We start from the raw sequence: 57,671 nt of genomic DNA on the forward strand, positions 1-57,671 counted from the left end.
CCCCCAAGGACGTCGAGCTCGCCGCATAACCCCAGCGAGCCCGAACCGCCCCAAACCCGACAGGGGCGCCTTGACGCAGGACATAGAGGCACCCCCCGGCCCCGACCGCCCGGCCCCGACGCCCCGACGCGAGCGCGGCCTGATGCCGCTCGCGTGCCACAACGGACCGGTCTGGCGAGATGAGTTCAGCCATCCCATCCCGCGACAAGCCCGTGATCCGCCGGCTCCGGATGATTGCTGCACGCGCCCGAGCCCACCACGCAAACCATGATCAACGATCGCGGTTTCACCCTGCCGGCGCCAACCGTGCACGAGCTCGTCAGGCGGCCGTACGAAGAGTCCCGCCCGCCCTGCGGCTGTACAGGACCGCCCCTCCCGTCACCCCGGCCGCCAGCAGCACCAGGGCTAGCAGTGCGGGGATCAGGACGACCACCGCGCCCGCGCACAAGCAGCCCAGCCCTCCGACCGCCAGGACCACGGACCCGCGGCCGTCGGTGCGCAGCACGATCGCCGCCGCCGCCAGCAGGAACACGCCCACTCCCCCGGCGAGCGCCCAGGCCACCAGCCCGTGCAGCGGCTCGGACAGGTCGTAGTGCTTGCTGTCGGCGACCTGGTGGAGCGCCTTCTTCATACCCAGCGCAGTGAGTACGACTCCCGCGACGAGCGGCAGGTGCAGGAAGGTGTAGACGTCGCGTGCCAGCCGCGTGCGGGCGTCGCCGTGCAGCGTGGTCAGCCGGTGCTCGGCCCTGTCGCTGATCTGCTGGAAGTACACTCGCCACAGTCCGGCGACGACCATCACCCCGGCGGCAGCCGCAGCCAGCACCGGCACGGAGAGGGGGAGGCCGGACACGCCCACTCCGATCGCGACGATCGACTCCCCCAGGGCGATGATCACGATCAGGCCGTGCCGCTCGGCAAAGTGCGCGGGCGACGCCACCCGCCAACCCGACGCCCCCGTGACATAGATGCCGCAGTAGTCGATCAGGACCGCGCCGAGCCAGACCAGGGTCTGCGCGACGCCGGTCAGGGTGCTGCCGACCAGAAGCAGTACGAAGGGCGGTGCAACGGACAGCAGCGCGGTCCGGCGCAGTGTGGCATGGAGTGCGTCGTCACCGGGGCTGGAGATCCAGTACGAGACCAGGTGCAGGAGCCGGACCGCGCCATAGCAGAGTACGAACACCAGCGGCGCGTACAAGCCGCCGGACAAGTCCGCGTACACCTCCGGCACGGTCAGTGAGACGACCAGCACGACCACCATCACCGCGACCAGCACGCTGAACATCACGCCGGAGTCGGCTCGCACCACATTGCCCAGCCAGGCGAAGCAACACCAGCACCACCACAGCAGGGCAAGCACCACCATCGCGCCGAGCAGCCGCAGCGGCGTCGGGTCGGCCGCCATCAGTGCGGTGACCTGTGTAATGGCGTACACGAACACCAAGTCGAAGAACAGTTCGGCGGGCGTCACCCGGTGACTGTCATCGGTGGCAATCAATCGGGAACGTTCTCTACCTGTCGCCACAGCCTCTCCCCCTCCGCATCCGGCGCCCTGTGCGGCCGAACACGCGCGGAACGATACCCATCCGATCCCCGCGTTCACCGCCGTTCGAGGTCACGCCCCGCACGCGTGCGGCAGCGGGCTCATGCGCCGCACCAGCCATGCCGGTACGCCACCTCTGCGCAGGGCCGCCCCACGCGGTACGCCACCACGCGGTACGCCACCTCTACGCAGGGCCACCACGCGGTACGCCACCACGCGGTACGCCACCTCCAGCGCCGCGTACACCGTCTCGTCAGCTCACTTCTCCCGTCCGGGAGAACGGCAGCAGCCGTACGGCGAGCGGTTCACCGCGCAGCGGGCGGATCGCCATGTCCTCGCGCGGGCCGAGTCCGGCGCGGTGCCAGGCTCCGTGACCTGGGAACAGCCGTACCAACTGCCGCACCAGTCACCCCACTCCGGGGCACAGCGGACACAACAGGACAAGGGGAAGACGCTCGGGCTACCGGCAGCCGGCTGCATCTGCGAGGAGGCGGGCTCCCCGACACTCTGCCGTACCGAGCCTGTTCACCGGCAGTTCGGCAGAACTCAGCGGGCATCGGAGTCGTCCGAGTTCACGCACGAGGAGAAACTCCCCACATGCTGATGTCGAGCGCCGCCCCGGGACCTCCTGCCCGAACGCCTGCCCGGACGCCCGTGACCGCGCCCGGATGGAACCTTGCAGGCCAACGCTCTGCCGGCCGCGATCGCCGCGCCCTCTTGACCCTTCCCGCGCTCCACCGGAGGACAGGGGCGCCCCGCCCGGGGAGACCGGCGCCCTTCCGCCGACAGCGGAAACGCTGGGCCGCCCGCCGTGCCCCGGCAATCCTGGGACGGAGCACCACTGCGCAGCACCCACAGCGCAGCACCACTCCGTACGAAAGAGGTGTCGTCATGAGCAGGCCCGACGAGCGTCCCGAGACGTTGTACGAGGCCGTGGGCGGCACGCACGCGCTGCGCAGGCTGAGCAACACCTTCTACGAGGCGGTCCTCACCGATCCGCTGCTCGCCCCCGTCTTCACCGACTTCACCCCCACCCACATCGAGCATGTCGCCATCTGGCTGGCCGAGGTCTTCGACGGACCTGCCGACTTCACCACCGCGCTGGGCGGCCACCAGAGGCTGCTCCGCGTGCACCTCGGACTCTCGATCACCGAGGAGCAGCGGCTGCGCTGGATGGAGCTGATGACCGAAGCGGTGGCGAAGGAACTACCGGACGACGACGTGCTGCGCCGCCGGGTGGTGGAGTACTTCGACTGGGGCACGAAGATCGCCCGCGAGGTCTCGGCCGACCCGGCCGGCACGGACCTCGGCGACCCGGGTCCGACCCCGCGATGGGGCTGGAACGGCGCGCGCTGAGCCACGGCGCAACGCGCTGGGGCAGGCCGGGGCGGGACCGGCCGGCCGGGCCCGCACAGTGCGGTGGACACGCCGATTGGCCTTCGTGAGCCAGCCGGCCGGACATTGAAAATTGAAATCCGCCGGCGAGGTGAACACCCGCCCGGGCACAAACAACGTCTCAAGACAGCCGCCCGCCCCCTCGACCAGCCCCTTTCGCCTCCCGGTCACGCGGTTGCAGAACACGAACACCCCCAGCAGACCGGCGAAGGCCGCGAACTCGTCCCTCACCCCAGCCCCGCCGGGCCGCCAGGAGTTGAATGGCTCCCTCCTTGCCCAGACAAGTGACCGTGGGACAGCACCGAGGCCGGTCAGCACTCGCCAACGCCCGGCGACCTGCTGGAACAGGCTGAGCACCAGGTCGAAGTGCTCGTCGGCGACCAGCAGCTGGGCGGCGCACTGCCCGAGCGCCTCCTGCACGGTGTAGCCGAAGGCCGGCCACCGAGCGCATCCTCCCAAACACCCCCGGTTCCCTTCAGCGAAATCACCACGGAGCCGCAGGTTCTCACATGGGCCCGCCACACCGGCACAGGCACTCATCAGCACGTGCCGCAACCGCTCGTGGAACTCCCCGGACCGTTCCCCGACCCCCCTCGACGCACACGCCCTTCAAGGATGGATGAGGACCCACCGCCGGCGGCCGTCGCCATCACAGGGTCCTGCCTCGGAAATGTACTGGCCGACCGAGCTGACGGCCGGGAGACCCGATTGCTGTGAACATGGCAATCCCCGGCTTCGAGCCGTCCTTCCTGGTCGGGATCGACGCGATCCGCGACGCCCACGGATCACACCTGGCGGCGCTCGTCGGCCGACGGCTGACAGCGCTTGCCCTCATACGTTTCACCGAGGACGGGCAGTCGTTCGCCGACTGCCCGGTCGTCCTGGACTTCGACGGCATCCAGGCCGAACTCTGCCACAGGAAACTCGACGAACTCTCGATCGGCTGGAACACGATCGACACCACGGCGATGATCACCGGATGGCAGCGGTCGCAGTACACGCCCCAGTGGTCACGCAGCAACAGCCGGCTCGAACCCTTCCCCGACCACGAGCTACGCGAGATCACCCTCGTTGAATGGCGGCCCTTCACACCCTGACCCGGCAACAGGAACGGTAGCCATGGAATTCACCCTCGACACAGAACACCTCCGCCCCGCCAACGCCCTCAACGAGAACAGCATCAACGCAGACACCACCCAACCCAACGACATCCGACACCCCCTCAGCCGTCGAGCGCTACTTCTCCGACGACTTCCGGTTGATCTGCCGGCTGCAGTGTCGCCTGACCCCGGGGCGCCCATCCGCCGGGCACGCACTTCTACCCCCACCCCATGACTCGATCTGCACAACCACATGTGACATCTGAGTGAGAAGCCTCGGCGACACTCAAGTGATAGGTCGCGCCATCGACTGGCAGTACGGCGGCCACCCCTCGTCGTCAGCGTCCACCGTGGCCGCCTGTCCGTACAGCGGGCCGCCCTCGATGCCGGCTCCGCAGGGTCCTCGCGCTTGCTCGACGCCGATTGCGCGGACAGGTCACCAGCAGCTGCGACGCGAGCAGCAGGTCCGTCCCACCCCACCAGGCCGGCCGGGTCGCACGGATTGCCGAGACTCCCATGCCCCTCCGCGTCGCTCAGCGGGCGTGGAGCATGTAGGTGTTCTCCAGCTCGTCCTGCACGACGGTGGCCTTCTTGTCGACCGTCCGCACGTACATGTCCTGATCGAGAGTGTGGGTGCGGAACCGCCAGCCCTTCGGAAGCTGCAGCCGCTCGCCGAGGGAGGCCAGGGAGTTCATGGTCTGACTGTCGTCCACGGTGTGCGAGTACGCCTGCAGGAGGTACGTCCGGCCTTCGGCGTCGGTCAGCGCGTACGCGAGCCTGCCGGCCTTCAGGACGTACTCGGTGTCCCGGTCCACCGTGGTGGCCACGTAGTGCTTCTTGCCCGGCCCCGCGGTGACGTCGACGTCCGGCGGGATGCGGACCTCGGCCGCCCAGCGGGCCTCCAGGCCGTCGAACCTCTCGACGTCACCCCAGGCGTACGTGGTGACCTCGTCGATCGTCCAGAACCGGGGCCCGTTGAGGAACACGGCGGGAACACCGAACTCCTCCGCCAGGGCGTCCGCATCCAGCGCGTTCCACTTGTCGAGGGGGCAGTCGTTGAGGCCGTAGGTGGTGTAGACGGCCGCCTTAAGACCACCGCGCTCATCCGGCGAGATGAGCAGGACCTCGCCGTAGCGCTCGTCGCGCATACCGCTCTGGTGCCGGGACGGCTTCGCCGGGTCGGACATGGCTCCTCCTTGTCACGGCCCGTCGCCCACGGCTGCGGGAGCCGGGGCTGCGGGCCAGGGCCGCCCACAGGCGGGCCCGTGACACGCTTCGTCCACTTCATCCAGGTCAGCACACCCGGGGCGTTGCCGCACGACGTGCATGATCTCGAACCACACCGTCTCGCCATGCTCATCCGCGGCGGCGTACGACACCTGCGCGGGCGGCACATGCTCGCCCGCCGGTCAACGCCCTGCCCGAGAAACCGGCACCGCCTGCGGGAGGTGGCACAGCGGCTGGTTCCCCCGCCCTGTGCATCCCCCGGGAACGCGCCACCCACCTCGATGAACCACATCGTCACCGGCACCGACGGCGAGTACCTGCCCGTGCGCTTGTGTAACCGGCAGGATCGCAGGCGCATTCTCCTGCCTGTGGGCACTGCCCAGCGACGTACGGCGCCGGCACGAAATCAACGGCGAGATGGAGGCCCCGCCCGAATCCGGCCCGGCAGACGATGAGCCGGTCACCTGCACCGAAGGGGAACCCGACAGCTCCTGCCGCTACGGCGAGGAAGGCTCCCCGCACCAGCGGCCCACGACCGCGGCGAGAAGTGAGCTCCGCGACCGGCCTCCATACTTTCGACGACGTCCCCGAGCAGCCCCCGCGGCTGCCCAGCCGCCCCGCCCGACCACGCCTGAGCCCAGGCGAACGCCTCACCATCGCCGCATAGTTGAGGTGCCGGCCCTGGGGCATCGGGCCCTGCATGCTGTGCACCGCCATCCGCCGCTGCGGCCCCCGAAGCCCCATGGCATGCCCCACCTGCCGCACCCATGGACGAACCGCTCCGTACCGGCAATCGCTGAACCCGACTCCTGGACCCGCACACATGACACGACCAGATCACCGAGCCATTACCTGACGAACCCGCAGATCAGCGCCCGCATGACGTCCCGGCCCGCACCCGCTGTCCACCGCTCACCGCACTCACACCCCCTCACCCACGCCGCACACCGAACTGATCACACGAGACCGGCCCGCCAACCGCCGATGAGAAAAACCACCTTTGGACAGGACGCACTGCGGGAGCCGGGCACCGACGGGCAGGAGAACGGGGGCCACCACTGCCCGGATGCCCCTGCCAGGGACCCACGCGAACTGGTCCAGGCCGTCGCCCAGATGATCGAGACACAGCAGGACAACTGGACACTGGCCGTCCTTGTACCGGACCAGATGGGCAAGCGCGAGGCCATGCAGCGCGGTTTCCCCAAGAACAACATCGCCATCTGGGACGCCACGAGCACACAGGGCCTGGAGGAGGCCGGGCAGGTCATCCGGCAGCCCACCGCCACACGGGACATCGAGGTTGGCCCAGCTCGGCCTGCTTCTCCGCCAGGAACGCGATCGCGTCCCCCGCCTCTCGATCACGCCCTTCCCGCCGGAACGACAATCGGAGTTGCCGCCCACCCGTGCTACAGCGGGACGTGGATGTCGAGAATGGGTCCGACGGCGCGAGGCGGTGGTGCATCCAGGCTCTCCAGCACGTGGAGCATCGGCACGTTCTGCGCAGCGACCACCGCGGTCAAGGTGTGGTGGCCCGCCCGGCGGGCCACTTCCACCGCGTGAGCGGCCAGGGCGGTGCCCAGCCCCTTGAACTGCCAGGCGTCCTCGACCAGCACGGCGAGCTCGCTCACCCCTTGCCGGTCGGTGCGCATCACGTTCGTCATCGCGATGATGTGGTCCGTGCGCTGGGCCGGAGTGGTCACCAACGTAGTGCCGCGCCCCGGGTCGCAGAGCACTCGCCATCCGGCGGGAGAGAGCTGATGTTTGCCGGCGTGGTAGCGCAGGGCCCGGCTGCCTGGCGAGCAGCGGCGGTGCAGCGCCTGAATCGGTTCGAGATCAGCGGAGGTCGCCTCCCGGGTCCGGGTGGCGGTGCCGTCGGTCAAGGTGATCGGGTGCGCGGTGTCTCGGTGAACGTCGGGCATGCAATGGTCTCCTGAACAAGGGCATGCGTAACGGGTGGTGCGGGCGGATCCCTCGGAGCGGATGTCCGCTTCGGCACACGAGCAGTCTTTTGCCCCTCCCCACCCGACTCAAGGTGGATTCACGCCAAAGCAATTACGCTTCGCACCCTTTTCGTGACTCAACGCAGTCGACGCAGGCGCCGGGCGATCACAGACGACTCCCACGGCACCACCAAGGCAGCCCCCACACCGACCCCACGCAGCCGACCCGGTCGGCCCACCCGGCGGCGGGAGGCCACGACGGGCACAGTCAGGCAGGCCATCAGACCCGCAGAACAGCATGTCCCGCAAACCCCACAACCGCCCTCAGACCCCTCCACAGCGGCCAGGAACACGCCCTCACCGCCCGGCGACAACTTCCCCTCCACGCCCCCCTTGCGCAGCACACAGCGCATGCCGCCTCGCTCCGCCACGCACCGCGACGAACACGGCCCGAGTAACCGGTACAGAGCCCACCCAAGCCCCGCACCCCCGCGCCAACCCCTCCCACACACCGGCGCAAAGCGCGGCGGCCAGGCGATGGCAGGGCGGTCGCGTCGGCCAGCCGGCGGGCAACTTCCCTGACAGTGTCCGCGCTTTGAGGTACGGGCTGTGAACAGTGCCGCCAGAAGATCGCCGGCCGTGCTGCCGCGGGCGGTCGTAGCTGCGGCAGCAACTGGCACCTGGGTGGCGAGGCCGGAAGGCTTCGTGGATGTCGTCGCGTCGTTCCCAGCGGATAGCGTAGGCGGCGGAGCACTCGGCCTCGGTCAGGATCCCTGCTCCGGCAGGCCCTGCTGCCCCTTGGCGCTGGGTACCGAGCCGTGGATGAAGGAGCCCCAGTACGCGGTCACCTGAGCGACCAGGGCACGTTGCTCGGCGTTGAAGTCTGCGCTGCGACCGTGCGGCTTGAACAGGTATCGCAGGGACGTTTTCCGGGCGGCGCCGGCGAAGTTCTCGGCACGTGCCGGGTCAGCGCCGGGCGGAGGGGGGGTTCTGTGTTTCCCATGCGCGCGCATAGCGGCGGGCGTCCGGGCCCTTCGGGTCTCGGCTGCGGTACACCACGTATGGCCGGACCAGATAGCCCAGCGGCGCGCTGAACACGTGCACCAGGCGCGTGTAGGGCCAGATCGCCAGCAGGGCGAGCACCACGAGGTTGTGAACCTGGAAGCTGATAGGAATGGCCTCCATCAGTTCCGGCTGTGGGTTCAGCGAGAACAGGCCGCGGAACCACGGTGCGACGGTGGCGCGGTAGTCGTAGCCGCCTCCGATGAGGTTGTCACCGACGGTGTTGAGCATTCCGGTCGCGATAGCGGCGGCCAGCAGCGTGTACATGACCACGTCATTGGTCGTGGTGGCCTTGCGCACGGCGAGCACGGTGATTCGGCGGTAGAGCAGAATCGCGAGGCCCGCGACCGTGGCCAGCCCGGACAGCGTGCCTGCCGACACCGAGACGAGGTGATACGTCCCCTCGGAGATGCCGACGTACTCGGTCCAACTCGCCGGTATCAGGATGCCCATCGCGTGCCCGCCGATCACCGCCAACAGCCCGAAGTGGAACAGCGGGCTGCCCAGCCGCAGCAGCCTGCTCTCGTAGAGCTGCGAGGACCGGGTGGTCCAGCCGAACTGGTCGTGCCGGTAGCGCCAGACATGCCCGAGCACGAAGGAGGTGAGTGCCACGTACGGTGCGGCGAGCCACAGCAAGGTGATCACCGGCGTCCTCCCATCTCCCGCTGCGTCGTCGGATCCATCGCGAACGGCTCCAGACCGACCTCCTCCTCGGGCGGCCCCTGTGCGGCGAGTTCGGCGATTCGGCGCCGGTTGGCCGTGTTGAGTTCGGGCAAGGTCGCGCACAGCGCGTCGAGCACATCCGCATACGGCGACTCACTGTCCACCAGGGACAGCCGGAGCAATTCCACGACGGGTCGGTGCTCGAGGAGCAGTCGCCGACCGGACGCGGGGTCGATGGACGCGGCGAACTCCAACACCACGGCGAGATGGTCAGGGAGTTCGTGGTCGCCCAGCGTGGCCCCTGCCCTCTTGTAGGCGTGCTTGAACCGCAACAGCGCCATGCCACGCTTGCGGGTGTCTCCGTAGGCGTAGTACGTCAGGTGCAGGCAGTTGCGACGGCGCAGGTCGAAGGTCTCCACATAGTGCGCGGCCAGTTCCATCGGCGGCATCCCGCGAACCCTGTCCGCAAACGACACCAGAGCGGGGCCCGCCGGCGCGGGTACGGACCCTGCCACCGCCGCCATCTCCTCCAGCAGGTTCGGTGTCTGCCCGGTCGGATAGTCCAGCAGCAGCCCGGCGATCCGCCACACGATCCGCCGCTGCCGTTCGGACAGGTGCTGGTCCGGTGGGTTCCGGGGTCCTCGCTTGCCCAGCCGGAGCGGGCTCATCGGACGCCCTCCGCCGCGGGCTCCTGCTCGGCGTCCTCATCGGAGCGGCCCGGTTCATCCGGTGCCGGGAACAGGCCGTCGGCGGACTTGCCGTCCCAGTCGAGCAGGTTGATGCGCGTCCGCTTGTCCTCGGGCGCTGCGCCATTGGTGTCGGTGAGGTGGAACTTCTCCGCCATTGCATCGAACGCGGTCATGCCCGGCCCGCCGTCGCCGTCCAGGCTGCACCCCGTGGCAACCGCGTCCAGCCGGTGGGCGTCCGCGCCCGCACCGCTGGGAATCACGTAGCGCTCCTCGTACTTGGCGATCGCCAGCAGGCGGTACATCGCTTCGACCTCGTTCGGCGTGAGGCGCACCGCCTCGGCGATCGCCGGCGTGGTCGGTTCGCCGAGGTTGACCCGGCGCATATGCGAGCGCATCGCGGCGAGTCGCTGCAACGCGGCACGGACCGGCCCGACGTCGCCCGCGGTGAACAGCTCCGCCAGGTACTGCACCGGAATGCGCAGCGCGTCGATCGCGCCGAAGAGGTTGCCTGCGTCCTCGCCGTCATGTCCGGTCTCGCCGAGCACGTCCACGACGGGCGAGAGCGGAGGCACGTACCAGACCATCGGCATCGTGCGGTACTCCGGGTGCAGCGGCAGCGCGAGCTGGTAGTCGACGATCAACCGGTAGACGGGCGAGTTCTGCGCCGCCTCGATCCACTCGCTCGCGATGCCCGCCCGCTCGGCCTCGGCGATCACCCGCGGGTCGTGCGGGTTGAGGAAGACACCCAACTGGGCCGGGTAGAGGTCCCGGTCGTCCTCGACCGAGGCCGCTTCCAGCACCGCGTCGGCGTCGTAGAGCAGCACACCGATATAGCGCAGCCGCCCGACACAGGTCTCCGAGCAGACGGTCGGGATGCCGACCTCGACCCGCGGGTAGCAGAACGTGCACTTCTCGGCCTTGCCGGTCTTGTGGTTGAAGTAGATCTTTTTGTACGGGCAGCCGGTGACGCACTGCCGCCAGCCACGGCAGCGGTCCTGATCGACCAGGACGATGCCGTCCTCACTACGCTTGTAGATCGCGCCGGAGGGGCAGGATGCCGCGCAGGACGGGTTGAGACAGTGCTCGCAGATCCGCGGCAGATAGAACATGTACGTCTGCTCGAACTCAAGCTTCACCTGCTCGGACACCTTGGCCAGCACCGGATCCCGGCCGATCTGCTCGGGGCCGCCGCCCAGGTCGTCGTCCCAGTTGGCTCCCCAGGTGACCTTGGTGTCCTCGCCGGTGATCAGCGATTTGGGCCGGGCCACGGGTGTGGTGTCCGACGGCGGAGCGGACAGCAGGTTCTCGTAGTCGTATGTCCACGGCTCGTAGTAGTCCGACACTGTGGGCAGATCCGGGTTGGCGAAGATATTCAGCAGCCGCTTGACGCGGGACCCCGTGCGCAGCCGGAGCTTGCCGCGCTTGGACAGCTCCCAGCCGCCCCGCCACCTGTCCTGGTTCTCGTACTGGCGCGGATATCCCTGCCCCGGCCGGGTTTCCACATTGTTGAACCAGACGTACTCGACACCGCCGCGGTTGGTCCACGCCTGCTTGCAGGTGACGCTGCAGGTGTGGCAGCCGATGCACTTGTCCAGGTTCATCACCATGGCGAGTTGTGCCATGACCCTCATCAGTACCGCACCTCCTGGCCCCTGCGCCGGATCGTCGTGACCTCATCACGCTGGTTGCCGGTGGGGCCGTGGTAGTTCATCGCGAATGACTGCTGGGCATAGCCGCCGATCAGATGCGACGGCTTGATCATCAACCGGGTGAGCGCATTGTGGATGCCGCCGCGTTTGCCGGTCTTCTCGGTGCGCGGAACATCAACCGCCCGGTCCTGGGCGTGATACATGAACACGGTTCCCTCGGGCATCCGGTGGCTCACGATCGCCCGCGCGACCACGACACCGTTGCGGTTGACCGCCTCGATCCAGTCGTTGTCCTTGACGCCGATCTTCGCCGCGTCCACATCGGACATCCAGATCGCCTGCCCGCCCCGGGACAACGTCAGCATGTGCAGGTTGTCCTGGTACGCGGAGTGAATCGACCATTTCGAGTGCGGGGTGAGGTATCGGACGGTGATTCCGGCGTCGCCGTTCGCGCCGACAGCGGGTTCGTCGAACAGCGCCGTCATGTCCAGCGGCGGCCGGAAGACCGGCAGTTGCTCACCGAGTTCGAACATCCAGTCGTGGTCGAGGAAGAAGTGCTGCCTGCCGGTCAGCGTGTGCCACGGCTTGAGCCGCTCGGTGTTGATGGTGAACGGGGCATAGCGCCGGCCACCGGCCTCGCTGCCCGACCATTCCGGTGAGGTGATCACCGGCACCGGCCGTGCCTGAGTGTCCGCGAAGGTGATCCGCTTGGCCTCGTTCTCGGCCGCGAGGTCGGCGAGTTTCGTGCCCGTGCGCCGCTCGAGGGCACGGAACCCTTCGGTGGCGAGCCTGCCGTTGGTGGTGCCCGACAGCGCCAAGATCGCCTCGGCCGCATGGGTGTCCTTGGCCAGCGACGGCCTGCCCGCGGCGACTCCGGACGAGACGATACCGTTGACGCCCCCCAGGTATTCGACCTCCGCCTCCGGGTGCACCGTCACGCCCTTCGTCGTCAGACCGAGGGTGTCCACCAGCGGGCCGAGCGCGGCCATCTTCTCGCCCACAGCCGGGTAGTCACGCTCGACCACGACCAGCCGGGGCATCGTCCTGCCCGGTATCGGCTCACACTCGCCTGCCTTCCAGTCGAGCACTCGGCCACCCGGCTGCGCGGTGGCGTCGGCGGTGTCATGCGTCAGCGGCACCGCGACGATGTCCTTGCGCGTGCCGAGATGCTTCTCGGCGAGCCAGGAGAAGCCGCGTGCGATCCGGTGGAAGGCCTCGAAGTCGGTCTTGGACTCCCACGGTGGCGATATCGCCGGGGAGAAGGCGTGGACATACGGATGCATGTCCGTGCTGGACAGATCGTGCTTCTCGTACCAGGTCGCCGCGGGCAGCACCACGTCGGAGAACAACGTGGTGCTGGTCATCCGGAAATCCAGCGACAGCAACAGATCCAGCTTGCCGACCGGTGCCTCCTCCCGCCAGGTGACCTCCTCGGGCCGGACACCTTGGCGGTCGGTCGCCTGCAGGTTGGAGTCCGTGCCGAGGAGATGGCGCAGGAAGTACTCGTTCCCCTTGGCGGACGAACCGAGCAGATTGGCGCGCCACACCGTCAGTACGCGAGGGAAGTTCTCCGGTGCGTCCGGATCCTCGCAAGCGAAGCGCAGGTGCCCGGACTTCAGACCGTCCACGACGTGCTGCGCGCCGTCCTTGCCCAATCGCTCCGCTTCGTCGGCCAGGTCCAGCGGGTTGCGGTTGAACGTCGGGTAGCTCGGCATCCAGCCCAGCCGTGAAGCAAGCGCGATGTTGTCGGCCGCGGTTCGTCCCGCGAAGCGACCGGTGGCCAGCGGTGATGCCATCGCCTCCGAGGTGAACGGGTCATAGCGCCACTGGTCCGTGGCCAGGTACCAGTACACCGTGCCCTGCATCTGGCGCGGTGGCCGCTGCCAGTCCAGTCCGAACGCGAGCGTCGCCCAGCCCGTGATCGGCCGGCACTTCTCCTGGCCGACATAGTGGGCCCAGCCGCCGCCGTTGACCCCCTGGCAGCCCGTGAGCATCGTGAGCGCCAGAAACGAGCGGTAGATCTGGTCGGAGTGGAACCAGTGGTTGGTGCCCGCGCCCATGAGAATCATCGACCGGCCGCCGGAGCGCTCGGCGTTGTCGGCGAACTCGCGGGCGATCCGCTCGGCGGCCTTCGCGGGCACTGAAGTGATCGGCTCCTGCCAGGCGGGCGTATAGGGCTGTGACGCGTCGTCGTAGTCGGCCGGCCAGTCGCCGGGAAGCCCCGGCCGGTGGACGCCGTACTGAGCCAGCAGCAGGTCGAACACCGTGGTCACCCGATGCCCGCCGACGATCTGTGTGGGCACGCCGCGGTGCAGTACGCCCGCATCTGCGGTGTCGGCACCGTCGAACCGGGGCAGCCCGACGGTCACCGCATCGGCCACGCCGTCGCTGTCGCCGCCGTACAGCGACAGCATCGGGTCGGCCTCGCCGAGATCCAGATTCCAGTTGCCCCGTCCGGAATCCGTGAACCGGTGACCGAGCGACCCACCCGGGACCACGGGGGCGCCGTCGGCGTCCAGCAGCACCGTTTTGAACTCGGCCCCCTCTCCGGTCTCGCCCAGGTCGGCGGCGGTGAGGAACTTGCCGGGAACGAAGCCGTCACCGCGTTCGGTGAGGGTGACCAGGAACGGAAGGTCGGTGTAGCGCTTGACGTAGTCGGTGAACCGCGGGGTCGCCCTGTTGACGAAGAACTCCTTGAGGATCACGTGTCCCATGGACATGGCCAGCGCGGCGTCGGTGCCCGGCCGCGCCGCCAGCCACTCGTCGGCGAACTTGGTGTTGTCCGCGTAATCAGGGGAGACCACCACGACCTTCTGGCCCCGGTAGCGCGCCTCCGTCATGTAGTGCGCGTCAGGTGTCCGGGTCACCGGGACATTGGAACCCCACATGATCAGATAACCCGCGTCGAACCAGTCGGCGGACTCCGGAACGTCGGTCTGGTCACCGAACACCTGAGGCGAGGCCACTGGCAGGTCGGCGTACCAGTCGTAGAACGACAGCATCGAGCCGCCGATCATGGAGATGAACCGGGCCCCCGCCGCGTGGCTCACCATCGACATCGCGGGAATCGGCGAGAACCCCGCGACCCGGTCGGGCCCGTGCCGCTTGATCGTGTGCACATGCGCGGCGGCGACGATCTCGGCGGCCTCCCACCACTCCGCCCGCACGAACCCGCCTTTGCCGCGTGCGGACTTGTATCTGCGAGCCTTCTCCGGGTCGTCGACGATGTCGGCCCAGGCCAGCACCGGATCGTCGAGCCGCTGCTTGGCCTCGCGGTAGAGCTCGAGCAGCGCCGCGCGCACGTACGGGTAACGGACCCGTGCGGGGGAATAGGTGTACCAGGAGAACGACGCGCCCCGCGGACAACCGCGCGGTTCGTACTCGGGCTTGTCCGGGCCGATCGACGGGTAGTCCGTCTGCTGCGCCTCCCAGGTGATGATCCCGTCCTTGACATAGACCTTCCAGGAGCAGGAACCGGTGCAGTTCACCCCGTGGGTGGAACGCACGACCTTGTCGTGGGCCCAGCGGTCACGGTAGAAGACATCGGCTGACCTGCCGCCGATCTTGTGCACCGTCCGCAGGTCAGCCGAGGTCTCGCCTCGCTGAAAATGCCTGCCGATGTCGAGTAGGGAATCTTCGAAATCGGTGTCCGACGTGGTCCCTTGTATGCCGGCTGTGCCATTCGAGGAATCGGCCACGAGCCCCTGCCTCTCCTGATATTCCGTGAACACGCCCTGCGCTTCACGGACTTACCGTAAACGGCATGTTAATGCGCTACAAGACTGCCACCCTACGGCCCAGAAATGCGCACACAATGGGGATGATGTTTGTGCGCTCGCCGTAACACCGTGTTTACACTTCCGACCCCTTGCAAGCTTCGCGCGTAGCCCTCCAAAATGATTCAGCCATCCCTGAGGTGGTTCTTTTGGTAAATGACCGGTTGGCTCTGCGGTATTTGCTGGTGAGGCTGGTGACGGTGCCTTGGGAGTTGACCTGGGCCGGTGGCCCGGCAGGGCGGAGCGCTCCGGGTTCGGTCGCCGCGCTGATCGTGTGCCTCAGGCGACGCAGCTCGCCGTGGACGCGCCGGGATCCCGAGCGGGAGTTCTGGGCCGCGTCGGGTGATGAGGTTGCGGAGGTCTTCCGGTAGGGGCGGGCGTCCGCGCGGCCGCCGCTGCGTCCACTGGGAGAGCCCGGGACCGCGCGCGAAAATCGAGGCGCTGCTGATGGCGTCGTTGCCGACCGACGAGGAGAGCCGCGCCTTCCACCTCGTCTACACCTTGTACGCCATTCTCGCCGTGACCGAGCCGGCACTCGCCGCCCAGCCGTTCATCCAGAACCCCGACGCAGCGGAGCACACCCTGACCGAACTCCTCCGGCAGGCACAGGAGGCGGATCTCATCCAGCCCGGTGTGGACGTCCAATTGGAGGCAGTCGGCCTCCTCGCCATGTCTGCCTGACTCGGCACCAGCATCCTCGTCGGCCAGCGCAGCCCGCAATGCGCCGTCGCTACCGTGACCACCCCTGTTGTCTCGATCGCCTACCCTCACCAGGCACGGAACCACCAGCAGACCAAGCAGAGCCGTTTGGACAGTACGCACACACTGCGGTTACCCACCTTCTTGAGAATCCGCCAGACGCCGGACGAGCTCACCGTGACATCGTGATACCGCTCCGACCCTTGGCCGTGCCGGCGACGAACGCGATCGAGTCCGTCAACACGGGGCTCCGGCGGGCGGTCAAGGCCCGCGGACACGTCCCGAACGAGACCCCAGCCTCGAAGTGCGTCCACATGGCGATCATGTCGCTCGACCACACAGGCAAGGGCCGGGCCCGCTGGACCACGCGCTGGAGGACAGCCCTCAACGCTTCGACATCACCTTCCACGGCCGCCTCTCCGCAGCCCGTCAGTAACCAACCATCCTGGAAACAGCGCTCGTTTGGCAGGCGCTGCCGGACTCACCAGTCCACAGCGAGGCCCAAGGCTGTGACACTGCCCGGGGTCTCGTGCCGCGTTCCGGCTGCGCCGTGGCCGGGCGGGCTGTTCATCCAGCCCGGGAGCCGAGATCGATTGTCAGTGGTGGATGAGACGGTAGGAGCATCGAGTCGGAACGAGGGGGAGCTGTCATGTCCGGAAACCAGAACTACATCAACCACGTTGCTCTTGTGCTGGATGCCAGTTCGTCCATGTCGCACCTGAGCCGCAAGGTCGTCGACGTCGCCGACCAGCAAATCGCCTATCTTGCCCGCCGATCGAGGGAACTGGACCAGGAAACCCGCGTCACGGTGTACGTCTTCGCAGACAAGGTGGAGTGCGTCATCTACGACAAGGACGTGCTGCGGATGCCGTCGCTGAAGCAGCTGTACCGGGTCGGTGGAATGACGGCTCTGCTGGCGGCCGCACTGACGTCACAGCGGGAGCTGGCGCAGACAGCTCAACTGTACGGCGACCACAGCTTCCTGACGTTCATCCTCACCGACGGGCAGGAGAACGCAAGCCACCACTGCCCGGATGCCCCTGCCAGGGACCCGCGCGAACTGGTCCAGGCCGTGGCCCAGATGATCGAGACACAGCAGGACAACTGGACGCTGGCCGTCCTTGTACCGGACCAGATGGGCAAGCGCGAGGCCATGCAGTGCGGTTTCCCCAAGGACAACATCGCCATCTGGGACGCCACGAGCACACAGGGCCTGGAGGAGGCCGGGCAGGTCATCCGGCAGGCCACCGAGAAATTCATGATGGGCCGCACCCAGGGCATCCGGGGATCGCGGGCGGTGTTCTCCACGGGAGCGGAAGCGGTCAACAAGGACACCATCAAGGCGGCCGGCCTCACCCCTGTGAATCCTTCGCAGTACCAGCTGATCCCGGTGGCTCGAGACGCGGGGATCCGGGACTGGGTGATCGAATGCGGGCACACCTATCGAACCGGTGGTGCGTTCTACCAGCTGAGCAAGTCGGAGAAGATCCAGGCGCAGAAGCAGATAGCGGTGCTGGAGAAGAAGACGGACCGCGTGTACACCGGGCCCGAGGCCCGAGCCCTGCTCGGCCTGCCGGACGTGGAAGTCCGCGTCAAGCCGGACCACAACAACGACTTCACCATCTTCGTGCAGAGCACCAGCGTGAACCGGAAACTCGTACCGAACACGCGGCTGCTGCTCATGCTCTGACACCATGGCAACCCCGCCGGGGCCCCTCAGGCTTCACCATCCGGGCACCCCACGAGCAACTGACCGGCAGCCGCGGACGCGGCGCAGGAGTACCTGTCGCTGAGACCGACCGCCTCGACGCCGATCGCCCCAGCCTGGTCCGCAGCGCCTACGGAACCCACACCGCCACCTTCATCGGGCCGCGCCCCGGGTACAGCCGCGACCTGCCGGAACGCCGAGGGGCACCGCCAGCCCATCCGGCGCGCCCCACACAGAGCCCCTCGCACCACCCTGCGGCCTGACCTCCCCCGAGGTCAGGCCGTAGCCGTCACTGACCGAGCAACCGGCCGCGGCGATACGAGCGCGGCCCGCCGGGCGACGGGCCCCCGCCAAGAGAGCTGGGAAGGCATCCGCGGCCTTCGAACGCGGCGTTGCGACCGCCAGGGTACGTCCGGACGGTGAAGCCGGCGGTCCGCAGTCGCGAGAAGTTGGTCAGCGCGAGGGCGTCCATGCTGTGCTCGGCGGCACGCCCGGCCAGCCGCTACGGGTGGGACGCCCCGCATCTCAGGGAGAACCCGGACAACGGTGTGCAGATGCGTGAAGCCTGACACCTGCACCTCTGGATCAGCCGTTTTCACCTCCCACCTCCGCCACGACCAGTTTCAAACATGCGTACGACGCATTGTTCGCTGCCCGTCCGACGGCCTATACCGTGGCCCGCGGCCGCGGCGAGGCGGCACCGGTACGGCCCGGCAGCCCGGCCGTCAGGAACACGCCGAACGCCGCCACGCCCGCGAGGACCATCAGCGTGCGCGCCGTCGCGGAGCCGGGCACTTCGCCAGCGCCGGCGAAGGCCGTCAGCGTGGTCGCCGCGGCCACTCCCAGCGTCGGGCCGATGTTCATGGCGGTCTGCTGGAGTCCGCCCGCCACCCCGGCGTGTTCCGCGGGCGCATGACGCACGACGACCGCCGTCGCGGTGACCATCACGGCACCGAAACCGGCACCCACCAGGAAGAAGCCGGAACCGATCGCCACCGCGCCCGACGCCTGGTCGAGACCGGAGAGCTCGAGGGCACCGAGGGCGAGCAGGCCCATCGCCACCGCGGCCGTCCGGCGCGGAGCGCAACGGCGCAGCAGTACGGCGCAGACCGGCGCGCCCAGGACCATCGCCACGGCCCCGGGCAGCGCCCGCAGCGCGCTGCGGAAGGGGTCGAGGCCGAGGACGTCCTGCAGGAAGTAGGTGCCGGTGAACAGGGCACCGAACAGTACCGCCGACCCGGCCACCAGAATGCCGAGGGCCGAGGCGACGGCCGCCGACCCGAGCACCTCCGGCGGCACCAGCGGACACCGGGTGCGCCGTTCGTGCCGTACGAACGCGACACCGGCGATCACCGTCGCGGCGAATCCCGTCGCGGTCGCCGCCGCCCGGCCGGCCTCCGGCATGCCGACGAGCGTGTGCACCAGGCAGACCAGGGTCACCGCGAGCAGGCAGGCCCCGGCAAGGTCGAGCCGGGTGCCGGATGCCGCGGCGGGCTCGGGGTCGGTGGACACCGGGTCGGCGGACACCGGCTCCCCGGCCTTCGGACCCATGGGCTCCGCGTCCGCAGGCTCCGGATCCCGTACGGCAAGGACGAGCAGTCCGATCGTCAGCGCCGGTACGACGTTGAGGAGGAAGACCGCCCGCCAGCCGAACTGCGCGGCGAGCGCCCCGCCGACCAGCGGCCCGGCGGCGGCCGCCACCCCGATGACGCTGGTGCGCAGCGCGATGGGCATCCCCAGCCGGTCGGGCGGGAAGGCCGCCCGCAGCATCCCGAGAGTGGCAGGCTGCAGCAGCGCTCCGAAGACGCCCTGGGCGACGCGCAGCGCGATCACCCAGCCGATGTCCGACGCCAGGCCGATTGCCGCAGAAGCCGCGCCGTAGCCAAAGATCCCGGCCGCGAACACCTGCCGGTGGCCGTACCGGTCACCGAGGCGGCCGGCGAAGACGAGCAGGCTCGCCACCGCGATCAGATAGCCGGTGCTGGTCCACTGGACATGCTCGAAGGAGGTATGCAGATCCCTTTGCATCGTGGGCTGCACGATGGTCAGCACCGTTCCGTCGAGAGCGACGATCGCGGCCCCCACGACACTGCCGGCCAGCGTGATCCGGCGGTGGGACAGGCTCACCGGGCCACCGGACCGAGGTGGGCGTCCAGCACGGCGCGCAACAGCGGCTCGACGTCCTCGGTGCCCGTCGCGAGCTGGAGGCTGCCCCAGCCCCACAACTGAGCCACGCCGTGCAGATTCGCCCACAACGCGGTCGCGACGACCTGCGGCGAGGCCTCTCCGGTGCGCGGCCGCACCTGGGCCACAGCGTCCACGAATCTGCCGAAGAGCGGCAGGCTGGTCTCCCGCAAACCGAGATGACCGCTTTTCAGCAAGTCGTGGCGGAACATCAGCTCGAACATGCCGCCGTCGGTCCGCGCGAAGTCCAGATACACGCGGCACAGCTCGGCAACCCGGGTGCGCGGATCCTGCTCGTGGGCCTCGCCCACCTCGCCCACCTCGGCGGCCCTGCGCGCCAGGTCGGCGAAGCCCTCCCGGGCAATGGCGGACAGCAGCGACAGATGGGTCGGGAAGTAGCGGCGGGGAGCGCCGTGCGAGACGCCCGCGCTGCGGGCGATCTCCCGGAGGGACAGCGCGTCCACTCCCCTACTGGTCACAAGTTCGACCCCCGCAGCCACCAGCCGGGCCCGCAGGCCCTCGTCGTGTTCAGTCATAGACACTGTCTACCGCAAGGGGGTAGACAGTGTCTACGCCCAAGGTGGGCTATGCCCACTTGACCCATTCGGCCCCGCACCGCCTGCGGCGACACTGGACGTCGAGCGTTGGGCCATTGCCCAGACGGCACAGGCACACTACGGGCCGCACAGGAGCTTCCCCGGCTGGATCAAGGACGCGGTCAGCGTGCGGGCCGTGCTTCCGGTCCTCGGAGTGCTGGCGTTCCAGCTCGGCTTCATCACGTCGTACGTCAGCGCCCTCCGCCGAAGCCGTACAGGATCCCGCTGGCGGTCACCTCACCCGACACCCAGGTCGCCGACGAGGCCCTGTCGCCTCGCCCGGCCGCCCGGCGACCCCCGCCCGGCGACCCCCTTGAACCGCGCACCGTCGGCGACGAGACAACGGCCCGGCGGCAGATCACGGAGCGGGAGGTCGACGGGGCGCTCGTCATGGACCCACGGGGCCACCACCGACCGGCTGCTCGTCGCAGGTGGCGGAGGAGGATTGCGGGGCTTCCCGCCGCGCGAACCGGGTAGCGGGCAGCCGGATCTCGGCCTCGCAGAAACTGCCACTCTGGCCCCGGGAGTTCATCGATCAAGCACATCGTCGAGCCCGGCACCGGCCTTCCAGGACACCAAGCTGCATGCGATGGACCGCCGCTGACGTGGCCGACACCGCTGCGGCTCCTGGCTCGGAACCCAGGAGCAAGTAACCCGGCGGTAACCGCGGGAGGTTCGCCCAGGCCAAGCGAAAGCTGAGCAAAGCTAAGAGATCCATGCGCTGGTCAGGGCCTGCACGGCCGAGCCGTCGCCGTCCGTGAGCTTCACGGCGGTGAACGCGCGAGCGGCGTCCGAGGTCTGTACCCGGAAGGCTGGCTGCTCGGCCTCCAGCAGCTCGACGATCGGTGCCGCCGCGCCCTGCGGCGTCTGCGCGGCAGCGAAGGCGTCGCGGGTGCGGGCCAAATAGGCGGCCAGCGCGGGCGCATACGGGCCCGCCTGCTCCACCACGGTGTCACGGCCGGCCACGTTGCTGACGAACTCGCTGGCCACCGCGCCCGGCTCGACCACGCTGACCGCCACGCCGACCGTCGCCGCGACCGGGGCGAGCGACTCCATGAAGCCTTCGACCGCGAACTTGGCCGCGCAGTACGCCTCGTTGAACGGCTGGCCGACCACGCCACCCACGCTGGTCACGGTCACCACGCGACCCTTGCTCGCACGCAGCATGGGCAGCGCCGCCTTGGTGACGTGCAGGACGCCGAAGAAGTTCACCTCCATGACGGCGCGCACGTCCTCGAGACGCTCCTGCTCGAGCGTGCCAAGGTGGCCGGCGCCGGCGTTGTTGACCAGCGCGTCCAGACGGTCGAGGTCGGCCAGGGAGGCTGTGACAGAGGCCGGGTCGGTCACATCCAGCGCGCGGACCTCGACGCTCACCCCGGCCGCCTCCGCCGCCGCCAGCAGCGGGCCGGACTTGGTGGTGTCGCGCATGGTGGCGACGACGCGCCAGCCGCTCTGTGCGGCGGCGACTGCGGCGGCGAGGCCGATGCCGGAGGAGGTGCCGGTGATCAGGACGGTCTTGATGCTCATCTTCAGCCTTTACTTATGAAGCATAACTACGATGACGCATAACCATGGATCGCCATATTTCAGCTGTCAAGCACGTCGGTAACCTCGTCTCATGCCCACGTCATCGGACGAGCTGACCAGGGACCGGGCCGGCCGCGCCGGCCGATGAGCTGACCGCCGCCGACCTGCAGCAGGTCTTCGACACCGACATCTTCGGGACCGTGCGCCCCACCCGCTGGTACGTCTTCGACAGCCCCGCCGCCGCGCTCGACTACATCGAGTCGGTTGCGGCGAAGTCCGGCCACGTCGCCTTCCTGGACAAGCTCTGGACGGTCAGCGAGGACGCCAACTCGGTCTTCTCACAGGCCAACGGCGACGCCCTGTCCAGCGCGGAGAAGCTCGTCTACAACGACGTCCACACCTTCCGCATCGACGTCGCCGATGGCCAGATCGTGAAGGTCTGGGAATAGGCAAACCCGGTCGCCTACGCCAACCCGGCCTCACCGACTCCGAGGCCGAGGCCGAAGCGGCCGCACGGGCCAGCTGACCTGCCAGTCTGTCGATCAGCGAACTCAGCCGCAGGAGCGCCGCCGGGAACCGCAAAGGTCTCCGGGGGCGCCCTGGGATGCCGTCCCGGCCGGCCACGTCACAGCCGCTGGTCTTCGCCGAGGAGCCGGGCGGTCAGTATTCGAGGGCATCGGTCATGGTGTCGAGGTCGGCCAGAAGGGCCGTCAGCCGCCGCACGGGAATGCTCTTGATCATGCGTTCCTCGATGGCGTAGACGGTGCTGCGGGCCGCGTGCAGGCGCTGCTGTCCAGCCGGGGTGAGGTGGACGGGCAGGGCGCGGCCGTGGTCGGTGGTGGTCGGCCGGGTGATGAGGCCGGCGTCTTTGAGGCCGCGCAGGACGACGTTGGCCGACTGCCGGGTGACGAATGTGCCGCGGGCCAGGTCAGCGTTGGACAGGCCGGGCTGTTCGTCCAGGAGTTCCAGGCAGGAGTACTGCGGGACGGTGAGGTCGTGCTCGCGCAAGGCCTTGTCCATGGCGCTGCGCAGGGCCGCTGAGGCGCGTTTGAGGCGGTATCCCACGTGCTCGGTGACGTCCTTGGCTGGGTGGGGCGAGGGCACGGGCGCACGGTCTTCCATGTCAGCATTTTGACATACGCGAGGGTCGGCGCCTACCGTCAGGCATGTCAAAGTCCTGACATTGAAGTCCTGGCAGATCTCCCCTGGAGCAACTATGTCCGCCACCGTCGAAGGTCCCGATTTCCTCGCTCTGCAGGTCAAGGACGTGCCCGCCGCGGCCGCTTTCTTCGAGGAGCGCCTCGGGCTGCGCCGGGCCCCCGCCACACCGCCCCATGCGGTCGTTTTCGCCACCAGCCCGATCCCGTTCGCCGTCCGCGAGCCGCTGCCGGGCGTCGACCTGGACGGCGCCGCGCGTCCCGGTCTGGGCGTGGCGCTGTGGCTGCGCACCGCGGACGCCAGCGCGCTGCGCGAGCAGCTTGTGGCGGCGGGCACGGAAGACGTCACCCCGTTGCAGGACAGTCCGTTCGGGCCGATGTTCTCCTTCACCGGGCCCGAGGGGTTCCGGCTCACCGTGCACGGAGGCTGACCGTGAGCGCCGTCGTCCTCACCTCCCGCGGCCCGTTCTCCCTCGTGGCGAGCCTGCGCTTCCTGGAAGGGTTCACCCCCGCCCGTTACGAGGGAGGCTACGACCGGGTACTCCGGCTGGCGTTCCCCTCGGACGACGGCCGCTTCACCGTCACCGCCGCCGTGCAACAGGAGCAGCCCCCGGAAGGCACCGGCGCGGTCCACGCCGAGATCACTCTCCACGCGTCCACTGTCCCGGGCGCCACTGTGTCGCCCGCCGACGGCGACTGCTGGAAGACGGCCGCCGCCGGCGTTGCCCGCGTTCTCTCCCTGGACGTGGATGGCACCCGCTTCCCGGCCCTGGCATCCGCCGACCCTGTTGTGGCGGCGCTGATGCAGGAGTTTCCCGGGCTGCGGCCGGTGTGCTTCAACTCCCCCTACGAGGCGGCGGCGTGGGCGGTCATCGGCCACAGGGTCCGCATGAGCCACGCCGCCGCCGTCAAAGCCCTCCTCGCCGAGCGGCACGGGCACCGCGTCGAGGTCGCCGGGCAGGAGCTGTTCGCCTTCCCCGCCCCGCACGTCCTGCGGACGGTCAGGAGCTTTCCCGGCCTGACCGAGGTGAAGCTCCAGCGGCTGCAAGCCGTGGCCGACGCTGCTGCTGCCGGTGAACTCGACGCCGCCCGTCTGCGTGCCCTGCCGGCCCAGGACGCCCTCGCCGCGCTGCAGAAACTGCCAGGCATCGGCCCGTTCTCCGCCGAACTCATCCTCATCCGCGGCACCGGGTACCCCGACCTCTTCCCCAGCCACGAGCCCCGGCTGCACGCGGCCATGACCACCGCTTACGGCCTTGAGGGCCAGGCTGCCGGTGTCCCGGCGCTGGTGCGCGTCGCCGAGCGGTGGAAGCCCTACCGCAGCTGGATCGCCCTCCTGCTACGCGCACACGCCGACGCGAACATCACACCGGCGCGCGGCAGACAGACGGATACGCAGCGCGACCGGGTCCACCTTGCACCGCGGTGAGGCCGGTACGAGGGGGCCGGGCCTCGATCCGAGTGGCCGGCACGGCTCGTAGGAAATTCTCCCTGTCGAGGCAACTCGATGCGGGACCCACCTGTTGACCGGATCTGAAGGACACAAGTACTGCACAGGCACGATGGCGGGGGCATGGCCGGCGCTCGAGGCAACAACGGTGGCGCACCGGACTTCGAGGAGTTCGTGCAAGCGCGCGGGCCGCGTCTGCTGCGCGTGGCGTGGCTGCTGACCGCGGACGCGCACCTGGCCGGGGACCTGCTGCAGACCGCGCTGGCGAAGGTCTGGCCCAAGTGGCGCCAGATCGCCGCGGAACACGCGGAAGCCTGCGTCCGTAAGACGATCGTCAACACGCACGCCTCATGGTGGCACCGCCGCTGGCGCAGCGAAGTTCCGCACGGCGAGCTCCCCGACCGGCCCGCGATCAGCGACCCCTTCACCGGTGTGGATCAGGAACAGGCCCTGGTGACCGCCGTACGGCAGCTGCCCGCGCGGCAGCGCGCGGTGCTGGTGCTGCGCTACTTCGAGGACTTGTCCGTCGAGGAGACCGTCGGCATCCTGTGCTGTCGGCCGATCCGTGCGCGCGAAGCCGGCGCCTGTGCCGATGTCGCCCGCCGCGTGCACCGCTCCGGCACCGCCCGCTCATCAGCAGACAGCAGCAACGGTTCCAGCCTCGGGCCGACGTGGAGCTGACGCACCAGCAGCACAACTCAGGCAACCACTAAGGATCAGCTACTGGCGCAGGACACCAGCGGCTACCGACCCCGTCGATCACCGCATGCGCGGTCGGTGCAGCCGCTTCGGCTCGTCGGGCACGGGCCCCACCTCCGCCGCAGTCCGAGCGGTCGCAGTCCCGGAAGGCTCGCTTCCCCCCGCGTCCGGCTTCGCCGTGGCTCCCCGCTCGATCATGCCCAGCGCCACCCCGACGATGATGATCACGCCGCCCGTCACCTGGGCGAGCCGGACCGACTCCCCGTTGATCACGACGGCGCCGATGACGCCGAAGACCGGGACCAGGTTGAGGATGTTGACCGCGACGCTCGACGCCATCCTGTGCAGGCCGTAGTTGTAGAGCAGGAAGCCGCCGACCGAGCACGCCACGGCCAGGTAGACCAGCAACGATGAGGTGGTCGCGCCCGGCATCCGCCAGTCGTCGGACTCCAGCAGGGACGCGAGCAGGAAGCCGGCCGCGCCCGCCAGGGTCTGGTAGTAGGTGACGCTCACGGCGTCCTGGCCGGCGCTCGCGCGCTTGCCGAGCAGGTTGTAGCCCGCCCAGGCCAGCCCGCCGAGCAGCAGCAGAATGTCCCCCAGCCAGCGCGAACTGCCGCCGACCTCGGCCCCGTTGCGTACGACGAGGGAGGCGCCGACGGTGGCCAGCAGCACGCCCGTCACCCTCACCAGCGGCATCCGGGTGCGGAAGACCACCAGTTCCACCAGCATCGTCATCAGCGGGTACGTGGCCACGATCAGCGACGCGTCGGATGCCGTGGACAGGTCGACGCCGACGTTCTCCAGGATGAAGTACGCGGTGATGCCGAGGAACCCGCTCAGGTAGAGCTGCCACCGCTGCCGCGGGTCCGGCCGGGCCGGGCGGTGCCGGCTCAGCCGTACCATCACGCCCAGTAGCAACGCCGCAAGGGTGAACCTGATGGCGCCGATACTGAGCGGGCCGACATCCTCCAGCACCTGCTTGGTCACCGCGTACGAACTGCTCCAGAACAGCGCGGCCGCCATGACCGCACACACCGCCCACATCGCGGGTCCTCGGTCACGCATATCAAGTCGCCCCTCTCCACTACCCACTGCCGCCGACCACACCGTGACCGAACGAACGTCAGTCAACTAGGCTGGAGGCTAACAAGATCATCGAAGGTGATGCGAATAGTCCGAATTACCTTCGGAATTCGGCGGGGTGAGGCAAGCATGGACGAACTTGATTCGGCGTTGGTGCGGATGCTCCAGGAGGACGGTCGGCGCACCAACCGGGACATGGCCCAGGAACTCGGCATCGCCCCGTCCACGTGCCTGGAGCGAATCCGGTCGCTGCGCAGGAGCGGCATCCTGACGGGATTTCACGCGGAGGCAGACCTCGCGGCGATCGGCCGCGGGCTGCAGGCGGTGATCGCCGTACGGGTCCGCCCGCCGACACGTGCGGTGATCGAGGCCTTCCAGACCTTCCTGGAGAGGATGCCCGAGGTCATCTCGATCTTCGTCCTCACCGGGAACGACGACTTCCTCGTGCACGTCGCCGTCCGTGACACCGACCATCTGCACGCAGTGGTCCTGGACAAGCTGACGAAGCGCCCGGAACTCGCCGACGTACGAACGTCGGTGGTCTACGGGCACATGCGCAAGAAGGTCATCGGTCCGGCGTGACACCGGCGCGGACCCCGCTCGCGGCGGGGTCACCGGGCCGACCGCGATGGTCGCGCCGGATCGCGGCGTACGGCTCGACCTTCGACAGCTGCCGCGCGACCAGCACCTTTCACCAGGAGCGTCCCGATGCTGCGCAGGCAAGAGACCCCGCGCCTCCCAAACTCATCAACACCACGAGTCCGTGGAAGGGGGTCGCAAGCCGCGAAACGTCATCAACGTCCAGCTCCCCGACGTCCCGCACCCCCAAATCGTCTCAGCCCCCGCCCTGCGTCTGCTGACCTGCACCGCAACAACCCTCGGCAGCCTTCGGCCGACTGTTCCCAGGACCCGGGAGCGAGCACCGGGCGGATGAACGGCCACAGCGGCCGGCCTCGGCACCGCGGGCCAGGAAGACGACACGCTGGCATCCTTCCCCAGTCGCGGCGCGAACCGGGTGCGGCCGGCCGGCCGGCCGTGGCCAAGGAATCATGTCAACCTTCCCCGACGAGAACTGCGCGACTCTGAACGGCACGAGCATGGCCGCAGGCGCGAATTGCGGGATCGCCGGTCCGCAGGCCGATGTCCTGCAGACCGGCATCCGCTGACCAGTGGCGGTCAGTAGTTCTTGTGGAGAACCATCGCGGACCCGCCACCGCGGCGTGTGCTTTCCGCTACGGCCTGAATGTTGCCGTCATCGAGGAATTCCAGCGCCGCGACTGCTCCGATCTCCGGCGCCGGGGTGAATGTCTGACCGGCGAGCACGAACTTGTGACCGAGCCTTTCCAGTTCACCCTTCTCCGGGGAGTCGAGGAAGCCTGGCTCGAACTCGGTAGTGGCGCGGTTGCGTTGGGAGAGGCGAGGCGCGGCCACCGCTTCCGGCAGGGTCATGCCCAGGTCCAAGCGGTTGATGAGGGTCTGGAGGACTGTGGTGATGATCGTGGCGCCGCCTGGTGAGCCGACCGCAAGCAGCGGTTCACCATCCCTCAGGACGATGGTAGGCGACATGCTGCTGCGTGGGCGCTTGCCGGGTCCGGGAAGGTTCGGGCCGTCCACTTCGCCGGAGTAGGGGGTGAAGTCGAAGTCCGTCAACTCGTTGTTGAGCAAGAACCCACGGCCGGGCACGGTGATGGCGGAGCCGCCGGTCTGCTCGATGGTAAGGGTGTACGAGACGACGTTGCCCCAGCGGTCGGCGGTCACCAGATGAGTGGTGGAGGGGCCTTCGTAGGGTTCGGCGCTTCCGGTTCCCGCGGTGCAGGCGGATCCGGCGCCGCGCGGGTCGGCCGGGGCCAATGGACTGAACAGCGCCGACTCCTCACTGATGAGGCAAGCCCGGTCCTTGGCGAACTCCTTGGAGAGCAACTCATCTGTGGGAACGTCGGAGAACGCCGGGTCTCCCACCCACCGGTTGCGGTCGGCGAAGGCGATACGACTGGCCTCCAGGTAGTGGTGAAGCGCCTGGGTACGGTCGGTCGTCGTCGCCGCAGAGAGGGCAAAGTTCTCCAGGATGTTCAAAGCCTCGCCGACGGTGGTGCCACCTGAGGAAACGGGCGCCATGGAGTAGACGTCCAGGCCCCGGTAGGTGGTGTGCGTCGGCGCGCGGCGCACGGTCTTGTAGCCCGCGATGTCACGGTCCTCCATGAGCCCGGGGCGCACGCGCGTATCCGAGCCTGGTGCCACGGGTGGGTGTTGGACCGTATCGACTATCTCGCGGGCCATCGCGCCGCCGTAGAAACCGGCGAGACCATCCTTGGCGAGTAGGCGGTAGGTGCTCGCCAGGCCGGGATTACGGAAGCGTGAGCCCACACGGGGCAGCTCGCCGCCCGGCAGGAACAAGTCCGACGTGGAGGAGAAGTCCCGGAAGCGGTCCTCGTTCATGGCTGTCTGCGCCCGGAACTCCGCGTTCACGACGAAACCCTCGTCAGCGAGCCGGGTGCCGGGAGCCAGCGTCCGGCTCAGAGGCATCGTGCCCCAGGCGTCCAGAGCGTCCTCCCAGGTGGCAGGCGTCCCCGGCACGCCCACGGAGAGACCGGAGTTGACGGCTTCCTTGAAGGGGATCGGCCGGCCCGTGGCAGGGTCGATGAACGAGTCCCGCTGCATTCGGCCCGGCGCGGTCTCCCGCCCGTCGATGGTGTGGACCTTGCCGGACCTCGCGTCGTAGTACGTGAGGAACCCACCGCCCCCCACGCCCGCCGAGTAGGGCTCGACCACGCCGAGTGCGGCGGCGGTCGCCACGGCGGCGTCAACGGCGTTACCGCCCTGCCGCAGCATCTCGAGGCCGGCCCGGGAGGCGTACGGGTTCACACTGGCGACCGCTCCGCCGCTGCCAGTTGCGACCGGCGCCTTCGCCGGGGGCTGCTGCGCCGGTGCGGCTTCGACCGGTGACTGTGGGGACAGCAGGAACGGAACGGTCAGGGCCACCAGGAGAGCAGCACAGGCACGGCTACGTATGGGCATGAAGCCTCCGGATCAAGGGGTTTGCCTGCTCGGGGGGTGGCGGAATGGAGCTGACACTGACAGCGAGGCTGTGCCACGACAACGCTTGCCCGGAAGATTTGCGCTAGATCTGAGGTTGTGGGCCAGCCTGGAGAGCGGCGTGGGTGTCGCCGCCTGTTGAATGCGAGACCTTGGAGCAGGAGTTCGTGGATCAGTTCTCGCTGGCCGACGTAAGGCTGTCGTTCCTGAACGAGAATCAGGGGGTCTACTGCCTGGCCGTCCGGCTGGACGGTTCCGACGACCGCCCGTGCTGCTGTCCTGGGACGGTGCGCAGCCGAACACGTGGCTCCCCCATGCCGACACTTCTCCCAGTGGGTCTACACGCGCGTGTGGGACTTCGCGCCGTTGCGCAGCGCCAGGGCGCTGGAGCCGACGCGCAGCAGGTCACGGCAGCCGACCTGGCGGCCCTGGCCCGGCTGCTCGAGGCACGTCCGGTGACGGCGGTGGGCACCGAGGAGTGGCGACGGTTCGCCGGCCCCGGTGACAACCAGCGCCTCCTCCTCATATTCACCGCCGGGTGCGGCTGGAGTGTCCACTTCTGGGCGTCCACCGGTGATCTTCTGGTCGATCTGGTAACCACCGTGCGGTCCGTCCTCTCCATCGGTGACTTGCGTAGCCCGTCCTTTGAGCCCGACGACACGGTCAAGCGCGCCATGGAGCGGCTGAGAGTCTGAGGGGCCTGTCCTCGCGCACGCCCCACCCGGCTTCATCTCCGTGGCACCCGTCCGGCGGCTGAGGAGCCGGACGGTTCATGGGAGGCCGCGGACTTCGGGCGTGCTGGTCTTCCCTCGACACGGAAGAGCGGCAGTGCTGCGAACGTGCCCGTCAGATGTACCCGGGAGGCGTTCTGGGCGCTGTAGGAGGGGTGGAGGCGGGACAGGTCGATGTCTGATTGCCGCCAGCGTGGTCCGCTCGATCACCCACCGCTTCGGCAGCGGCTCGAACCCCGCCGTGAGTCCGGCGGGTCTTGTCGCGTAACAGGTCGTGGACCTGCTGGGACCGCCATGCGCTTGCGCGCCCAGAACTGCTCGGTGGTGCAGTGGAGCCCCGGACGAAGCTGGTCGCTGCCGTGATCGGCAGCCGGGTGAAGCGCTTTCGCGCGCGGACTTCCGCAGAACCACTTACGATGATTCGTGGATCACTCGGGGGCCGAGCGACGGGCCGGTCGAGAGAGCCGGCAGGAAGCAGGCTCACATGGCTGAGCGGCTCAGAAGGCTGGGGTTGATCGGCGAGATGTCGGCCGAGTTCCTCGGCACCATGATTCTCATCCTCTTCGGTTGCGGCGTGGTTGCCCAAGTGGCTGCGGGCGGAGCGCTCACGGACCCCGCGGGCGGCCTCGGAGACCACGACAGCATCGCCTGGGCATGGGGCCTCGGCGTCACCCTGGGCGTCTATGTGGCAGCACGGCTGAGTGGTGCGCACATCAATCCCGCGGTGACACTGGCCCTTGCCGCGTTCAAGGGCTTCCCGTGGAGCAAGGTGGCGCCCTACGCGCTGGCCCAGACGGCGGGTGCCTTCGTGGCGGCGCTGCTGGTGCGGTGGAACTACACGGAGGCGCTGGCGAAGGCGGACCCCGGCCACACCATAAAGACGCAAGGCGTCTTCTCGACGCTGCCGGCCAACGGCAACACGAATCTGCCGGTGTACGAGTGGGGCGCGTTCCGGGACCAGGTCATCGGCACCGCGATCCTGCTGCTGCTGGTCATGGCGGTTACCGACCTGCTGAACACGCCCCCCGGCGCCAATCTGGCACCGTTCATCATCGGCCTGATCGTCGTGGCCATCGGTATGGCCTGGGGCACCAATGCGGGCTACGCGATCAACCCGGCCCGTGACTTCGGTCCGAGGCTGGCGAGCTTCCTCACCGGATACGGCGGAGCGTGGCGAGATCAGTACGGGAACTTCTACTTCTGGGTGCCGATCGTCGGACCGCTGATCGGCGGTCTCCTCGGCGCCTTCATCTACAAGTTCTTCGTCGGCCGGTTCCTGCCGACCGCGGAGCCGGAGCCGCCCGGACGAGTTCCCACCCCCGAGGGTTGACCGGCCTCGCGTGAGGCCGCCAACTCCAGTCCATCCAGGAGAAGAGGCGAAATGCCATGGCGGACTTCGTCGGCGCGGTGGACCAAGGAACCACCAGCACCCGGTTCATGATCTTCGACCACGTCGGCAACGAGGTGGCGAGGCACCAGCTGGAGCACGCCCAGATACTGCCGCGGTCGGGTTGGGTCGAACACGACCCGGTGGAGATCTGGGAACGCACCAACTCGGTAATCCAGAACGCGCTCCGGCACGGGAACCTGTCGCCGGACGACCTGGCGGCGATCGGCATCACCAACCAGCGGGAGACGACCGTCGTCTGGGACCCCCGCAACGGCCGCCCGTACTACAACGCCATCGTCTGGCAGGACACCCGCACCGACTCCATCGCGGCCGCCCTTGAGCGTTCGGGCCAGGGCGAGGTGATCCGCCGCAAGGCGGGACTGCCGCCGGCGACATACTTCTCGGCCGGCAAGATCCAGTGGATCCTGGAGAACGTCGACGGTGTCCGCGAGGCCGCGGACCAGGGCCACGCCCTGTTCGGAAACACCGACGCGTGGGTGCTGTGGAACCTCACGGGCGGGCCCGAGGGCGGCATCCACGCCACCGACGTGACCAACGCCAGCCGCACCATGCTGATGAACCTCGAAACCCTCGACTGGGACGACGAGTTGCTCGGGTTCTTCGACATCCCGCGGTCCATGCTGCCCACCATCAACCCGTCCTCCCACCGGGAGGCGTTCGGCGTGACCCGCACCTCCCGACCGCTGCGAGCCGCCATTCCCATCACGGGGGTCCTCGGCGACCAGCAGGCGGCAACCGTCGGGCAGGTCTGCTACGCACCGGGCGAGGCCAAGAACACCTACGGCACCGGCAACTTCCTGGTGCTGAACACCGGCACCGAACTGGTCCGCTCCGAACACGGCCTTCTGACCACCGTGGCATACCAGTTCGGCGACAGCCCCGCGATCTACGCCCTCGAGGGTTCCATGGCGGTCACCGGGTCCGCGGTGCAATGGCTGCGCGACCAGCTGAAGATCATCACTGACGCCGCCGACAGCGAGCGTCTGGCCGGCACGGTCGAGGACAACGGCGGCATCTATTTCGTCCCCGCCTTCTCGGGCCTGTTCGCTCCGTACTGGCGTTCCGACGCCCGCGGCGCGATCGTCGGTCTCGCCCGGTACAACGATGGCGGCCACTTGGCGCGGGCCACTCTGGAGGCCATCTGCTACCAGAGCCGCGACGTGGTGGAGGCCATGGAGCAGGATTCTGGCGTCCACCTGGACGTACTCAGGGTCGACGGCGGTGTGACGGCCAACGACCTGTGCATGCAGATCCAGGCGGACGTCCTCGGCGTACCGGTCAGCCGGCCCGTCGTCGCCGAGACGACCGCGCTGGGTGCCGCGTACGCGGCCGGTCTTGCCACGGGGTTCTGGCGGGACACGGATGAACTGCGTACCCATTGGCAGGAATCCAAACGCTGGGAGCCCCAATGGTCCGAGGAGCAGCGCGCGGAGGGATACGCGGGCTGGAAGAAGGCGGTGGAGCGAACGCTCGACTGGGCCAAGGTGGAATAGACCCGCCGGCTCATGGCGGGGTCGCACCGCGGGACACCAGGCCGGTGCACGAGGAGGTGAGACCCATGGTGAACCCGGTGCCCCTCTCACCCCAGGCACGGGCGCGAGCCCTTGCCGGGCTGGGTGGAGGAGAACTGGACGTCCTCGTCGTTGGTGGCGGGGTGGTGGGCGCCGGGGCGGCCCTGGACGCAGCTACCCGGGGCCTGCGAGTCGGCCTCGTCGAGGCCCGTGACTGGGCCTCGGGTGCGTCCAGCCGTTCCAGCAAACTGATCCACGGCGGTTTGCGTTACCTCGAGATGCTGGACTTCCGGCTGGTCGCAGAGGCGCTGAAGGAGCGTGGACTGCTGCTGCAGTTCCTGGCCCCCCATCTGGTGCGGCCGGTGCCCTTCCTCTACCCACTGCGGCACCGGGTCCGGGAGCGTCCGTACGTCGGAGCCGGCGTTCTGCTCTACGACACGATGGCCGCGGTCTCCGGTACGGCCCGCGGCCTCCCCCGCCACCGTCACCTGCTCAAACGCCAGGCCCTGCGCGAGGCACCCGCGCTGCGCTCCGATGCCTTGGTCGGCGCGATCCAGTACTGGGACGCCCAGGTCGACGACGCCCGGCACACCATGTTCCTCGTCCGCACCGCAGCCGCGTACGGGGCGCTGGCCGCCAATCGCGCCCGCGTCAGTCGCTTCCTGCGCCAGGGCGAGCGCGTGGTGGGCGCCGTAGTGACGGACCTGGAGACCGGAGAGCAGACCGAGGTACGCGCCAAGCAGGTCATCAACGCGACCGGTGTGTGGACCGACGACACCCAATCCATGGCCGGCACCCGCGGGCAGTTCCACGTCCGGGCTTCCAAAGGCGTGCATCTGCTGGTCCCGCGTGACCGGATCAACTCCCGCACCGGCCTGATCCTCCGGACCGAGAAGAGCGTGCTGTTCGTCATCCCTTGGGGGCGGCACTGGATCATCGGGACGACCGACACCGACTGGAAACTGGACAAGGCCCATCCCGCGCTGAGCGCCAAAGACGTCGACTACCTGCTCGAACACGTCAACCGCGTACTGGCCACACCGCTGGTCGCGGAGGACGTCGAGGGCGTCTACGCCGGGTTGCGTCCACTCCTGTCCGGGGAGGCCGCGGAGACCAGCAAACTGTCCCGGGAGCACCTGGTCGCGCACCCGGTCCCCGGGCTCGTGGTGGTGGCCGGCGGCAAGTACACGACCTATCGGGTGATGGCCAAGGACGCGGTCGACGAGGCGGCCCGCGGTCTGGACGAGAAGGTGGCCGCCTGCATCACGCAGCGCGTGCCGCTACTCGGCGCGGATGGCTACCCGGCCCTCTGGAACTGCCGCCACAGCCTCGCCCAGCGTTCCGGGCTGCATGTCGCCCGCATCGAGCACCTGCTGAACCGCTACGGCTCTTTGGTTCCCGAACTGCTCGACATGGTCGCTGATGATCCTTCACTCGCCGAGCCGCTGCCCAGTTCCGACGATTACCTCCGCGTCGAGGCCGTGTATGCGGTCACTCACGAGGGAGCCCGCCATCTGGAGGATGTGCTCGCCCGGCGTACCCGGATCTCCATCGAGTCGTGGGACCGCGGCGTGGACGCGGCAGCTACCGTGGCCGGGCTGATGGCGTCTCACCTGAGTTGGGACCGAGCGCACCAGGACCGCGAGGTCGACCACTACCTCAAGCGGGTGGCGGCGGAACGCGAGGCCCAGCAGCAGCCGGACGATCAGACCGCCGACGCTGTACGGATGGGTGCCCCCGACATCATCCCGGTGCGTTGAGCTTTTCCGGCCCGCGTCCGAAGAGGAGAAGGACATCCCAATCGTGTTGTCACCCCTACAGCCGTGACGGTAGGTGAAGCGTGATAGCAGGCTCTGTGGCACACAGGACGTCGAGGCGGTGGTGGGCGAGAGCCAGGGGGCTGCTGCTTGTGCCCCTTCCCTTCGCGCCGCACGTCGACCGGGCGGACCGCTCTTCGTCGTCCTCAGAGAGTGCGCAGGACGGCGACCACCTTGCCGAGGATGACCGCGTCGTCGCTCGTGATCGGCTCGTACGGCGCATTGTGGGGCATCAGCCACACCCGGCCGTTCTCGCGGCGCAGGCGCTTGACGGTGGCCTCGCCGGCCAGGAGCGCGGCGACGACGTCCCCGTGGTCGGCGGAGTCCTGGCGTCGGACGGTGACGATGTCGCCGTCGCAGATGGCGGCCTCGATCACGCTGTCGCCGACGACTTGAAACCGACGTGTTCGCCGAATCTCGGAGGACTCTTCCTGGCAACCGGCGGCAATTTGCCCTATCGCGTTGAGTCTGGGGTGGGTTCGCTCTCATGTCGTGGGCGAAGTTCTTCCCGTGGCCGCATCGTCGGTCTGGCGTAGGGCGAAGACATCTACCTGACGTGGTGTGGGCTCTCGATGATCACGTACAGAGGCAGCCTGGTCCGTGGCAGGATGACGGTTGTTGACCCGAAAGGTCAACTCCGCGTAGGCGTCCCCAAGGGGCTGCGCGCGAAGCGATGGTCGGGGAGCTGAAATATGGTCGCTTTCTACGCCTCCGCGCTGGACGGAGTCGCCGCCAACCCGGCCCTTCCCACACCGCTGCTTCTGCGGCTGATCGCCTTCGACGGCGGGGGCCACGGGCCGCCCTTCCAAGCCCTCCACCGGCCCGGGCTGCCCGAGCCAGCCGTGGCGGCTGTCCTCACCCACCCGGTCCTGGACACGCGAGTCCAGTTCGCGACGAGCGGCCAGGCGGAGCCCGAGCAGCGCGCTCGGCTCGCGGACGACCTCTCGCCCAAGGTGCGAGCCGCCGTCGCATACGGACCCGAATGGACCCACGATCCCCGGACGAAGGTCCGTCCGACCCCGAACGGCAGGGGCACCGGATAAGCGGAGGCGGCCGGGCCAGCTGGGGTCCAGGTCCCCCCGTCCGCGGATGGGTCGGCACGAGGAGGATGTCGGCGTCCGCGTCGGGAGCGGGCAGTCCCGGTCCGGCCAGGACGGCGCGCCGCGCTGGCGGTCCCGCAGGCAGCAGGGCGTCGAGGGCGCGTTGGAACACTTCCGCGATCAGGCCGTCCGGGGACCGTCACCGGCTGGCCACCCGAGACCGCCAGGAGGTGCGCGAGCGCCCGGCCGGCCGCAGCCTCCCACTGCGGACTCCAGGACCACACACGAAAAGGAACAAATGTCCTCTGCTTGCGAAACAGTGGCATCGTCGCAGCTCGACGGCGGTGTGCCAACGTGTTCTCGTCGGCTGGGGGCCGGAGCGCCGCCACGGCGTGGAGCATCAGCTCCAACGCGAACGGGTGCCGGCTGTCGCCCGTGTGAACATCTGCCGTCCGTTCTCATGGGCGTGCCCATCTGATCAGAGCAAGAATTCGGGGTCTGGCTTCGAACGTCTCACTTGGCCCCAGTTGAACGAGTTCTCTGGCTCCAGTTGGCGATCTTCAGAGGGCGGCGCGAACGAATGCGTTGGACCCAGCCTGCGCCCTGCCCGTGGCCCGAGGTCTGTTTGGGCAGTTGGCCGTAACGCTGACCGAGGCAGACTGGCGACGCCGAATGTCGGCGTGGCATGTCATTGTGGCGGCCGGACGAAGCCAGGGAAGGAGCCGAGGTGGCCTCGCTGGGGGAACGGTTGCGGCATCGGAAGACCGAGGTCTTCGAGGGCGCGCTCTGCGACGCTGTGATGGACGGCCCTGCGGGCGAGGCCGAACTCGTAGCGGCATTGAACGATCTTCCTGTGAGCCGTCACGTGTCTGTGGTCGCGGTGCTGGGCGATGCCCAGGGCTCTGCAGGTCCACAGGCACTGCGAAACGTTCTGACGGCTGAGGGAATGTCGCGGGATGTGCGGTGTGCGGCGGCACTTGCGCTGGCCAAGCGATGCGGGCCGGGTGCGTCGGCTGACCTTGCGCAGGCTCTGTCAGCCCGTGACGCGGTCCTGAAGAACTACGCCATGTTGGGCCTCGCCGGCGCGGGAGACCACAGCGCCTGGGACCAGGCGTTTGTCCGCTTGAGGCAGATCTTGCGCCGTTCGGGACCGCCCCCGGGCCTCCGCTTGCAGCACCTCTCAGTGCAGTCGCAAGTGGCATCAGCGATCTGCTATCTCGGTCGGCATCTCGATGGTGCTGGTGGCGAGCGCAGTGTTCGGCTCGTGGGTGAGCTGCGCGAACACTGGGATCGATTGGGTGCCGCTGAACAAGTGTGGCTCACGGAGATGTGGCCGGGGTGCGTGCCAGATGGGCCACCAGCAGTTGAGGTTCTGCCACCGGAGGGCAGGCGTCTGGAATCCTGGATTCGTGATCCTCTCTTTGGTCCGGTTCACTGACGTCCAGTCACGATCGGTTTTCCCTTCCCGTCGGCGCCGTGACTGTGGCGGTTCGCCGCAGCGTGTCCAGGCCGTTCGTCTTCGGCTTCGATTGCAGGCGAGACGGGCGCTTTGCCTCGATCCGTTCCTCCGGGCGGCGGGGCGGCGACTGTGGAGGAAGCGGCGGATGTGTTGTTGACGGGCCTTGGTGTGGGCGAGCCGGTAGGAGTCGCTGCCGGTCTCGATGATGTCGCCGCCGAAGGTGAGGCGGTCCACGATTGCCGCGCAGAGCCGGGGGCCGGTGAAGGTCTTGGTCCACGAGGAGAACGACTCTACTCGCAGGAGGCCAGGGTGGTGAATGGCGGCCGGTCGACTGCAGGGTTCGCCTCGAACTCGAAGGTGCGCAGTGCCTTCTCGCAGGGAAAGCCTGCGGCTTTGATCCGGCGCTCGGAACGGCGGCGGTTGCGGTCGTCGCACTCAGCCATCAACAACTCGGCGAGGAACCAGCGATAGGTCATCTGGTCGCGGGCCGCAGCATCGGCGAGCTCGGAGAACTGGCCGCGCATCGTAGGCAGTCGCAGGTTGCGGCAGGCCGCGTCGATGGCGGCATCTGCAGCCGGTTCGGCCAGACCGCGGTGGCGGGTGACGCTCATAGCGGGACTCCCTCAGCTGGTGGGATGCCCGGCTGATGGCCGGGTGTGAGGCAGGAGTTGGTCGTAGGCGGCCACCGACGGCAGCGGGCGCGGGTCGGGCGGCAGCGCGGCCAGGCGGCGTGCGGTCAGCGACGCCACCGGAGAGGTGATCCGGCCGAGTGCCGTGTCCGGGCTTGCCTGGCTCGGGGCCTCGTGTTCGGCGGCCCGGCGTGCTTCCAGGGCGACCGCGTCCGAGGTCAGGGCGCCGGCCCGCAGGGCGGCGGCGATCCCGGCGACGACGTGGTCGCGGCTCATATGCCGGTGCAGCAGCAGGACTTCGATCAGCGCGCGGGTGCCGGCCGCATCACCGTGCGCGCGGCTGGTGGCCTCCCACCAGGCGTCGTGCACCGGGGTGAACTTCCCCGCCGCGCGGGCCTGGTCCAGCGCGGTGGCCCGGGCAGCGCGCCGGGCTTGCGCAGGAGTCCTTCCAGGTAGTGGTCCAGGTCCAAGCGGCTGCCGCCGCGAGCGGCCAGGCGCTCGTGCCGGGCACTTCGGCGCGGCCGTCGTAGACCACCACCTCGGAGGCGTGCAGTAGAACGCGGGCCTGGCGGCCGATCAGCCGCACCGGTACCGAGTAGTGGTTCATCCGCACGGTGATCCGCGCGTAGCGGTCCACTCGTGGGGTCAGCAGCCAGCCGGTCGATCAGGTGTTTGTAGGCGTCCAGGACCGACGCACGCTTCGGCATCGGCTTGCGCGGAGAGGGCCACGATGAGGTCACGGCCTCGCGGACCAGCCGCCGGTGGACCCCTAGCGGCGGGAGGGTTCATGGATCTACAGCTTTCCGTACGCGAGTCCCGGCGGATCGCCACGAAGAGCACGACCTTGGATCTCGGGCTGTCCATCCGGGCCTCCTGTCTCTCGGAAGCACGTCGATGCTCTCACCGCAAGGAAGCCCCTGGGACCACTTCTGACGAACACTCATACCGCGATCGAGCCTCAGGGGCCACAGGACCCGTTCCGATGGGGCCAGAGAAGTCATTCACAGCCAGGGGTCGGCATCCAAGCCCACCTCCCCGAGACAGCTCTACGACTCCTCCTCGGCGCGCTGGCCGCAGTGCGTCGCGCCCCTGATCTGGTGCGGTCCGTCCGCTGATGGTGCCAAACCTGATTCCTATCGCCCTACGCGCCCGCCGAGGTCGATCTGCGCCAAGCCTTCGCCAATGTCGGTACGCCGCCTCCGGCGAGCACGGACTGATCGAAAATGCATGCCTCCTGGCCATGTCCGACCGGGCCCGGTATGGCGGACGGTGCTGCCAGGCAAGGCTTGCAGGTCGCCGCGAGCCGTCACCATGGACCCCCTGTCCGCTGCTGCGGCTCCGGAGTCGGGGTCACTTCCAGTCGCGACCCCGATCGCCCGGGTGTGGGTGGCGCTCGATCGCGATCACGACGGCGTCGTCGCCCAGCTGTCCACCGACGTGGTCGAGGAGATCACGCCGGAGGCGACGCAGGAATGCGTCGGGGTTACTCTCGGTCCAGCCCGTAATGCGCTCGGTGAGTGGATAAAAGGCACCGGTGGAGTCGCGGGCCTCGACAACCCCGTCCGTGTAGAGCAGCAAGAGGTCTCCCGCCTCGAAGTTGAATGCGTCAACCTGATACCGAGGGTGTGCCAGTTCACCGAGGCCCAGCGGAGGCGCGGGCTGGTAGGCATCGATCGTCGTGGCACGGCCGTTTCGCAGCACAACTGGCGGTGGGTGGCCGCAGTCGATCATGTGAACCATGCCGTCCTGGTCGGAGATGTCCAGAATGGCGGCGGTGATGAAGGTCTCTCCGGTCTGGTCCGTCTCGCCGGGCTCGGCCAAGCCCCAGCACACGCTGCCATCGAGATAGGTGACCAGTTCGACCAGAGTCGCCTGGCGGTGGGCTGCGGCCCGGAACGCGCCGAGCAGGAGGGCGGCGTCACCGACGGCGGTCATGCCTTTGCCCCGCACGTCGCCGATGATCAGCCGGGTACCGGAGCCGGTGCGTACGGCCGCATACAGGTCACCGCCGATCTGGGCCTCGGCCTCGGCGGCAAGATAGAGGGAGGCGACTCGCAGCGCTCCGATCTGCTTGGGCAGCGGCCGCAGGACGACGCGCTGGGCGGTCTCGGACACGTACCTCACCTGGGTCAGCTCACGGGCACGGCGCTCCCGCAGTACGCAGAAGATCACGAGGCTCGATCCGACCAGGACCAGGGCGGCGATCTGTGCCTGGTGGTTCGCTGAGAACAATTCGTCCGGATCGCGCAGCACCGCGATGATCGCCTGAGCCACCACCGCGAGGGTGGCAATCAGTCCCGTCAGCCACGGGCCGGCGAACGACGCGGTGATCGCCGGGGCGGCGACCAGCAAGGGCCCCAGGTGAATGTGCGGCGGCGCAAGAACGTCGATCACGACGACCGCCACCATCAGCGCGATCGGGATGGCCACCATCGCATGACCCCCTCGCGCCGACGGGCGAAGACCGACGAGGCGCTGCAACACCCCTCCTCTCTACACCTGCCTTGCCCGGCGCGCACCACCAGTACCACAGCCCGCGCCAGCGCCCCGCGCCACGCCCCGCCGCGCCGACCCCAGCGAGCGAGGCGCGGCGCCCGCGAAGGGAGCGACGCATCCGTCGCCGCTGTGGTCGCCGGCGCCACGTAGACGTGGCGCCCGGTGTGGAAAGGAGCGTCTTTCACCATGCGGTGCACCGGCTCGGTGGAGATCTGCGAGGCAGTGAAGGCTGCGACGAGCGCGGTGGGGGCACCGGTGGAGAATCGCTGCCGCCAGTGCGGCTCACCGGCCGAGAACGCCACACCGCAGCTCCTGTTCAGCACCTTCCACCCGGCTGTCTCTCCAAGGTCAAGAACCGGACCTTTGGAGAGGGGCAGTGACAGTCAGCCGATGGCGGCCCCAAGGACGCGTCAACCGTGCAGCCTGGAGACGGCGGGTTCGTGGAGCGGTAGACGGGCGCATCGCCGGCACGCGCGCGCAGAGGCCGCAACCACGGCGTGTGACGCCGCTGCGAGCGAGCCTGCGAGCGCGATCAGCGGCCAGTTCGTGGCCAGAAGGGAGGCGATGGCGAGCGTGAGCGTGGCGATGCCCATGGCCACGCTCGCGGTGGTACCGGCCCATGCCACCGTGTGCGGCAACCGGTGCGGCGTGGGCAGCCAGCGGGCGAGGGTGCCGGTGGCGGCCAGCGCCGCCGCGGCGAGCAGTGCGGCGGCGGCCGCGATCCCGGCCAAATGGACGGCCAGCAGCTGAGCCATGCGCGGCACCAGCCAGTCCTGGCCATGGTCGGCGCTCGAGACCATGTACCAGCAGGTGATCAGGAAGGGAGCGGTGAGAGTCACGGCGCGGGCGGTGTGCCGCGCTTGGGCGAGTGTCAGTTCTCGCTGGCAGCTGGGCACCAGTTCGTTGGGGGTCCCGAACTCCCGCACCGCGTGCCGGGCGGCGCGTTCGCGAGGCATCCCTTCGCCGGCGTACGCGGCCACCGTGTCCTCGAGGCCGTCGCGTATCTCCTCGATCATCCGGGCCTTGGGTCGGGCGGGGCCGTGCAGGGCGGCCGTCAAGGCCGCGACGTAGTCCTCGACGGGGCCGGCCTGCCGACCGGCGGCGTTCACGTGGCGGGCCGGGGCGAGAGGGCCGGCTCCATGACGGAGCCGATCGCTGCCGTGAACTCGCGCCACGCCGTCCGCTCGCCGGCCAGGCTGCTCCGCCCAGCGTCGGTGAGTGCGTAGCAGCGGCGGCGCCGTTCGCCGACGGATTCCCAACTGCTGCTCAGCAGCCCCAGCCGCTCCAGTCGGTTCAACGCCGGATAGATCGTGCCCGTCGGCAGATCGAGCACGCCTCCGCTGCGCTGCCGGACAGCGGCGATGATCGCAGCTTCGGCGCCGGCCGCGATGGGCCGCTCAGCATGCCGGGCGAACTCGTCCGCCAGAAGACCCAGGAGACCTGGCCCACCTGGGAACAACTGATGACCCGACCTTCCGGCTGGAACGACTACGACGGCTACCAGCCGAAGACGTGAGGACGGGTCCCCGGTTCCGGACGGACTGTGGGAGATCGCCAAGCCGTTGATCCCGCCGTCGAGGGTGCGGCCGCAGGGCGGTGGGACGCAGGACACGCCTGATGAGACGCTGTTCGCGGCAATCGTCTATGTGTTGGTGAGCGGCTGTGCCTGGCGATCGTTGCCGCCGTGCTTCGGGTATCGAAGTCGACGGCTCACCGCAGCTTCGTGATCTGGTCCCGGGCCGGCGTGTGGGGCGGTTGCAGCAGTTCCGTGAGGCGGCGCGTTCGGAGTTCCCCGCGAACCGGCTCTCGCGTACATGCTGAAGATCCTGGCCGCCGAGGGCATGGACCTCGACAAGTGCCGCGACTGGGAAGACCTCCGTGTGGAGAAGGGTCGGCCCGTGCGTACCGAAGAGGCCTCGACCGTTGCCTAAGCACTCCCGCGGCCGCCGTCCTCGATTCGTGTTCATCGAGTCGGCCGATGGGTGAGCGGTAGGACGTCGTGCCGCTTACAACCGGGGGGCTGGGTCACTGGTGTCCGGCATGCCTGGTCATCTGGTGAGGGCAGTTAGCGCAGCGCGTGCTCGGCCTCGTGCTCGAGCCTGATGACTCGAAGCCGGAGCAGAGGCACAGATAGCAATTCCGACGGTCCTCGTCGAATTCCAGTCCGCTGGCCGACAGCCGCGCCGTGGCGGCTTCTTCGACGCTCCGCATCTGCTCTTCAAGCTTCGCGAAATCAGCTTCATTCTGTTGGAAGGCGCGCTTCTGGGCGTCTGTGAGGCTGGTGTCCTGGCGTTGCATGTTCCCTCCCGGCATGGGTGGGGCGTCCTTCTCTGCTGTTTCCACCATCGCCCTATGGCCGGGGCGGTGCATGTCGAGCATTGGCAACCCTCCAGCCACACCCGCCCTTCCTCACTCCAGGCTCCGGGATTGGGTGACCTGCTTCCCGCTAGCGGAAGAGGCGGTGGGGCTGCGCCGACGCCGCACGGCTGGCACTGTTGACCTGGCTGTCGTACTACGACCGGCGCCGCCGCCACTCCTCGGCAACGCCCTCCAACGGGTGTCGCGCCCGGCACACAGCGAGGTGGGCGCAGGAACGAAGCGGACCCCCTCCACGCGGCGATGGGGACGGCACAGCGCCCATCCCGGGGGAAGAATGCAAGGCGCTGCGCTCAGCCGCACCGCGGCCGATCCAACATGGCCGGCTGCGCCTGGCATGGTCGGGCCGGCCGGGGCATCTCTGCGGAAGGTCCCCGCCGCAGGATGATCACCCGGACGGGCCGGGGGCAGGACCGATTCCTCGGCAACGCCTGCGCAGCCGCGGATTCTGCCCAACCTGCGGGACGCGCTGCGCCCGGGGACCGGCCGGCTCCCGCAGCGCCATAATGCGGTTCTACAGGCCCGCCATCGACTGTTCGGTCCAGACGGTCTTGCCCTCGCGCGTGTAGCGGGTGCCCCAGCGCTCGGTGAGCTGGGCCACCAGGAGCAGGCCACGGCCGCCCTCATCGGTGGTGCGGGCGCGACGCAGGTGTGGTGAGGTGTGGCTGGCGTCGGCGACCTCGCAGACGAGACATCGTTCACGGATGAGTCGCAGGGTCACGGGGCCGCTGGCGTAGCGGTAGGCGTTGGTGACCAGTTCACTGGCGATCAATTCGGTGGTGAACGCCAGGTGTTCCAGTCCCCATTGGGTGAGTTGGGCCGTGGCGAGCGCTCGGGCCTGGGCGGCGGCGGTTGGCTGCAGCGGCAGTTGCCAGGAGGCGACGTTCTCCGGTGGCAGTACACGGGTGCGTGCGATGAGCAGGGCGATGTCGTCAGCGGGCTGTGCGGGCACGAGGGAGTCGACAACCGCCTGGCACGTCTTCTCCAAGGCGTCCGCGGGGTGCGTGAGCGCTGTGCGCAGCCGTTGCAGGCCCGTGTCGACGTCCATGTGGCGTTCGCCGATGAGTCCGTTGGTGTAGAGCGTGAGCAGGCTGCCCTCGGCCAGTTCGATCTCCCGGGTCTCGAACGGCAGACCGCCCAGGCCGAGCGGTGGACCGGGGGGCAGGTCGAGCAGGCCTGCCTGTCCGTCCGGGGTGGTCACGACCGGAGGGGGGTGACCGGCGCGCGCCGCGGAGCACTGCCGGGAGACCGGGTCGTAGACGGCGTACAGGCAGGTGGCGCCGACGATCTGCTCGCCCACGGGTCGTTCGCCGGCTGTCTCTTGTTCCGCGGCAAGGAGGTTGACCAGGTCGTCCAGTCGGGAGAGGACCTCGTCCGGTTCCAGATCGAGGGTGGCGAGGGTGTGCACGGCGGTACGCAGCCGGCCCATCGTGGCAGCGGCGTGCAGTCCGTGGCCCACCGCGTCGCCGACGACGAGTGCGACTCTCGCCCCGGACAACGGGATGACGTCGAACCAGTCACCACCGGGACCGGGGGCCGTACTGGCCGGAAGGTAGCGAGGGGCCACTTCGACGGCCGGCTGGTGCGGAATCGTCCTCGGCAGCAGGCTGCGTTGCAGGGTGGACGCGGTCTGCTGCTGCTGGGTGAAGCGTCGGGCGTTGTCGATGCTGACGGCGGCGCGCGAGGCGAGTTCCTGGGCCAGTGTGAGATCGTCGGCCTCGAACGGCTCGGGGTGCCGCGATCGCCACAGGCTCATCACGCCCAGTACCAGGCCGCGCGCGGCCAGCGGCACCACGATCAGGGAATGGGCCGAGAGGTCCGGTGCGTGCTCGCCCTGACGCGGTTCTGCCAAGAACCAGTCGGGCGAAAGGACCTGTTCGAGGAGGGGACGCCCGTCGGCCAGGCAGCTGGCCTGTGGTGTGCCGGGTGCGAACTCCGCCGGCTCCCCTTCCGGGTGCGCCGGGTCGGGCTGCTGGGCCACGACGCCGCGTACCGCGACCCGTGCGACAGGCCCCGCCAGCCCCTGCGCCGGCTCCTCGCCGCGCATCACCGGTTGCGACAGGTCCACCGATACGTGGTCGGCCAGGTGGGGGACCATCACATCCGCGAGTTCGCAGGCGGTCTGTCGCACGTCGAGCGTCGATCCGATGCGGGCTCCGGCCTGGGCGAGGAGTGCCAGGCGAAGTCGGGCCCGATGGCGTTCGGTGACGTCCTCGATCGTCTCGGCCACTCCCAGGACCCGGCCGGCGGGATCTTCCAGTCGGAAGGCCGAGACGGACGCGGCCCGCACTCGTGCCGGATCCCGCAACAGGCGGGCGTACTGCTCGGTGGAAACCAGTGATCTTCCGGTCTCCATCACCTGGCGGACCCGGTCCACGGATTTCCGTGCGTCCTCGGCAACCAGCAGGGCGCCCGTGGGCATTCCCCGAAAGGAAGCGGCCGGGATTCCGGTGAACCGTTCGACCGCCCTGTTGACCCGCAGAATCGTCATTTGGGGGCTGTGGACGGCCAGACCGATCGGACACCGGCGGAACAACCCGTCGAGGACCGCGCGGTCTCTCTGCCATTCGAGGACCTCCGCCGCGGGCGCCCCGACGAGGAACCATTCGCGGACATGGTCACCACGCAGCAGCGCACGTGCCCGCAGACCCATCTCCACGAGCCGCCCGCTGCGATGCCGCACCGCCAGTACGCCGAACCAGCCACGGTCTCTCCTGCACGTCGCCGCGGCGTCCTCGGCGGCCCGCCGGTCGCCGGGCTCGATCAGGACGTCGAAGACCGGACGGCCGATCACCGCGGACTGCGGGTAGCCGAGCAACTCCTGGGCGCGCAGGCTCCAGCCGACCACGGTGCCCCGGTCGTCGAGCACCGCCGAGGCGGCGTGGTGCAGAGCGAACGGATCGTCCCCGCTCTCGCTGAGCACCGTCATCCGCTTTTCCACCCCGGACACCACCTCGAATCGGATACTGATGTTCCCCCTGGCTCTTCGCACGCGGCCGGCAACCGGCGTGACTCAGACCCGGGTGGGTCGCTCCCTGCTCCAACGCTTGGTGCGGGGACCAGGCTGATGCCATGTGACGTATTGAACTCGGTCAGGGGCCAGCAGCCCGCCGGGCGCCGTGTCACGGCGTGGCGACCATCACCCGCACGGTCCCAAGAAGGCTCCGCCCCGCCATCCACGCCACAGGGGCTCGTACTCCAGCGGCAGTTCGTTATCGTCGCTGGTCAGCAGCTGCTTTTGGAGCGTAGTGGTCAGTAGAGCGCACGAACGCATCCGGCCACCAGGAGATTCCTGTGCTCCCGCCCTGGCTTTCCCCCCTCCGCTCCCTTGGCGCACTCCAGCGAGTCCTGCTCGTTGCGCTCCTCACCCCTGCCCTGCTTATCGCCTTGGTCGCGGCGGTCCCCGCCCTGATGCTGCTGCTATCCCGTTGCTGTCATGGCCGGGCAGGCGCCGAGGTGCGCAGGCCGGAGTGCCGCCACTCATGCCCGCATGCGGCGTTCCCGTAGTCCGCCAGGACCTCCTCCAGTGGGGACACTGTCAGGATCGTCATCCCACGGCTCAAGGTCCCGCTCATCGACAAGAGTCGGCCGCATGCGCCACAGCCTGGCCAGGGGTGGGCCCGTGGAGGCGACGACGAACCTTCTACGATGGGCCGATGGCATCGATCAAGCAGTTCCAAGTCACCTTCGACTGTGCGGAACCTGAGCGCCTCGCTCGCTTCTGGTGCGAGGTGTTGGGGTACGTCGTACCGCCGCCACCGGAGGGGTTTGCCACTTGGGACGATTTCAAGCGCTCCCTGCCACCTGAGCAGCAGGACGCATGGTTTGCCTGCGGTGATCCCTCAGGCGTGGGCCCGCGACTGTACTTCCAGCGCGTCCCCGAAGGGAAGGCCGCCAAGAACCGGCTGCATCTTGACGTGCGGGTCGGCACCGGACTCGTGGGTGAAGAGCGCCTCGCCGCACTTGAGGCCGAGTGCGCACGACTGGTCCCGCTCGGCGCGGTACACGTGCGAACGCTGTATGACGGCAATGATTCGTGCATCCCGATGCAGGACATCGAGGGCAACGAGTTCTGTCTCGACTGAGTGGCCGCGAACGCGACACCTTCGCGAATCGACCCGGTGCAGTTCGCCATCACGAGGGTCGCCGTACCGCGGCGCGCCAATGGGCCTGATCCAGAACCACCCTTCGGTGTCCACGAGCAGGGACCCGCACGGGGTGGGCGCCAACCGCGTCAACGACATCAACGACGACCAGCTGAGGGTGACCCGGACACTGCTGCTGATCGGCCGACCCGCTGACGCCCCGCGCGGCCCGTGGCAGTCCGAGGAGGTCCGGCCCGCCGCAGCCGCCCGCGAGCGTCTGAGCCGGGCCGGTGCCGAGCATCCCAACGCCCCGGTCCGCCGACTTCGACCACGACGTCCCGGCGCTGATCGCCCGCTCGTACCGCCTGTGCCCGTCTTCAGGGTTCGCCCCCGCCAGGGACACGACCGCGATCTCACTCGGCCGCTACCCTCGATGTGCTTGGTGCCGCTCCCCTCGCGCAATCCGCAGCCCGCCGGCACCGCGGTCAAGGCGCGGGCAGACGCGTAACGGGAAGCGGTGGTCAGGTGGCGTCTCATCAACTTCCCAACAGATCAACCAGTGGTCCCGGTATTGACGGTTGGCACTGTCGACGGAGGTGCCGTCGAGGTCGGGACGGGAGCCGGCGGGGTGGGTGCGTTGGGCGAGGAAGGCAGGGCACCACCGGGGGCGCCGCCCCCCTCACCGCCCGGCGTACTCGTGCCCGGGGACGGCACCGGAGCGGGCTGGTTGCCAGCGGGTCGCCCCGGTTCCAGAGTGTTGTCCGCCCTGTCCGGCGGCGGTGTGTGTTCCGGTTGCCGTGCGTGGTGGCGAGGCGCATCCGGTGCGGTGTCAGAATCCGAGCCCGGTGTGTCGGGCACCGCGACGGGGCCGCCGGAATATACGCGCATCCAGGCCAGTACCAGGTTGAGATAGGACTCTGAGTGGTTGTACGCGAGCACGGCCCGCCGCAGCCCCTCGGGTGTGGCCACATCATCGCCGGCCGCGCACAGGTACCGGCCTGCGGCCAGCGAAGCGTCGAAGACGTTGTTCGGATCGGCCCTCCTGTCGGCATTGCCGTCGGCGGCCCAGCTGCGCCAGGTGGACGGGATGAACTGCATGGATCCGACAGCGCGGTCCCAGACGGTGTCGTCGTCGTAGACCCCGTGATCCGTGTCGGCGATCGCCGCCACACCGGGACTGCCGTCCAACCGCGGTCCCAGAATCGGCGTCCGAGTGGTGCCCTGCGCGTCGACATCACCGCCCCGCGCATGCCCGGACTCCACCTTCCCGATCGCCGCCAGCAACGGCAGTTGCAGGTGGCAACCCGGCTCCGATGCCCTTGTGTTGTCCACCGCCCGCTGATAGGCCTGCAGCACCGTCGCCGGAATCCCCTGGACAACAGGCCGCGCCTGCCCCCTGCCTCCCCCGTTCCGCACGCCAGGGCTGTCGGTCACACTCGGCAGATCCGGCAGTGACACGAAATTGGGGTAAGCGGGATAGAGAGGGGTGCTTCCGCCGTCAGCACCCGGGCCCGTGACGACTCTCTCCTCAGCAGCGGCCGTAGCGACAGCTGCCGAGGAAGGTACGACATGCTGCACCACCAGTATCGCCGACAGCGCTCTGGCCAACTTCTTCCAACGCATCATGCGGTCATGGCGCTCCGGCCGTGTCGCGTGGGGATCGGACAGCGACATCACCGGGCGTCCGGGGCGGTCGTCATGACCGGATTGCTGCTTTCCTGGTTCCTGCATGGTCAACCTCACAATGTCTCAAGGCACTCGGTCGGCTACCGGCGCATCAGGCGGTCGCCCCTGCGGGGCAATCCGCTTTCCCTTGTTCGTTCTCATCACGAACCAGCACCCCGCGCCGTCGGCGTGACCGCTCGTCAGCGGCGTGCGGGGGTATAGTTGTTTGGTGCTTTCGGCCGCCCGCAGCAGCCCCGCGATCCGTTTCGCGCGTGCCATGGCCTCGGCCAACGGATCGGCCACCACATGGTTGGTGGGCCCCATCGCGACGGCGCGCTCGGCCGGGATGCGTGCGCCGGTGAGTGCGTACTCCCTGGCGAGGAGCAGGCTGGTGTGCAGGGTGAGGTGAGCAGACCGCCGTCGCTCGCGACCAGCCCGACCTGCACGTGCGGGTCGGCGAGGTACGCCGTGTCGTGGTGACCCCCGCCAATTGCATGCGGGAGCTTCCCTCTTGATGGTGTACCGGTTTCCGGTACTCCTCCCGGGCCGACCCCCTGGCCGCCGTTCTCCGGCCCGGTCGAGCCGGTCGGGTCACCACTCGCGCAGCGGCCGTAAGACGGCTCGGCGTCGACGCGGCCGGGGAGAGCGGGCACCCTCTTCTTGCCAGGGCCGGCTTGCCCGGCGGCTCCGCCGCCGGGGCCTTCATACCGGCTACTGATCAGTGGTCAGCGGCAGATCCGGTACCTCCGGTTCGGATGGCTGATCGGACGGAGCGGGCGCGTCCGGCTCCTGTCGCTCAGGGGGTCCGTCTGGGCTCGGGTACGGGCTCTCCTCCTTGCCTTGCCGTGGAGGCTGTCGTGGTGATTCCTTGTCCCGCCGTGAGGGCTCATCGCTGGGGCGCGGTTCCGGCGGCGCAGTGTGCTTCGGTTGCGTGGCCGGCGAGGTCTCGACCACCGCCGCCTCACCCGCGTAGACGCGCATCCACGCGAGCACCAGGTCCAGGTACTGCTCGGAGTGGTTGTACGCGAGCACGGCTCGGCGCAGGCCGCCGTCCCGGTTCACGTCTCCTCCCGCGGCGCACAGGTAGTGGGCCGCCGCGAGCGCGGAGTCGTCCACGTTGTGCGGGTCGGCGGTGCCGTCGCCGTTGCCATCGGCTCCCCAACGGTGCCACGTCGAGGGAATGAACTGCATAGGACCGACTGCGTGGTCCCATGCGGTGTCACGGTCATAGACCCCGTTGTCCGTATCGCGGATCGCCGCCACACCGGGGCCGCCGTCCAGCCGGGGGCCGAGGATGGGGGTGATGGTGCTGCCGTCCGCATTGATCCGGCCACCGCGGGCGTGACCCGATTCCACGCGGCCGATCGCCGCCAGCAGCGGCCATCTGAGCCCACAACCAGGTCGCCGCTCGTTCAGCACGGCCACCGCATTGCGGTAGGCGGCCAGCACCCGCGCGGGGATCGCGACGGCCCCTGCCGGCCGCATCCGATCCGTACGATCCCGCTCGTCGGCGCGCGTCGCCGACGGAGCCGGTGAGGGCTCCAGCAACAGGGCGCCCGCCGGTGGCGGCTCAGGGTACAGCGGTCTTCCGCCGTCAACCGGGCCCGCCATGACCTGGCTGGCTTCGGCCGGCTGGGCGACCTGGTACACCGCCACACCGGTCGCCGCGGTGGTCGCGGCGACCGCCCCGGCCACCGCGGGGGTGACCTTGATCCGCAGCCACGGCCACTTGGTCAGAAGCACGTCAGCGTCTCTCCTCACGAGGCTCTCGTGTTGCGCGGTTGTGGCAGGGCCCGCCTCAACCCTGCCGGGCGGGTATCGCGACGCGCGGCGGCGCGCAGACCCGGCAGGGCGCGAGGTTGCGATCGATCGCCGCCTCGACGCCGATCAGCTCGGACTCGTCCCGCGCCTCCGACAGCTGGCAATCGACGCGGTGGTAGGACGCGGCACCGGCCACCACGTAGCCGCTGAAGCCGGGACCCTGCGCGCCGGGACCGCCGAGCCCTTGTTTCTCCGCGGCGACGGCGAGACGGTCGATCGCCGCCTCCAAACGCACCCGGTCCACCCGGTGGTTCTGCACGATGAGCATCGCGGCGCCCACCACCACGACCGCCAGGCCGATGACGCCGCCGGAGATCAGGTAGGGGAACTGCGCCGGAAGTGAGTTGTAGCTCGCCGCGCCGTTCCAGCCGAGGGACATCAGGACGAAACCGATCAGACACAGCAGCACACCGAGCTGCCCGCCCAGCCGACCGAAGTTGATCTGCATTATGTATTACTCCTATGCACCTGATCCGAGGTACGCCTCGCGCAGGTTGACGGACCGCAACTCGTCTCCCACGCCGGTGTACACCAACGTTCCCTTTTCCATGATCAGCGCGCGGTCCGCGAACGGCAGCGCGCCGGCGTTCTGTTCCACCATCAGCACCGTGGTGCCGTCGGCCTTGATCCGCGAGGTGACCTCCCAAACCGTGCGCGCCACGGTGGGCGACAGGCCGAGCGAGGCTTCGTCGATCAGTAGCAGCTTGGGGCGGGACATCATCGCGCGCCCCACCGCCAGCATCTGCTGCTCGCCGCCGGACAGCGTGCCGGCGATCTGGTTCTCCCGCTCGGCCAGGCGCGGGAAGTAGTCCAGTACGAGGTCCATCTGCCGCTTGAGCGTCTTGGAGTCGCGGCGGCGGGACCACGCGCCGAGCTTGAGGTTCTGACTCACCGTCAGCCGGGCGAACAGCCGCCGGCCCTCCGGGCTGAGCGAGATGCCGCCGGCCACCCGCTGTGACGGCGAGCCCTTGCGCAGCTCCTTGCCGTCGAAGGTGATGGAGCCGGACTGCGGCTGCAGCATCCCCGCGACTGTGGTGACCGTGGTGGTCTTGCCCGCGCCGTTGAGGCCAAGCAGCACGCAGCACTCGCCCTGCTCGACGTCGAAGCTGACACCGTGCAGCACCGGGTACTGGTCGTAGCCGACCACAAGGTCGCGCACTTCGAGCAGCGCCATCAGACGTACTCCTCTCTCGTCCGCTCGGTGGTCGGCGCGTCGGCCGCGGCGACCGTGGGTGCCTCAGGTTCCTCCGGGTCCTCGCCCAGATAGGCGCGCACGACCTCGGGATGCCGCCGTACCTCGTCCGGTTTGCCTTCCGTCAGCACCTCGCCGAAGTTGAGGCAGTAGACGTAGTCGGACACCCTGGTGACGAGCGGCACATGGTGGTCGATCATCACGATCGTCACGCCGAACTCCTTGCGCAGTTCGAGCAGCGTGTCGCCGAGCTGGTGGGCTTCCTCCGGGCCCATGCCCGAACCCGGCTCGTCCAGAAGCAGCAGGTCGGGGTCGGTGGCCAGCACCGCGGCGATCTCTACTTTCTTGAGCACGCCGTAGGGCAGGTCGGCCACTCGGACCTGCGCGACTCCTTCGAGGTTCATCAGCTCGAGGATCTGGTGGGCCCGGTCGGCGAGCCTGCGCTCCTCGGCGAAAGTGGCCAGTCCACCGAGGATGCCGGCGAACGCGTCGTAGTCGGTCTCCAGATGCTGGGCGGTCACCAGGTTCTCCAGCACGGTGGTGTTCTTCACCAGGCCGACGTTCTGGAACGTGCGGCCGATCCCGAGCTTGGTGCGCTCGTGCACCGGCTTGCCGGTGATGTTCGTGCCCCGGTAGCGGACGCCACCGCTGGTGGGGCTGTAGAACCCGGTGATGCAGTTGAACAGCGTCGTCTTGCCGGCCCCGTTCGGGCCGATGATGCCGACGATCTCCCACTCCCCGACCTTCAGGTCAATGTGCTGCAGCGCCTTCACGCCGCCGAAGTTGATACTGACGTTGTCGACCTCAAGCACGGACATCGGTGACCTCCACGTCCCGCACCTTGCCGGTGTGGATGTCGAATTTCCGGCCGAGCATCCATTCCTTGATCGGCGCGATCTGCTGCCCGATACCGCCGGGGTGGGTGGTCAGCGTCAGGATCAGCAGGATGGGGCCGAGGACATGGGGCACGAAGCTCAGCGGCAACCCGATGCCGTCCTCAATCAGCCAGTCCACGCCGACGGTGTCGAACAGCCAGGTCTTGAACAGCCAGCCGCCCTCCATGAGTGCGAAGAACGCCGAGCCGATCACCACTCCCGCACGGTTCCGCAAGCCGCCCACGACGGTCATCAAGATGAACGACAGCGCCAGCTCAAAACCGAAGTTCTGCGGGACGATCAGGTCCTTGCCGTGCGCGAACAGCGCTCCGGCCACGGCCGCGAACACTCCCGAGGTGACGAACGCGAGCAACGTGTAGGCCTTGACGTTGATCCCATAGGAGGACGCCACCCTCGGGTTCTCCCGCAGGGCCTGCAGTGCCCGTCCGCCCTTGGTTCTGGTCAGACGCCAATCCAGCCACAGCACCACGACCACGAACCCGAGGCACAGGTAGTAGTAGGCCATGGGGCTCTGGAACCCCATCGGCCGCGTGACCGCCTTGCCTGCGTCACCGCCCGTGAAGCTGATGATTCCGAAGATGCTCTCCTCGGTGAACACGCCATAGGCGAAGGTGACCAGCGCGAAGTACAACCCGGTGAGCCGCAGCGAGATCGCACCGAGCACCGCTGCCTGCAGGCCACCCACGATCGCCGCGATCGGCACCGCCAACCAGAAGCCGATGCCCAGGTCGACCTCCATGTAGGCCGCCATGAACGCCCCGATTCCCACGAAGGCCTGGTGGCCGAGCGAGATGGTGCCGGTGTATCCGATCAGGACGTTGAGCGAGAGCCCGGTGATCACGAACACGGCAGCGGTGATCAGATGTCCGACGTCCTCGCCATGGAGGTCGAAGGGCGACAGGAAGTTGCCGGGAACCGCGAACACGAACCACGCCAGGGCCGCCCACGCCAAGCCGCGGGCGAACCACCCGGCGGTGGTCGGCCGGAACCGTGACTCGGGCTTCCCCACCACGCTGGGCAGAACGAGCGTGCTCTCGGCGGACGCCTCCTTGCCGAGCGATGCCTGTACCGCACTCATGCGCCGACCACCTTTCGCGTGAACAGGCCCTCCGGGCGGAGCAGCAGGACTACCAGCAGGAACACGAAAAGAATCGTCGCCTTCGGCCCGGGCAGGCCGGCCAGCGCGCTGAGGGCACCCAACTGCTCCACGAAGCCCACCAGAAGGCCGCCGGCCAGCGCCCCGGGCATGCTGCGCATCCCGGCGAGCACCGCGGCCATGAGGCCGGGCAGCAGCGCCGCACCGCCGCCGAAGGTGAGGAACGCCGCGGTGAAGGTGTCGTTGGGACCCGACAGGATCCCCGCCAGCCCACCGAGGGCCGCGGCGATTCCCCAGGTCATCATCGACACCCGGCGCACGCTGATGCCCACCAGTTCGGCGGCGGTGGCCTCCTGCTGCGCGGCCTGGATAGCCAGCCCGGACGGCGACCGGAAGAACGCCGCCAGCGCCAGCGCCACCACGATCAGTACCAGCACCGTGATCACCTTCTGGTAGGTGATGGCGACTCCCAGAACCGTGGCGATCGAGCCCTCGACGATCGGCGGCATCTCCCGGATCGGCTGCTCGTTGGTGAGCCAGAACTGGATGCCGATCGCGGTCGTCGCGACACCGGCGGTACCTACCAGCAGCGTCACCTTCGAGCTGTGCCGCAACGGACGGATCACCACTCGCTCCGTCACCAGCCCCATGACGACGGCCACGGATATGCCGAACAGCAGGCCCAGCGCGTAGCCCCAGTGCCACATTTCCACGGCCACGAAGGCCGCGAACAAGCCGGTGGTGCCGAACTCCGTCTGCGCGAAGTTGAACACACCGGTCGCGCGGTACACCAGCACGATGCCGAGGGCTACCAACGCGTACACACTGCCCCGGAACAACCCATTGGCCAGGGCGACGACCAGCTCCTGGCTCACGGCTTGTACCTCCCGGGCCGGGTCTTGTACTGCCGCGAACCACAGTCCGCTTCCAGCAGATACATCGCGCTGCCACCGAACCTCTTGTTCGGTGCGAACTTGACCGACGGGAACACCCCGGCGTCGAAGGTCTTGCCACTGTTGAGCGTCGCCATGAACGTGCGGTGGCTGAGGTTCTTGCCGGCCGCCTGGAGCATCTGACCGACCAGCTTCTCGAGGCCCCAGGCATTGATTGCGATATCGTCCGGATCAGCTCCGCCGTTCTTCGCCTTATACGCTTTCCGGAACTCGGGGTCGATCGAGTCCATCCTGTCCAATTGCGGGAACGACGAGAAGAACCGGGCGCCGTCGATCTGCGGGCAGCCACCCGTGGCAACCACGTTGAGCCCGCTCGTGTTCCCGGGACCGTAGAATTTCACGCTGCACGTCAGCGCCTTGGACACATTCACCAGGCCGCCAGGGCTCGCGTTCCACACGACCGCCTTCGCACCGCTGTTGCAAATCTTCGCCGCGATCGACGTTGCTTCGGCCTGGATCTTCTTCGGAGCGCGGTCGTTCAGCACGAGTTTGGTTCCGAATGCCTGCTTCAGTGAATTGCCCTGTATCTTCGCATAGTTGTCCAGATTATCGTTCTCCGCGACGATCAGCCCGACTTTCTGCCCGGAGAAGGCCGCCCTCATATCACGTGTGATCACCGGCGCCTGCTGCTCGTAGGTGAGGTAGGCCGCGAAGTAGGTCTGCAGCGCGTTCAGCGATCCGAGACGCGGATTGGACTCATGCACACCGCCCGAGACGTAGGGCCACTGCCGGGAGTTCGCGTAGCGCGCGCAGGCGTCGATCTGGTCGGCACCGGCGGAACCGATGACCAGGAAGTACTTCTGTTCGATGAAGCTCTTGCACTTCGATACCGCAGTCGACGGGTCGAAGTTGTCGTTCTCGAGCTTGACCTGGAGCTTCCGCCCGTTGATCCCGCCCTTCTTGTTGATGTAGTCGGCGTACACGCCCACCGCGCGCTCGATCGAGTTCTGGGGGATCGCCGCCGCGCCCGTCACCGGTGCGTGCACGCCGATCTTGATCGGCTCGCCCGGTTTCAGCGGCGTGGGATCGCCGATACCCGGCGGCACCGGCCCGCTGGTGCCGCCACCGCTGCCGCCCCTGTCACCGGTTCCCCCAGTGCCCGTCCCGGTCCCGGTCCCCGACCCGGTCCCGGTACCGGCGGCGTCTGTGCCGGCGCCCGCACTCACGCCCTGCGTGCCGGTGTCCAGGGCGCCTGGGTCAACCGGCTGACCGTCCGTACCAACCCCTCCGAACTCGCCTGCACCGGTGCCCTGTCCACTCGGTCCACTCGGCCCGGCGTGAAGCCCGCTCACGCCCGGCTTCTGCCCGCAGCCCGAGACCACCGCAAACGCCAGCGCCACCGCTGCGATACCGATCTGCCTCGACCGTCGCCGGATCACTTCGCCTCCTTGGAAAACGTCTTGATCACCCGGAGTTGGTCGAGCGCGCGGCCCACACCGTGGCGCGCACCGGACAGCACCGGCTCACCGTTCGGGCCGAGCGCGAACATCACCGCATAGGCGAGCCCGAGCCCGACCGGGATCAGGAAGAGAACTCCGCCAGGGATGTCCTCCAGCATTGAGCCCACGTGCGTCACCGAGGTGGCCGCAGCAGGCGACCGCAGCCCGCTACCGCGGGCCACGTCCTGGGCTTCCGTTGCGGCCGGCGCCGTGGCGTCATCCGGCATGGTTCCTGCATCCGCCGGTACTTCCCCGGAGGCGTCCATACCGGCGCCTGTGTCGACCGCGCCCGAATCGCCCGTCGTCCCGCTGTCCGCCGGTATGGCAGCCGGCGGTTGGGGTGTCGCTCCCCCGGTCGCCACCAGCTTCATGCCGATGCCCTTGTCCGACGGCCCGTCCCAGGTCACCTGGAAACTCATCGGCGCCTCGACCTGCTCCACGAGGGCGATCGAGGTGGGTAGCTGACTGTCCTGCGCCAGCCAGAGCCGCGCGATCGAGGTGAGGTCGAAGTGCCAGATCCCGTCCTTGCCGCGTTTGCCGGCAGCAGCGGCGCTTTCACAGTCGTAAGCTGGCCGCGACGACCACTTTCCACCCTCGGCCTTGGTCCAGAACGCATCCGTGACAGGGCACGCCACGACCTTGACGCCCTCGCCGTCGGAGTTCACGTTCGAGTCGGGGGCGGACGATTCCCTCAGCATCATTTCGAACGAGGTCACATCAGCGCCCGGGCCGTGCTCCAGGGCGAACTCGATGGCCGCGACCATCTCCTCCGCACCATTGACCGCCGCCACGGTCATCGCACCGGCAGGCACATTCGGCGGCGTCGGCTCAGGCCGAGCGATGAGGCCTGATTTGTCGATCTCGCTCTCGTCGTTGCTCTTCCACCACCAACCCGCCTGATAAACTTTTCCTCCGATGGAGGGGCCCGGCTCAACGGCGGGTTCCGCACTGACTGGTGCGGCCGCACTCAGGATCACGGCGCACGACGCGGCGAACCCGGCGCCGAGACTGCTGGGAGTAGACATCTGTCTCCTTGGCTAGTCCAACTACCCTGTTGAACTGCATTGCTTGGGGGCCGGCAAGAGCCCGATTTCGGTCTCCCACGACTCGAGGTAGCACGCCGCGCCCACGGGCATCGAGGAACACCGGGTCACGGAGGCGACCCAGAAGTCCGTCCCACTGACGACATCCGGCGCGCACCCGCACCGTGGTCGCGCCGGGCCAGTCGGCGTCTTGCAGGCGACGTGCACCCGGAACTGACATACGCACCTGGTCGACACGGCCGTCGAGCATGAGTGGGCACGCTGCGTACGGCGCCCACCATGGCGTCAGTTACACGCCTGCGACATCTTTTCGTGCGGTGCCGGGTCGTGGGCACACATGATCACAAGGTCGGGGTCTACGCGTCGGTAGAGCTCGGCGATGCGGGCGTGGTTGTCACGGACCTTCTTCAGGTCGAATGCGACAAGGATTTCCATGGCGCGCAGAGCGGCGAGTACGGGGAGTGGCCGTCGACCGTTCCGTGGTGGTAGAAGGCGTCGCCGCACTGCAGTTGCCGGCGGGTGCCGGCGTCCACGGCGACGCAGGCGCGTCGGTACGACGGCGGCCAGTTGGCTCGCCGGTCGGATGCCGAGGCGATTGCCGTACGGACCAGGGCCGACCGCTCGACGGCCGAGGTGAGAGGACGGCGGCCGTGGCCACCTTGGTCCGTCTCCTTGCGTCGTCGGCCGCGGCCGTGGGGGGAGGGGGTGAGCGGATGCTGCGGCAGGCGCCGTTCCATGGGTGCACACTCCGGTGGGTGGGGGGAGGGGAGGGGGATGTGGGGGGAGCCGGGGGGGCGGCATCGCGCTGCGGGGAACGTACTGACCGGACGGTAT

Annotated in this window: 43 protein-coding genes and 11 pseudogenes; 21 read left to right on the forward strand and 33 right to left on the reverse strand. The window is 68.7% G+C overall.

Features of this window, described 5'->3' with window-relative positions; genetic code table 11:
• Positions 1–319 precede the first annotated feature (319 nt).
• Positions 320–1,468, reverse strand: coding sequence for a low temperature requirement protein A (locus ACH5AF_RS25335; RefSeq protein WP_398904494.1), 1,149 nt, complete (start codon positions 1,466–1,468; stop codon positions 320–322).
• Between the two features lie 144 nt (positions 1,469–1,612).
• Positions 1,613–1,886 (reverse strand): annotated as a pseudogene (locus ACH5AF_RS25340) (hypothetical protein); the annotation flags it as partial.
• 545 nt (positions 1,887–2,431) lie between these two features.
• On the opposite strand from ACH5AF_RS25340, the gene ACH5AF_RS25345 reads away from it, so the two are divergent.
• Positions 2,432–2,896, forward strand: coding sequence for a group II truncated hemoglobin (locus tag ACH5AF_RS25345; protein ID WP_398904496.1), 465 nt, complete (start codon positions 2,432–2,434; stop codon positions 2,894–2,896).
• Between the two features lie 752 nt (positions 2,897–3,648).
• A complete protein-coding gene (locus ACH5AF_RS25350; protein WP_398904498.1) occupies positions 3,649–4,032 on the forward strand; it encodes a hypothetical protein in 384 nt (127 codons plus the stop codon).
• Positions 4,033–4,568: 536 nt separating this feature from the next.
• Here ACH5AF_RS25350 and ACH5AF_RS25355 read toward each other — a convergent pair.
• Positions 4,569–5,222 (reverse strand): hypothetical protein, encoded by a 654-nt coding sequence (locus ACH5AF_RS25355; RefSeq protein ID WP_398904499.1) that lies wholly within the window; start codon positions 5,220–5,222, stop codon positions 4,569–4,571.
• Between the two features lie 1,069 nt (positions 5,223–6,291).
• Between ACH5AF_RS25355 and ACH5AF_RS25360 the strand changes: the two are divergent.
• Positions 6,292–6,543: pseudogene (locus tag ACH5AF_RS25360) on the forward strand (VWA domain-containing protein); the annotation flags it as partial.
• Between the two features lie 125 nt (positions 6,544–6,668).
• Here ACH5AF_RS25360 and ACH5AF_RS25365 read toward each other — a convergent pair.
• The 5 genes from ACH5AF_RS25365 to ACH5AF_RS25385 all read right to left on the reverse strand — a co-directional run bounded on the left by ACH5AF_RS25365 (position 6,669) and on the right by ACH5AF_RS25385 (position 14,933).
• Positions 6,669–7,181, reverse strand: a complete 513-nt coding sequence (locus ACH5AF_RS25365) for a GNAT family N-acetyltransferase (protein ID WP_398904501.1) — start codon at positions 7,179–7,181, stop codon at positions 6,669–6,671.
• Positions 7,182–8,168: 987 nt separating this feature from the next.
• Complete coding sequence (narI, locus tag ACH5AF_RS25370; RefSeq protein WP_398904800.1) at positions 8,169–8,906, reverse strand: respiratory nitrate reductase subunit gamma; 738 nt, start codon at positions 8,904–8,906, stop codon at positions 8,169–8,171.
• Positions 8,906–9,595 carry a nitrate reductase molybdenum cofactor assembly chaperone gene (gene narJ / locus ACH5AF_RS25375; protein ID WP_398904503.1) on the reverse strand — a complete coding sequence of 230 codons (690 nt, stop codon included), beginning with the start codon at positions 9,593–9,595 and terminating at the stop codon, positions 8,906–8,908. Before narJ ends, narI begins: the two co-directional genes overlap by 1 nt.
• The gene (narH, locus tag ACH5AF_RS25380) at positions 9,592–11,247 is read right to left on the reverse strand and encodes a nitrate reductase subunit beta (RefSeq protein ID WP_398904505.1); all 1,656 of its coding nucleotides are present in this window, start codon (positions 11,245–11,247) and stop codon (positions 9,592–9,594) included. The genes narJ and narH overlap by 4 nt, the downstream gene beginning before the upstream one ends.
• Positions 11,247–14,933, reverse strand: a complete 3,687-nt coding sequence (locus ACH5AF_RS25385) for a nitrate reductase subunit alpha (protein WP_398904801.1) — start codon at positions 14,931–14,933, stop codon at positions 11,247–11,249. The genes narH and ACH5AF_RS25385 overlap by 1 nt, the downstream gene beginning before the upstream one ends.
• Positions 14,934–15,449: 516 nt before the next feature.
• On the opposite strand from ACH5AF_RS25385, the pseudogene ACH5AF_RS25390 reads away from it, so the two are divergent.
• The 3 genes and pseudogenes from ACH5AF_RS25390 to ACH5AF_RS25400 form a co-directional block, all read left to right on the forward strand.
• Positions 15,450–15,719: pseudogene (locus ACH5AF_RS25390) on the forward strand (TetR family transcriptional regulator C-terminal domain-containing protein); the annotation flags it as partial.
• Positions 15,720–15,949: 230 nt separating this feature from the next.
• Positions 15,950–16,176: pseudogene (locus ACH5AF_RS25395) on the forward strand (transposase); the annotation flags it as partial.
• A gap of 213 nt (positions 16,177–16,389) precedes the next feature.
• Entirely contained in the window at positions 16,390–17,430 is a 1,041-nt protein-coding gene (locus tag ACH5AF_RS25400) for a vWA domain-containing protein (protein ID WP_398904507.1), read from the forward strand.
• 684 nt (positions 17,431–18,114) lie between these two features.
• Here ACH5AF_RS25400 and ACH5AF_RS25405 read toward each other — a convergent pair.
• Positions 18,115–19,575, reverse strand: coding sequence for an MFS transporter (locus ACH5AF_RS25405; protein ID WP_398904509.1), 1,461 nt, complete (start codon positions 19,573–19,575; stop codon positions 18,115–18,117).
• Complete coding sequence (locus ACH5AF_RS25410; protein ID WP_398904510.1) at positions 19,572–20,168, reverse strand: TetR/AcrR family transcriptional regulator; 597 nt, start codon at positions 20,166–20,168, stop codon at positions 19,572–19,574. The genes ACH5AF_RS25405 and ACH5AF_RS25410 overlap by 4 nt, the downstream gene beginning before the upstream one ends.
• 169 nt (positions 20,169–20,337) lie before the next feature.
• Between ACH5AF_RS25410 and ACH5AF_RS25415 the strand changes: the two are divergent.
• A pseudogene (locus ACH5AF_RS25415) lies at positions 20,338–20,670 on the forward strand (DUF3533 domain-containing protein); the annotation flags it as partial.
• A gap of 263 nt (positions 20,671–20,933) precedes the next feature.
• On the opposite strand, the gene ACH5AF_RS25420 reads toward ACH5AF_RS25415, so the two are convergent.
• Entirely contained in the window at positions 20,934–21,755 is an 822-nt protein-coding gene (locus ACH5AF_RS25420) for an SDR family NAD(P)-dependent oxidoreductase (RefSeq protein WP_398904511.1), read from the reverse strand.
• A 200-nt stretch (positions 21,756–21,955) separates the two neighbouring features.
• Here ACH5AF_RS25420 and ACH5AF_RS25425 point away from each other — a divergent pair, with 200 nt between their 5' ends.
• Complete coding sequence (locus tag ACH5AF_RS25425) at positions 21,956–22,204, forward strand: hypothetical protein (RefSeq protein ID WP_398904513.1); 249 nt, start codon at positions 21,956–21,958, stop codon at positions 22,202–22,204.
• Positions 22,205–22,415: 211 nt separating this feature from the next.
• Here ACH5AF_RS25425 and ACH5AF_RS25430 read toward each other — a convergent pair whose 3' ends face one another.
• The gene (locus ACH5AF_RS25430) at positions 22,416–22,877 is read right to left on the reverse strand and encodes a MarR family winged helix-turn-helix transcriptional regulator (RefSeq protein WP_398904515.1); all 462 of its coding nucleotides are present in this window, start codon (positions 22,875–22,877) and stop codon (positions 22,416–22,418) included.
• A 94-nt stretch (positions 22,878–22,971) separates the two neighbouring features.
• Here ACH5AF_RS25430 and ACH5AF_RS25435 point away from each other — a divergent pair, with 94 nt between their 5' ends.
• The 3 genes from ACH5AF_RS25435 to ACH5AF_RS25445 all read left to right on the forward strand — a co-directional run bounded on the left by ACH5AF_RS25435 (position 22,972) and on the right by ACH5AF_RS25445 (position 25,043).
• Entirely contained in the window at positions 22,972–23,343 is a 372-nt protein-coding gene (locus ACH5AF_RS25435; protein ID WP_398904517.1) for a VOC family protein, read from the forward strand.
• Between the two features lie 2 nt (positions 23,344–23,345).
• On the forward strand, positions 23,346–24,341 hold the full coding sequence (locus ACH5AF_RS25440; protein WP_398904519.1) for a DNA-3-methyladenine glycosylase family protein: 996 nt from the start codon (positions 23,346–23,348) through the stop codon (positions 24,339–24,341).
• Between the two features lie 144 nt (positions 24,342–24,485).
• Positions 24,486–25,043 (forward strand): SigE family RNA polymerase sigma factor, encoded by a 558-nt coding sequence (locus ACH5AF_RS25445; RefSeq protein ID WP_398904521.1) that lies wholly within the window; start codon positions 24,486–24,488, stop codon positions 25,041–25,043.
• A gap of 78 nt (positions 25,044–25,121) precedes the next feature.
• Here ACH5AF_RS25445 and ACH5AF_RS25450 read toward each other — a convergent pair whose 3' ends face one another.
• Positions 25,122–26,126: a DMT family transporter gene (locus tag ACH5AF_RS25450; RefSeq protein WP_398904523.1), complete on the reverse strand. Its 1,005-nt coding sequence runs from the start codon at positions 26,124–26,126 to the stop codon at positions 25,122–25,124.
• Between the two features lie 147 nt (positions 26,127–26,273).
• Here ACH5AF_RS25450 and ACH5AF_RS25455 point away from each other — a divergent pair, with 147 nt between their 5' ends.
• Positions 26,274–26,726 carry an Lrp/AsnC family transcriptional regulator gene (locus ACH5AF_RS25455; protein ID WP_398904525.1) on the forward strand — a complete coding sequence of 151 codons (453 nt, stop codon included), beginning with the start codon at positions 26,274–26,276 and terminating at the stop codon, positions 26,724–26,726.
• Positions 26,727–27,320: 594 nt separating this feature from the next.
• On the opposite strand, the gene ggt is transcribed toward ACH5AF_RS25455, so the two are convergent.
• Positions 27,321–29,159: a gamma-glutamyltransferase gene (ggt, locus tag ACH5AF_RS25460; RefSeq protein WP_398904527.1), complete on the reverse strand. Its 1,839-nt coding sequence runs from the start codon at positions 29,157–29,159 to the stop codon at positions 27,321–27,323.
• Positions 29,160–29,509: 350 nt separating this feature from the next.
• Here ggt and ACH5AF_RS25465 point away from each other — a divergent pair, with 350 nt between their 5' ends.
• From ACH5AF_RS25465 to ACH5AF_RS25480, 4 genes are all read left to right on the forward strand, one after another.
• The gene (locus ACH5AF_RS25465) at positions 29,510–29,872 is read left to right on the forward strand and encodes a hypothetical protein (protein WP_398904529.1); all 363 of its coding nucleotides are present in this window, start codon (positions 29,510–29,512) and stop codon (positions 29,870–29,872) included.
• A 520-nt stretch (positions 29,873–30,392) separates the two neighbouring features.
• Positions 30,393–31,238, forward strand: a complete 846-nt coding sequence (locus tag ACH5AF_RS25470) for an MIP/aquaporin family protein (protein WP_398904531.1) — start codon at positions 30,393–30,395, stop codon at positions 31,236–31,238.
• Between the two features lie 56 nt (positions 31,239–31,294).
• Positions 31,295–32,812 (forward strand): glycerol kinase GlpK, encoded by a 1,518-nt coding sequence (glpK, locus tag ACH5AF_RS25475; protein ID WP_398904532.1) that lies wholly within the window; start codon positions 31,295–31,297, stop codon positions 32,810–32,812.
• A 65-nt stretch (positions 32,813–32,877) separates the two neighbouring features.
• Positions 32,878–34,590 (forward strand): glycerol-3-phosphate dehydrogenase/oxidase, encoded by a 1,713-nt coding sequence (locus tag ACH5AF_RS25480; protein ID WP_398904534.1) that lies wholly within the window; start codon positions 32,878–32,880, stop codon positions 34,588–34,590.
• 203 nt (positions 34,591–34,793) lie between these two features.
• On the opposite strand, the pseudogene ACH5AF_RS25485 reads toward ACH5AF_RS25480, so the two are convergent.
• A pseudogene (locus tag ACH5AF_RS25485) lies at positions 34,794–35,042 on the reverse strand (LexA family protein); the annotation flags it as partial.
• 297 nt (positions 35,043–35,339) lie between these two features.
• Here ACH5AF_RS25485 and ACH5AF_RS25490 point away from each other — a divergent pair.
• A complete protein-coding gene (locus ACH5AF_RS25490) occupies positions 35,340–35,690 on the forward strand; it encodes a hypothetical protein (protein ID WP_398904828.1) in 351 nt (116 codons plus the stop codon).
• Here the strand turns inward: ACH5AF_RS25490 and ACH5AF_RS25495 are convergent.
• The 7 genes and pseudogenes from ACH5AF_RS25495 to ACH5AF_RS25525 all read right to left on the reverse strand — a co-directional run.
• Positions 35,663–35,968, reverse strand: a pseudogene (locus ACH5AF_RS25495) (hypothetical protein); the annotation flags it as partial. The gene ACH5AF_RS25490 and the pseudogene ACH5AF_RS25495 sit on opposite strands and share 28 nt — an antisense overlap.
• A 1,328-nt stretch (positions 35,969–37,296) precedes the next feature.
• A pseudogene (locus tag ACH5AF_RS25500) lies at positions 37,297–37,757 on the reverse strand (ATP-binding protein); the annotation flags it as partial.
• A 12-nt stretch (positions 37,758–37,769) separates the two neighbouring features.
• Positions 37,770–38,433: pseudogene (locus ACH5AF_RS25505) on the reverse strand (Mu transposase domain-containing protein); the annotation flags it as partial.
• 692 nt (positions 38,434–39,125) lie between these two features.
• A complete protein-coding gene (locus ACH5AF_RS25510) occupies positions 39,126–40,208 on the reverse strand; it encodes a PP2C family protein-serine/threonine phosphatase (RefSeq protein WP_398904537.1) in 1,083 nt (360 codons plus the stop codon).
• Positions 40,184–40,654, reverse strand: coding sequence for a DUF317 domain-containing protein (locus ACH5AF_RS25515; protein WP_398904802.1), 471 nt, complete (start codon positions 40,652–40,654; stop codon positions 40,184–40,186). The genes ACH5AF_RS25510 and ACH5AF_RS25515 overlap by 25 nt, the downstream gene beginning before the upstream one ends.
• Before the next feature lie 27 nt (positions 40,655–40,681).
• Positions 40,682–41,380 carry a permease prefix domain 1-containing protein gene (locus ACH5AF_RS25520; RefSeq protein WP_398904539.1) on the reverse strand — a complete coding sequence of 233 codons (699 nt, stop codon included), beginning with the start codon at positions 41,378–41,380 and terminating at the stop codon, positions 40,682–40,684.
• A pseudogene (locus tag ACH5AF_RS25525) lies at positions 41,377–41,640 on the reverse strand (helix-turn-helix transcriptional regulator); the annotation flags it as partial. The pseudogene ACH5AF_RS25525 and the gene ACH5AF_RS25520, both read right to left, overlap by 4 nt.
• 172 nt (positions 41,641–41,812) lie before the next feature.
• On the opposite strand from ACH5AF_RS25525, the pseudogene ACH5AF_RS25530 reads away from it, so the two are divergent.
• Positions 41,813–42,054: pseudogene (locus tag ACH5AF_RS25530) on the forward strand (transposase); the annotation flags it as partial.
• Positions 42,055–42,296: 242 nt separating this feature from the next.
• On the opposite strand, the gene ACH5AF_RS25535 reads toward ACH5AF_RS25530, so the two are convergent.
• Positions 42,297–42,650 carry a hypothetical protein gene (locus ACH5AF_RS25535; RefSeq protein WP_398904540.1) on the reverse strand — a complete coding sequence of 118 codons (354 nt, stop codon included), beginning with the start codon at positions 42,648–42,650 and terminating at the stop codon, positions 42,297–42,299.
• 511 nt (positions 42,651–43,161) lie between these two features.
• Complete coding sequence (locus ACH5AF_RS25540) at positions 43,162–45,576, reverse strand: SpoIIE family protein phosphatase (RefSeq protein WP_398904542.1); 2,415 nt, start codon at positions 45,574–45,576, stop codon at positions 43,162–43,164.
• A gap of 727 nt (positions 45,577–46,303) precedes the next feature.
• On the opposite strand from ACH5AF_RS25540, the gene ACH5AF_RS25545 reads away from it, so the two are divergent.
• Both ACH5AF_RS25545 and ACH5AF_RS25550 read left to right on the forward strand, forming a co-directional pair.
• On the forward strand, positions 46,304–46,732 hold the full coding sequence (locus ACH5AF_RS25545) for a VOC family protein (protein ID WP_398904544.1): 429 nt from the start codon (positions 46,304–46,306) through the stop codon (positions 46,730–46,732).
• A 106-nt stretch (positions 46,733–46,838) separates the two neighbouring features.
• Positions 46,839–47,240 carry a hypothetical protein gene (locus tag ACH5AF_RS25550; protein ID WP_398904546.1) on the forward strand — a complete coding sequence of 134 codons (402 nt, stop codon included), beginning with the start codon at positions 46,839–46,841 and terminating at the stop codon, positions 47,238–47,240.
• 44 nt (positions 47,241–47,284) lie between these two features.
• Here the strand turns inward: ACH5AF_RS25550 and ACH5AF_RS25555 are convergent, their stop codons facing one another.
• The 9 genes from ACH5AF_RS25555 to ACH5AF_RS25595 form a co-directional block, all read right to left on the reverse strand.
• Complete coding sequence (locus ACH5AF_RS25555) at positions 47,285–48,463, reverse strand: lytic transglycosylase domain-containing protein (RefSeq protein ID WP_398904804.1); 1,179 nt, start codon at positions 48,461–48,463, stop codon at positions 47,285–47,287.
• 645 nt (positions 48,464–49,108) lie between these two features.
• Positions 49,109–50,140 carry a lytic murein transglycosylase gene (locus ACH5AF_RS25560; RefSeq protein ID WP_398904548.1) on the reverse strand — a complete coding sequence of 344 codons (1,032 nt, stop codon included), beginning with the start codon at positions 50,138–50,140 and terminating at the stop codon, positions 49,109–49,111.
• Between the two features lie 55 nt (positions 50,141–50,195).
• Positions 50,196–50,666, reverse strand: coding sequence for a hypothetical protein (locus ACH5AF_RS25565; RefSeq protein WP_398904549.1), 471 nt, complete (start codon positions 50,664–50,666; stop codon positions 50,196–50,198).
• A gap of 12 nt (positions 50,667–50,678) precedes the next feature.
• Entirely contained in the window at positions 50,679–51,395 is a 717-nt protein-coding gene (locus tag ACH5AF_RS25570; RefSeq protein ID WP_398904807.1) for an ABC transporter ATP-binding protein, read from the reverse strand.
• On the reverse strand, positions 51,392–52,228 hold the full coding sequence (locus ACH5AF_RS25575) for an ABC transporter ATP-binding protein (RefSeq protein WP_398904551.1): 837 nt from the start codon (positions 52,226–52,228) through the stop codon (positions 51,392–51,394). Before ACH5AF_RS25575 ends, ACH5AF_RS25570 begins: the two co-directional genes overlap by 4 nt.
• Positions 52,215–53,384: a branched-chain amino acid ABC transporter permease gene (locus ACH5AF_RS25580; RefSeq protein ID WP_398904553.1), complete on the reverse strand. Its 1,170-nt coding sequence runs from the start codon at positions 53,382–53,384 to the stop codon at positions 52,215–52,217. The genes ACH5AF_RS25575 and ACH5AF_RS25580 overlap by 14 nt, the downstream gene beginning before the upstream one ends.
• Positions 53,381–54,277: a branched-chain amino acid ABC transporter permease gene (locus tag ACH5AF_RS25585; RefSeq protein WP_398904555.1), complete on the reverse strand. Its 897-nt coding sequence runs from the start codon at positions 54,275–54,277 to the stop codon at positions 53,381–53,383. The genes ACH5AF_RS25580 and ACH5AF_RS25585 overlap by 4 nt, the downstream gene beginning before the upstream one ends.
• The gene (locus tag ACH5AF_RS25590; RefSeq protein WP_398904557.1) at positions 54,274–55,734 is read right to left on the reverse strand and encodes an ABC transporter substrate-binding protein; all 1,461 of its coding nucleotides are present in this window, start codon (positions 55,732–55,734) and stop codon (positions 54,274–54,276) included. Before ACH5AF_RS25590 ends, ACH5AF_RS25585 begins: the two co-directional genes overlap by 4 nt.
• Positions 55,731–56,819 (reverse strand): hypothetical protein, encoded by a 1,089-nt coding sequence (locus ACH5AF_RS25595; protein WP_398904560.1) that lies wholly within the window; start codon positions 56,817–56,819, stop codon positions 55,731–55,733. The genes ACH5AF_RS25590 and ACH5AF_RS25595 overlap by 4 nt, the downstream gene beginning before the upstream one ends.
• A 345-nt stretch (positions 56,820–57,164) precedes the next feature.
• Here ACH5AF_RS25595 and ACH5AF_RS25600 point away from each other — a divergent pair, with 345 nt between their 5' ends.
• Complete coding sequence (locus ACH5AF_RS25600) at positions 57,165–57,326, forward strand: hypothetical protein (protein WP_398904562.1); 162 nt, start codon at positions 57,165–57,167, stop codon at positions 57,324–57,326.
• Positions 57,327–57,671 lie beyond the last annotated feature (345 nt).

This window comes from Streptomyces sp. NPDC018833 (assembly GCF_044390825.1).
GTDB lineage: Bacteria > Actinomycetota > Actinomycetes > Streptomycetales > Streptomycetaceae > Streptomyces.

Excerpts from the sequence above, each read along its gene's own strand:
- ACH5AF_RS25480 (WP_398904534.1), top strand. The coding sequence starts at position 32,878 with ATGGTGAACCCGGTGCCCCTCTCACCCCAGGCACGGGCGCGAGCCCTT.
- ACH5AF_RS25365 (WP_398904501.1), bottom strand. The coding sequence starts at position 7,181 with ATGCCCGACGTTCACCGAGACACCGCGCACCCGATCACCTTGACCGAC.
- ACH5AF_RS25430 (WP_398904515.1), bottom strand. The coding sequence starts at position 22,877 with ATGGAAGACCGTGCGCCCGTGCCCTCGCCCCACCCAGCCAAGGACGTC.
- ACH5AF_RS25445 (WP_398904521.1), top strand. The coding sequence starts at position 24,486 with ATGGCCGGCGCTCGAGGCAACAACGGTGGCGCACCGGACTTCGAGGAG.
- ggt (WP_398904527.1), bottom strand. The coding sequence starts at position 29,159 with ATGCCCATACGTAGCCGTGCCTGTGCTGCTCTCCTGGTGGCCCTGACC.
- ACH5AF_RS25490 (WP_398904828.1), top strand. The coding sequence starts at position 35,340 with ATGGTCGCTTTCTACGCCTCCGCGCTGGACGGAGTCGCCGCCAACCCG.
- ACH5AF_RS25510 (WP_398904537.1), bottom strand. The coding sequence starts at position 40,208 with ATGGTGGCCATCCCGATCGCGCTGATGGTGGCGGTCGTCGTGATCGAC.
- ACH5AF_RS25455 (WP_398904525.1), top strand. The coding sequence starts at position 26,274 with ATGGACGAACTTGATTCGGCGTTGGTGCGGATGCTCCAGGAGGACGGT.
- ACH5AF_RS25410 (WP_398904510.1), bottom strand. The coding sequence starts at position 20,168 with ATGACTGAACACGACGAGGGCCTGCGGGCCCGGCTGGTGGCTGCGGGG.
- narH (WP_398904505.1), bottom strand. The coding sequence starts at position 11,247 with ATGAGGGTCATGGCACAACTCGCCATGGTGATGAACCTGGACAAGTGC.
- ACH5AF_RS25565 (WP_398904549.1), bottom strand. The coding sequence starts at position 50,666 with ATGCAGATCAACTTCGGTCGGCTGGGCGGGCAGCTCGGTGTGCTGCTG.
- ACH5AF_RS25555 (WP_398904804.1), bottom strand. The coding sequence starts at position 48,463 with ATGCAGGAACCAGGAAAGCAGCAATCCGGTCATGACGACCGCCCCGGA.
- narJ (WP_398904503.1), bottom strand. The coding sequence starts at position 9,595 with ATGAGCCCGCTCCGGCTGGGCAAGCGAGGACCCCGGAACCCACCGGAC.
- ACH5AF_RS25545 (WP_398904544.1), top strand. The coding sequence starts at position 46,304 with ATGGCATCGATCAAGCAGTTCCAAGTCACCTTCGACTGTGCGGAACCT.
- ACH5AF_RS25420 (WP_398904511.1), bottom strand. The coding sequence starts at position 21,755 with ATGAGCATCAAGACCGTCCTGATCACCGGCACCTCCTCCGGCATCGGC.
- ACH5AF_RS25450 (WP_398904523.1), bottom strand. The coding sequence starts at position 26,126 with ATGCGTGACCGAGGACCCGCGATGTGGGCGGTGTGTGCGGTCATGGCG.
- ACH5AF_RS25435 (WP_398904517.1), top strand. The coding sequence starts at position 22,972 with ATGTCCGCCACCGTCGAAGGTCCCGATTTCCTCGCTCTGCAGGTCAAG.
- ACH5AF_RS25355 (WP_398904499.1), bottom strand. The coding sequence starts at position 5,222 with ATGTCCGACCCGGCGAAGCCGTCCCGGCACCAGAGCGGTATGCGCGAC.
- ACH5AF_RS25535 (WP_398904540.1), bottom strand. The coding sequence starts at position 42,650 with ATGCTCGACATGCACCGCCCCGGCCATAGGGCGATGGTGGAAACAGCA.
- ACH5AF_RS25575 (WP_398904551.1), bottom strand. The coding sequence starts at position 52,228 with ATGTCCGTGCTTGAGGTCGACAACGTCAGTATCAACTTCGGCGGCGTG.
- ACH5AF_RS25580 (WP_398904553.1), bottom strand. The coding sequence starts at position 53,384 with ATGAGTGCGGTACAGGCATCGCTCGGCAAGGAGGCGTCCGCCGAGAGC.
- ACH5AF_RS25345 (WP_398904496.1), top strand. The coding sequence starts at position 2,432 with ATGAGCAGGCCCGACGAGCGTCCCGAGACGTTGTACGAGGCCGTGGGC.
- ACH5AF_RS25540 (WP_398904542.1), bottom strand. The coding sequence starts at position 45,576 with ATGACGGTGCTCAGCGAGAGCGGGGACGATCCGTTCGCTCTGCACCAC.
- ACH5AF_RS25595 (WP_398904560.1), bottom strand. The coding sequence starts at position 56,819 with ATGTCTACTCCCAGCAGTCTCGGCGCCGGGTTCGCCGCGTCGTGCGCC.
- glpK (WP_398904532.1), top strand. The coding sequence starts at position 31,295 with ATGGCGGACTTCGTCGGCGCGGTGGACCAAGGAACCACCAGCACCCGG.
- ACH5AF_RS25400 (WP_398904507.1), top strand. The coding sequence starts at position 16,390 with ATGTCCGGAAACCAGAACTACATCAACCACGTTGCTCTTGTGCTGGAT.
- ACH5AF_RS25470 (WP_398904531.1), top strand. The coding sequence starts at position 30,393 with ATGGCTGAGCGGCTCAGAAGGCTGGGGTTGATCGGCGAGATGTCGGCC.